Raw genomic sequence first — 51098 nt, 5'->3', positions numbered from 1 at the left:
CCGCCGCCCGCGCACCAGCCCTGAAGCAGGGCCGCTTCCCGCTCAGCCGGTTTCCCGCTCAGGAGATGTAGCGGGAGATGAGCGGCATCAGGTCCTCCAGCGGCGCGCTGCCGTTGGACAGGCCTGCCTCCTTCACCACGCGCGGCATGCCGTACACCACGCAGGACGACTCCGCCTCCGTGAGCACCACGCCGCCCGCGGCGTGCACCGCGCGCGCGCCCACGAGCCCGTCCTCGCCCATGCCGGTGAGCACCAGGGCCACGGCGTCCCGGCCCCACCCCGCCGCCACGCTCTCGAAGAGCACGTCCACCGAAGGGTGGTGCGCGGTGTGCGCGGGCTGGCGGTCCAGGCGCACGAGGTCCAGCGCGCCGTGCCGCTCCAGCTTCAGGTGCATCCCCGCACGCGCCAGCACCGCGCGCCCCGGGATGATCTCCATGCCATCGCTCGCCTCCAGCACCTCCAGCGCGCTCAGCGCGTTGAGCCGCTTGGCCACCGCCTCCGTGTAGCCGGCGGGGATGTGCAGCGCGAGCACCACCGGCGCGGGGAAGTCCGCGGGCAGCACCGACAAGAGCCGCGTCAGCGCCTGCGGGCCGCCCGTGGACGTGCCCACCGCCAGGAGCTTCGTGGACGGCGTGACCCCACTGGTGCGCGCGGCGCGGAGGGCGGCGTCCCGCGCCACCTCTTCTGTGTAGTGCGGCGTGGCGTGGCCCGCGATGAGCACCTTCGCCACCAGCTCCGCGCCCAGCTCGTAGAGCCGCTCGGTGGCGAGCGCCGTGGGCTTGTGCACCAGGTCCACCGCGCCCGCCTGGAGCGCGGCCACCGCCAGCTCGCTGTCCGTGCCGGCGCTGCTCACCACCACCACGCGCGGCGCGTCCGGCATGCCGGCCAGCGCGCGCAACAGGCCCAGGCCGTCCAGGGCCGGCATCACCAGGTCCAGGGTGATGACGTCCGGCTTGAACTCCACCATCCGCTCCAGCGCGTCCAGCCCGTCGCGCGCGGTGCCCACCACCTCGATGCCCGGCGCGTCGGACAGCACCTTGCGCAGCACCTTGCGCGCGAACGCCGAGTCGTCCACCACCAGCACGCGCAAGCGAGGCGAGCCCGTCATGGAGCCGCCTTGCTGTAGAAGAACGCGCCGCGGCGCTCCTCGCAGTGCAGCGCTGTACCGAAACGCATCAGGGACTCCGACGTGCCCACCAGCAGGTGCCCCCCGGGTTTGAGCACCCGGGTCAGGTCGTCCACCACGCGCCGCGCGGTGTCGTCCTTGAAGTAGATGAGCACATTGCGGCACAGGATGGCGTCAAAGGTTTCCGGCTCCGGGTAGCTTGCACCCTCCATCAGGTTCAGCTGCCGCCACTCCACCTTCGTCACCAGCTCCGGGCGCACGCGCGGACGGCCCCCCACGACGTCCAGCCAGCGGCCCTCCACGCCCTTGGGCAGCGCGCGCAGACAGCGCAGGTTGTATTCCCCCGCCTTCGCCCGCTCCAGCGCCCGGGGGCTCAGGTCGGTGGCCAGGAGCGACACGTCCCCGAGCACACCCCGGGCATCCAGCATCATGGCCAGCGTGAGGGGCTCCTCGCCGGTGGCGCAGGCCGCGCACCACACCCGGGGCTTCTGGCCGGCACGCGCCCGGGGCACCAGCACCTCCTCCACCAGCGCCTCCAGCGCCTGGGACTCGCGGAAGAAGTACGTCTCATGCACCAGCAGCGAGTCCACCAGCGCGTCCAGCGCCGCGGGCCCCTTCGGGTCGTAGCGGAGGAAGTAGTAGTAGTCGAGCAGCGAGTCGAAGCCCGCGTCCAGCGCGCGCGCGGACACCTTCTCCGACAGCAGGTCCCGGTCCTCCGGGCCGTAGTGCAGCCCGGAGCGCTGCTCGATGAGCATCGTCAGGATGGAGAAGACCTGCGGGGACAACGGCAGCGCGCTCATGGTCAGGAGCGCCTCAGCGGCCCAGCGCCAGCAGGCAGGCACGCCGCACGTCGGCGTCCTCGTCGCGGTGGGCCACCCGGTCCAGCGTCTCGCGCGCCTCCACCGTGCCCAGCGCCGCCACCGCGGGGGCCGCCGCCCGCCGCCCGGCGGGGCTCGCGCCCACCAGGGCCTGCATCAGCGCCGCCCTCGCGTCCGCCCGGCGCATGCGCGCGAGCGCCGCCACCAGCAGGGGCGCGGTGGCGTCGTCCGCCGCCTCCAGCGCCGCCAGCAACCCCGGCAGCCGCCCGTCCACCGGCAGCGCCAGCGCGCCCACCACCTGCTCGCGCAGCATCACGTCCCCCAGCAGCGACACCAGCGCCTGGGTGGCGTGCAGTCCGGTGCGCGTGGCGAGGAAGCCCACCGCCGCGCTGCGCACGCCGTCGTCCCGGTCCCCCGCCGCGCGCAAGAGCGCGGGCAGCGTCTCCGGCGCGTCGTACTCCGCCACCGCCGACAGCGCGACGAGCCGCGTGGCCGGGTCCTCTGAACCCACCGCCTCCAGCAGCACCGGCAGCGCGTCCTGCCGCCGGGCCACGCCCAGCCCCAGCAGCGCCGCGCGGCGCACGTCCGCGTCCGCCGACGAGGCCGCCCGGCGCAGCGCCGCCATGGCGCTCTCCGTGTGCAGGTGCGCCAGCGCGTCCACCACCGCCACGCGCACCTGGCCCGCGTCGTCGTTGGCCAGCGCGACGATGGCGTCCGCGGCCGCCTCCTCGTTGAGCTTCCCCAGCGACTGGCACGCGTAGTAGCGCACCCACGGGTCGCGGTCGTTCAGGCCGCCCAAGAGCGTGGAGGTGATGCGCGCCTGCTTGTCCGTCTGGCCCAGCGCGCGCATGGCCGTGGCGCGCGTGCGCTCGGATTCATGGGTGGCGGCGGCCAGCAGCGCGTCCACCGCGCGCGGGTCGTCGATGAAGGGCAGGCCGTAGATGGCCGCGTCGCGCAGCCGCTCGTCCGGGTCCCGCATGGCCAACAGCAGCGCGTCCAGGCCGCGCGGGTAGCCGAAGTAGGCCACGATGCGCAGCGCCGCGCGCCGCTGGCGCGTGTCCGGCGAGCGCGCCGCCTCCAGCGCCAGGGTCTCCGTCGCCTCGCTGCCCAGCGACTGGATGGCGCCCACCACCGCCTGCGCCACGCGCGGGTCCTCGTCCGACAGCCGCGCGAAGAGGGCGGGCACCGCGGACGTGTCGCCAATGCGCGACAGCGTCTCCGCCGCCAGCGCGCGCACCATCGCGTCCCGGTCCTCCAGGCACAGCAGCACGTCCGGCACCGCCGCGGCCCTGCGGCCCACGAGCGGCAGCAGCACCCGCCGCCGCGTGCTGTCACCCTCGCGCAGCGCCTGGAGGATCTGCGCGTCCGCCTCCGCGCCCAGCTCTCCCAGCGCCGCCGCCGCCGCGCGCGACACGCCCAAATCCTGCGAGTCCAGCAGCTTGAGCAGCCCCACCGCCGCGTCCGCGCCGCCCACCCAGCCCAACAGCCGCGCCACCGCGGTCTTCTCCCCCGCGTCCGCGCCCGTGATGACGTGGGCCAGCCTGCGCCCGGTGGGCTGGGACTCCGAGGAACCGGAGCGCAGCACCGACGGCACCATGCGCGCGCCGCCGAAGCGCTGCACCTGCGCGTCGTGGATCTCCACCAGCGCCACCGCCGCCACGCGCACCACCGCGTCGTTGCCCCGCTGCAAGAGGCCCAGGAGCGCCGGCACCGCGGCCTCCTGGCCGGTGCGGCCCAGGGCGCGCGCGGCCTCCAGGACGTAGAACGGATCCGACAGCAGGGCCATCAGCGCCGGCACCACCGTGGGGTCACCCGAGCGGCCCAGCACGTCGATGGCGGGGAAGATGCGGAAGAAGTTGCCGCTGCCCAGCGAGGCCAGCAGCGCGTCCACCGCCGCGCCGCCGCCAATGCGGCCCAGCGCTTCGATGGCGGCCACCGCCACGTTGTCGTCCTCGTGCACGGTGAGCCGCGCCAGCAGCGGCACGGACTGGCGGCTGCGGCGGCGGCCCAGCACCTGGGCGGCGTCACAGACGATGGCCGGGTTGGGGTCATCCCCCAGGACCTCCACGGGCCCCTCCACGTCGCCGGTGGCGGCCACGAGCGCGTCCACCGCGGCGGCGATGCGCGCCTCGTTGTCCCGCCGGTGGCACAGCACGTCGCACAGCGGCTTCACCGCGGGGGTGCCCAGGCGCGCCAGCGCGGACACCACGGCGCGGCGCACGGCCCAGCTGGACGTGTCCAGCCCGGCCACCAGCGCGGGCAGGTTCGCGGCCCCCTGGCGTGCCAGCTGCTCCACCTCCTCCACCCGCGCGCGGTCGTCCGCGGAGAGGGAGAGGGGGTGTTGTCTTGCGGTCGAGCTCATCGTCACGCCTTCTGCTCCCGGGGGGCCCGGGACGCGTTCGCGTCCTTGCCGCCCAGCAATCCGGTCAGGTGGGACAGCCCCTCCACCTGCTCACCCTGAAGCTTCGCGAGCTGCCCCAGCCGGGCCGCCACCTCCTTCACCTCCTGGGCGGTGATGGCGGTGGTGCGCGCCTGCTGGGCCGTGGTCACGGCGATCTCCCGCGAGCGCCCGCGCATCTCCTCCACCGACCGCCCCACCTGCTCGGTCACCGTGGACTGCTCCTGCGCGGCCCGGGCCACGGCCGCCACGCCCATGGCCTGCTTGCTGGCGGAGGTGGTGAGTGCGGCCAGGGCCTCCGTCTGCTCGTCCAGCGCGCGCGACGTCGTCCTCGCCACCCGGCGCACCTCCTCCGCGCCGCGCACCAGCGTGGACAGCGCCTGGGACTGCTCCTCCGTGGCGCGCGTCACCTCCTGCGCGAGCTTCGCCACCTGGCGGGTGGCCACCTCGCCCTGCTTGAGGGCGCGGCCCTGCTCCACCATGGCCCGCGTGGACTGGGCCACCTCCTTGCGCGCGTTGTCCATGGCGCGCGCCACCTCCTGCGCGGCCTTGGCCTGCTCCGCGATGCCGGTGAGCGCGCGCTGGGTGGAGGACGTCACCTCCTGCGCCACCACGCCCAGGGCGGCCACCTGCTGGCCCTGCGCGGCCACCGCGCCGCTCACGCCCTGCACCAGTTGCCGCATCTGCACCGCGTTCTTCGCCAGGTCCGTGGCCGCCGCGGCCTGCTCCTGCATCGCGCGCGACACCTTCTCCGCCACCTCCGACAGCTGGGTGTTGGAGCGCACCGCCTCGCGCAGCGCCTTGGCCTGGTCCGCGGTGGCCTGGGTGGTCTGCCGCGCCATGCGCCGCATCTCCGAGCCGCCCTGGGCCAGCGCCTGCGCGGCCTGCGCCTGCTCCGTCGCGGACAACGCGATGACGCGCCCCTGCTCGCTCACCTTCGCGGTGGACTGGGCCAGCGCCTGCACCGCCTGCACCTGCTCCGCCGACGCGCGCGACGCCTCGCGCACGTTCTGGCCCAGCTCCTCCACGCCCTTGAGGATGGTGCCCAGCGCCTTCTCCGCGTCCCCTGCCAGCGCCGCGCCTTCATCCGCCGCGCGCACGCCCTCGCCCGTGGCGGCCGCCGCCTCGCGCGACGTCGTCTGCAGGCCCCGGACGATCTTGGCCACGTCCGCGCTCGCCGCCGCCGCGCGGTCCGCCAGGGCGCGGATCTCCTCCGCCACCACCGCGAAGCCGCGGCCGTGCTCCCCCGCCCGCGCCGCCTCGATGCTGGCGTTGAGGGACAGGAGGTTCGTGCGGTCCGCGATGAGGTTGATGGTCTGGACGATGTCGCCAATCTCTTCAGCGCGCCGGCCCATCTCCTTCATCACCCCGGACGACTCCACGATGGACTGCCGGATGCGGCCAAAGCCGGCGATGGAGCGCGCCACCGTGGCGCCGCCCTCGCGCGCGCTCGTACCCACGCGCTCGGCGGCCATCCGCGCCTCTTCCGTCATCTGCGCCGCGCGGCGGGTGGACGTCTCCAGCTGCGCGGACGCGCCGGCGCTGGTGGACGCCAGGCTGTTGATGCTCTCCGCGGCGCGGGCCACCGCCTGGGCGGAGCGCGCCAGCTGTTCGATGGTGGCCGCGTTGGCGTCCACCACGGCCGCGTTCTTCTCCGACGTGGCGGCCACCTCCTCCACGCTGGCGGCCACCTCCTGCACCGTGGACGCGGTGGAGTCCACGTGCGTCTCCAGGGCCCGCGCGTGCTCGGCCACGCCGCGCACGCTGCGCGCGACCTGCTCCGTGGTGGAGGCCGTCTCCTCCACGCTGGAGGCCATGCTGGCCGCGTCGCGCGAGACTTCATTGAGCGCCTTGCCCAGGGTGACGACGGCGCCGGACACCTGCCCCATGCGCTCGCCCACGCCCTGCGCGTCCGACGACAGCCGGGTGATGCCCTTGGACATCTCCTCGATGGTGGCGGCCACCTCTTCGGTGGTGGCGGCGCTCGTCTGGTTGCGCACCACCAGGTCCTCCACGGTGGCGTTCATCTCCTGCACGCTCGCGAGCAGCTCCTCGCTGGAGGCGGCCAGCTCCTCCGCGTTGGCGCTCACGCCCTTCACCGAGCGCGCCACCTCCTCCACCGTGGAGGCCGTCGCGTCCGCGGACACGGCGAGCACCGAGGCGTCCTTGCGCACGCTGGCCACCGACGCGGCCACCTCCTGCATCGCGCCCGCGGTGGCCTCCGCCTCCTGCTGCACGCCCCGGGACGCCTCGCTCATGGCGCGCTGGCTGCGCACCATGGACTGCACCGCGGCGCTCGTCTCCTCCACCTGGGCGGCCACCGATTCAATGGCGGTGCGCACCTGCTCCCCCGACGCCGCCTGCTCGTTGCCCGCCGAAGCGAGCCGCGCCGCGAGCTGCTCCGTGGACTGCACCAGCCCGGCGCTCTCCTCCACCTTGAGGGCCGTGCGCTCGGCCAGCGCGCGTGCGTCGTCCAGGCGAGGGGCGCTGCTACCGTTGTCCGTCGACATCCGCAGTCTCCTCCCCCACCACGCGGGGGAAATCGATGAGCATCACCAGCCGCGGGCCCACCTGCGCCACGGCCTTCACGAAACCCTTCGCACGCTCCACCACCATGGGAGGCGGCGGTTGGATGGAGCGGGGGTCCAACTTCAGGACTTCACGGGCGCTGTCCACGAGCAGCCCCACCGTGCGCTCCCCCAGCTGTCCCACGACCACGCGTGAGTCCAGCGAGCGCGTCCCCGGGGGAAGGCCGAAGCGGGCGCGGGCATCCACCACCGGGATGACGCGGCCGCGCACCTGCACCAGCCCCGCGACATGGGACGGCGCGCCCGGCACCGGCGTCGCGCCGGAGTAGGACTCCATCTGCACCACGTCTGCCGCGGGCATCGCGTACTCGGTCCCGTCCACCTTGAACAGCACGTGCAGCACGCTCATGACACCCACTCCCCAGGACGCGCCGCGCTCTTGCGGCGAAGCCCGTGCGCCGCGCCGAGCGCGCCCAGGTCCAACACCAGCGTGGGCCGGCCATCTCCCAGGTCCGTGGCGCCCGCCACGCCCGGCACCCGCACGAGCGGGTCCTCCAGGGGACGCAGGACGATCTCCTGCTGGCCCACGAGCCGGTCCACCGCGAAGGCCACCGGCTCCCCGCGCTGCCGGACGATGAGCGCCTTGGCGCCCCGGCTGACGCCCTCCTGCGCGGGCGCCGTGCGGTCCAGCAGTCGCTCCAGCGCGAGCAGCGGCACCGCCATGCCCCGGCGCTCCACCAGCCCCATGCCGTCCGCGCCGGCCGGCCGCACCACGCGCAGCGCGTCCACGTCGATGAGCTCCTCCACCGTGCCCACCGCGACCGCGTACTTGAGGCCCGCGCATTCAAAGACGATGGCGTCCACCAGCGTCACCGTGAGGGGCACGCGCAGGGTGAACGTGGTGCCCGCGCCCTTGCGCGTCTCCATGCGCAGTTCGCCGCCCAGCTGCTCCACGACGATGCGCCGCACGATGTCCATGCCCATGCCCCGGCCGCTGGTGCTCGTGGCCTCCCGGCGCGTGGACAGCCCGGGACGACACAGCAGGTCCAGGAGCCCGTCCACCGACTCCGGCACGGGCGCGTCCGCCGCCTTCGCCACCGCCTTCGCGTCCACGCCCCGGCCGTCGTCGCGCAGGGTGATCTCCAGCTGGCCGCTGGAGCGCGCGTGGCAGCCCAGGTGCACCAGCCCCTCCGGAGGCTTGCCCGCCGCGACGCGCTCCTCCGGCAGCTCCAGCGCGTGGTCCACCGCGTTGCGCACCAGGTGCACCAGCGCGGGCAGCAGCCGGTCCGCCACGGCCTTGTCCAGCTCCGCGTCGCCCACGTCCAGCTCCAGCCGCACCGCCTTGCCCGTGGTGCGGCGCAGCCCGCGCACCAGCAGGGGCAGCCGCTCCAGCACGTCCCCCACGCGCACCATGCGCAGGCGCAGGATGGCGGAGCGCAGGTCGCGCAGCTGCCGGCCGTTCTCCTGGAGGATGGCCGTCAATTCGCGCGTGGGAGCCCCGGAGGCCGTGAGCGCCGCCACCGCGCGCGTCAGCCGGGAGCGGTTCACCACGAGCCCCGCCAGCCACTCCATGGCCTCGTCCAGCCGCGACACCTCCACGCGCAGCAGGCCGCCGCCCCGGCGGACCTCCGGCTCCTCCAGCTCGTCCTCGGACACGGCCCCGGGCACGGACGCGGCCGCCAGCAGCGCCGTCTCCGGCAGCGGCGCCAGGACGACCGCGGGCTCCTCGGGCGCGTCCGCCTCCAGCGAGCGCACGGTGGCGGGAGCCCCGCCCACCACGTCCAGCAGCACCGCGTCGTCCGCAGAGGTGATGAGCAGCAGCGCGAACGCGAGCGAGGCCCCGCCCGCGGCGGCGCCGGACAGCGGCAGCACCTTCACGATGTCGCCGAGCTTCGCCACGCGCTCGCGCACGGAGTTGATGGTGATGCCCTGGGCGGCGCGCTCGGTGGAGGGCACGAAGTCCAGCCGCACCGCGCGCTGCCCCGCCGCGAGCCCGCCCTCCAGTTGCTCGCGCTCCGACGGCGCCAGCTTCGAGGCGAACGCGGCCTCCGCGTCCAGCACCACGCGCCGGGACGGAGGGGGCGCCGCCTCCAGCACGTGCGGGCCCAGGGCCTCCAGCCGCTCCAGCAGCTTCACCGGCGCGGGCGACGCCGTCTTTCCAGCGCCCAGCTGCCGCACGCGCTGTTCGATGGCGCGCAACCCCTCCACCAGCGGCTCCACGCTGGATTCGGGCAGGCGGCCTCCGGCCTGATCCGCCAGGCGCAGGGACGTCTCCATCCAGTGCGCCACGGAGACGATGGGCTCCACGTCCACCATGGCGGACAGGCCCTTGATGGTGTGCAGGGCGCGGAACAGCTCGCGCACGGCGCGGGGCTGGGCCGCCCCCCGGCGCACGGCCTCCTCCACCGCGAGCAGGTCCCGCTGCGCGGACGCCAACAGCTCATCCACCTCCGCCAGATATGCGGGGAGGAACTCCGCGAACTCCACGGACGTCGTCACCCGCGCGACGCCTCGTCCTGGGGCTTCGCGTCCTGGGACGGGGACTTCTCCAGCAGGGACCGGGCCGCGCCCTGGATGGAGTCCGGCGTGAAGGGCTTGGTCATGAAGAGGCTCGCGCCCGCGGACAGCGCCCGCTCGCGGGAGGCCTCGTCCCCGCGGGTCGTGACGATGATGATGGGCAGCGAGCGCAGGTGGTCCTGGCCCCGCACGAACTCCACCACCTCGATGCCCCCGATGTCGGGCATGTTGAGGTCCAGGACGAGCAGGTCATAGGACTTGAGCGACAGCTGCTCGATGGCCTCCAACCCGCTGGAGGCCTGCGTGAAGCGGCTGTCCGGGTAGGGGCGCAGGCATGCGACGACCATCTCGCGCATCACCTTGCTGTCATCGACGACGAGTACCTCGGGCATGGCGTCCTCTGGAAACGACCGAGCAAGCTAGATCGATTCCGGTCTGCTGAAAAAAATGAGTCATCGCACGCAGGCCAAGCGTTGGTTTCTCCACGCACGCTTCCCGGGTGTGTCACGAAGCCCCGTTGCTTCCCAAGGAATCGACCCCAAAGCCATGCGCTTGCCTCCCTCTCCGCTCGATGCCGTCTTTCCCCGCCCGACAGGGTCCACCGCCCCGGCGGACGAGCCCGCCCCTTGCGTCTGGGTGGTGGATGACAGCGCCAGCGAGGCCCGCTTCATCAAGACGGCGCTGGGAACGGGGTTCCAGGTGGAAACGTTCCCCGACGGCGCCGCGATGCTCGAACGCCTGCACTCCGGGCGGGCCCCGGACGCGGTGGTGCTGGACTGGGAGATGCCAGGGATGTCCGGCCCGGAGGTCTGCCAGTTCCTGCGCAGCCAGCCGGAGACGGAGGTCCTGCCGGTGCTGATGCTCACCGCGCACAACCGGCCGGAGGACCTGGTGCTGGGGCTGCGCGCGGGCGCCAATGACTACGTGGCCAAGCCCTTCCGCACGGAGGAGGTCCGCGCGCGGGTGAACGCGCTGGTGCGCACCAAGCGGCTGGTGGACGCGGTGCGGCGCGCGGACCGGGAGAAGGCGGAGGCGCTCGCGCAACTGGACGCGCTCCTCATCTCCTCGCCGGTGGGGCTGTCACTGCTGGACCGCGACCTGCGCTTCGTGCGCGTCAACGCGCGGATGGCGAAGCTGGACGGGCTGCCCCCGGAGTCCTACGTGGGGAGGAAGCTGGGGGAGGTGCTGCCCGGCATGGCGTCCCGCCTGGAGCCCGTCCTGCGCCGCGTGCTGGAGACGGGCGAGCCCGTGGAGGAGCTGGCGTTCTCCATGAAGCCGCCGGACGCCGACGCGGCGGGGGGCGAGCTGCACCTGATGGTGGGCTTCCACCCGGTGCGCACCCCCAGCGGGGAGGTGCTGGGCGTGGGGACGGTGCTGGTGGACGTCACCCGGCACAAGCAGGCGGAGGCGGAGCTGCACGCGTCCGGGGAGTTCCGCGAGCGCTTCCTGGGCATCGTCGGGCACGACCTGCGCAACCCCCTCAACGCCATCCGCATGGCGGCCAGCTTCCTCATCGCCCACGAGCAGATGCCGGCGCCGTTGATGCGCACCGCGGGGCGCATCGTCAGCAGCGCGGACCGGATGACGCGGATGATCACCGAGCTCTTGGACTTCACCCGCAGCCGGCTGGGCGGCGGCATCCCCCTCACGCCGGGCGCCATGGACCTGGGCGGGCTGGTGCGCCAGGTGGTGGAGGAGCTGGAGCTGGTCCACCCGAGCCGCGTCCTGAAGGTCACGTCCGCCGGGACGTTGACGGGCTCCTGGGACGCGGACCGGCTCACCCAGGTCCTGGGCAACCTGCTGGGCAACGCGCTCCAGTACAGCCCCGCGGACAGCGTCGTGGAGGTGTCGCTCCACGGCGGGGCGGAGCAGGTCATCGCCCGGGTCGCCAATCAGGGGCCGCCCATCGCCCCGCGGGAGCTGGCCCTGCTCTTCCACCCCTTCCAGCGCGCGACCACCAGCGCGCACGTGCCGTCCGGGCTGGGCCTGGGGCTCTTCATCTCCGAGCAGATCGTCCGCAGCCACCGGGGGACCCTCACCGTGGAGTCGGACGCGGAGCGGACCGTCTTCACCCTGATGCTGCCGCGCGGGCCCTGAGGGCTCCGGGTGCCCGCCCGCTCCGGGGCCTTGCGGACAGCCGGGCCCCTGGCGTCTGGAATTCCCCCGTTCCCTGCCCTACCGTGGGCGCGTGTCCACCACGCAACACTCCATCACCCTGCTGCTGGTCGAAAACAACCGCGACGTCCGCGAGGCGCTGAAGGAGATCCTCGAGTCAGAGGACTACCAGGTCTTCACGGCGGTGAACGGGCAGGACGCGCTGAACGTGCTGTCGCGGCTGGAGCGGGTCCCGGAGCTCATCCTGCTGGACCTGGTGATGCCGGTGATGGACGGCCACGCCTTCATCGACCACCTGGGCCGCCTGGGCGTGCTGCCCCTGACGCGGGTGCTGGTGCTGACGGCGCACCCCACCCTGCCGCTGCCCAAGGGCGTCTCCGGACGGCTGGGCAAGCCGGTGCGGCTGGAGGAGCTGCTGGACGCCATCGCCGTACACGCCGTGCCCGCGGCCCGCGCGGCGCCCTGAGTCGGGAGGCCGCGCGCCGTCACACGGCGGGAGGGCAGTGCCGGGCCACCAGCTTGAGCAGCTCCATGATGTCCACGGGCTTGCGCAAGAGGCCCACCGTGCCCGGGGGCGCGGTGGCGGAGAAGTGGGCGGTGAGCATCAGCACCGGCAGCTCGCGGTAGCGGTCATCCGCGCGCAGGCGGTGCAGGAACTCGTACCCGTCCATCACCGGCATCATCAGGTCCAGCAGCACCATGCACGGCCGGGCGGAGGTGGCGAGGACGTCCAGGGCCAGCTGCCCGTTGGCGGCCTGCAACACCGCGTAGTCCTCCATCTCCAGGAGCTCGGCCACCACCTCGCGCAGGTCCGGCTCGTCGTCGACGATCAGGATGGTGGGCTGGGGCGTCGTTCTCAACACGAAGGACAGCCTACGCAGGTCGTCCGGGCACCGCCAGCAATGACACCGCCCTGTGCATCCGGCCACCGGGGCGCAAGCGCCTGCCTGGCGCAGGGCCCCAGGCCGGGTGCCCGGCGACATCCCCCGGTGGGAAAGGGCCCCAGGCGTTGCACCCCGGGACGGGACCCCCAACCGTCCCCTTAGACGCCCATGAAACACCTCGCCGACCTCATCGAAGCGAACACGGAAGCCCTGGTTCACCGCTTCGTCGAGGAGCTGCGCGGCAGGGAGAGCCTCCAGGGGCTGAAGCCCTCGGAGATCATCACCACGCTGCCGGAGTACCTGCGCGCCGTGGCGGGCATCTGCCGTCACGGCCCCACGCCGGAGCGGCTTCAGACGCGCCGGCGCCTGGAGGAGGCCCACATCAACCTGCGCCTGCGGGTGGGCGCCACGCAGGAGGACGTGACGGACGAGTACACGCTCCTGGGCCGGCTCATCCCCCGGCTGTGGTCGGACGCCCGGCCCGAGCAGAAGCCCTGCGCCCCGGAGCTCCAGTGCCTCTTCGAGCAGCTGGAGAACGCGATGGACCACGTGGTGGTCCTCTTCTCCGGCTACACGCTGGAGGACCGTCAGCGGGAGAAGCGCTTCCTGCGCCAGTTGGACGCGCTGGCGCCCCGGGAGCTGGCGGCACGGGAGGACCTGCACGCGCGGCTCAAGCCCCTGGTGGACACCGTCCGCCGCGCGCTGAAGGCCTCCGGGGCGGAGCTGTTCCTGGTGGAGCCGGACGGCCGGACGCTGGTCGCCGTCACGAACACGAAGTCCGACGCTCCCGGGCTCGGCACGCGGCGGGTGGACTCCCAGGGGCCGTCCTTCCTGGGGCGGGTGGCCCGCTCGGAGGAGCCGCTGGTGCTGGCGCAGGCGCGCGGGCTGGCCGCGTCCGAGCGCGAGGGGCTGGACGCGCAGGGCTTCAGCACGCTGCTGGGGCTGCGGCTGTGGCCCCACGGCGAGCTGATGGGCGTGCTGTGCGTGGGCTTCACGGAGGGGCGCCCCGTGCCGCCGCAGACCAAGCGCTTCCTGGAGACGCTGGTGGAGTACCTCTCCGGCATCCTCGACCGCGCGCTGCTGATGGGGAAGCTCCATGAAGCGCACGAACAGATGGCGGCGTCGGAGACGCGCTACCGGCTGGCGACCCAGGCGGCCACTGACGCCGTCTGGGATTGGGACCTGGTCACGAACCGGCTGACCTGGAGTGGGGGCCTCCACAACCTGACCGGCTTCACGCCGGAGGAGGCGGGGGCGACCGTGGACTGGTGGGTCGCGCACATCCACCCCGAGGAGCGCGAGCGCATGGAGCGCGGCATCCACGCGGCCCTCCAGGGCACGCAGGGGCGGTGGCAGGACGAGTACCGTTTCCAGGACCGCCACGGGGACTACGTGCGCGTGCGGGACACCGGGGTCATCCGCCGCGACGCGCAGGGGCGCGGCGTGCGGATGGTGGGCGCCATGCAGGACATCACCACCCGGTGGAAGACGGAGGCCGGGCGCGAGCAGCTCCTCCAGGAGGCGCGCACGGCGCGCGTCCAGGCGGACCTGGAGCTGGAGCGGCTCAACACGCTGCTGCACCAGGCGCCGGTCGCGCTCGCCATCCTCCAGGGCCCCACGCACGTCGTGGAGCTGGCCAACCCCCGCATCCTCCAGCTCTGGGGACGCACGCGCGCCCACGTGCTGCACCGCCCGGTGCTGGAGGCGCTGCCGGAGGTGAAGGGCCAGGGCATCCAGGAGCTGCTGGACGGGGTGTTCACCACGGGCGTGCCCTACGTGGGCCAGGAGCTTCTCGTGCGGCTGGCGCGGTCCCCGGGCGGAGCGCTGGAGGACGTGTACTTCAACTTCGTCTACCAGCCGCTGCTGCGCGCGGAGGGTGACGTGGAGGGCATCCTCGTCGTCGCCACCGAGGTCACCGAGAGCGTGCGGGCCCGGCAGCGCACGGAGGCGCTGGCCAGCACGCTGCGCACCAGCGAGGAGCGGCTGCGGCTGGCGCAGGACGCGGCGGACATGGGCAGCTGGGACATCCAGCCGCTCACGGGCGAGGCGTCCTGGAACCCCCGCTTCCGCGCCCTGACGGGCCTGCCCCCGGACGGCGAGGTGTCGCTGTCGGAGGCCATGCAGTTCGTCCTCGAGGAGGACCGACCCGTGGTGGAGCAGGCGATGGCGGAGGCCAACAGGCCGGGGGGCTCCGGCGAGTACGCGTGCGAGTTCCGCGTGACGAGGCCCGGCGGGGACGGCCAGAAGGTGCGCTGGATCTCCGGGCGGGGGCAGACCCACTTCGGGCCGGACGGCCTGCCCGCGCGCTTCGTGGGCACGGCGCTGGACGTGACGGAGCGCAAGCGGGCGGAGGCCGAGGCCCGGCAGCGCGCGGAGTTCGAGCAGTACCTGGTGGGCATCGTGTCCCACGACCTGCGCAACCCCCTGAGCGCCATCCTCCTGGGCACGTCGTCGCTGCTGCGGCGCGATGAGCTGGACGAGCGCTCCATCAAGGCCGTCCTGCGCATCCAGGCCTCCGCCGAGCGGGCGGTGCGGATGATCCGCGACCTGTTGGACTTCACCCAGGCCCGCGTGGGCGGCGGCATCCCGGTGCACTGCCAGGACCTGGACCTGGTCGCGGTGGTGCAGCAGGTGGCGGAGGAGGTGCAGGTGAACTTCCCGGAGCGCGTCCTGCGCACGGTCACCACGGGCCCCGACACGCGGGGGCGCTGGGACCCGGACCGCATCGCGCAGGTCATCACCAACCTGGTGAGCAACGCGCTGAAGTACTCGCCGGAGGGCACGCCGGTGACGGTGCGCGTGGGGGGGACGGGCCAGAGCGCCGTCCTGGAGGTGCACAACACGGGCGACCCCATCCCGGCGGACCTGCTGCCCCGCCTCTTCCAGCCCATGCAGCGCGGGGGGCCCGGCATGGACCGCACGACGCGCAGCGTGGGGCTGGGGCTCTACATCGTGCGGCACATCGTGGACGCGCACGGGGGCACCATCGACGTGACGTCCACCGCGGAAGCGGGCACGACGTTCACGGTGCGGCTGCCCCGCGCGGGCGTCAGGCCTCCCGGCAAGACCTAGCCACGGGGCATCGCGACAGGGATGGGTCCGAGGCAGGCGGTAAGGTTGAAGGCCTACGCGGGAGCCTCTCCGGCTTCGAAGAGGGGGTAGAGGGTTCGGACCTGGACCTGGTGGTGGTACGCCGCCAGATAGGGTTTGTCTCCAATCTGGATGACGACCTGCCGGGGGGGCTCGTCCTCGTGCTGGAGCCAGGCTTCCGCCTCCGCGTGCGTGGAGAAGCGGAACACGGGAGCGCCCGCATGTTCGCGCATCTCGTCCAGGTAGAACTGGAGCACCGGGCTGGGAACCAGCCTGCGCTGTCGCAGCTCCGGCAGGTCCATCACGGTGAAGTACGCGCCCGCGATCAACACGGATGCCCGGTCTGGAACCGGGGACTGGGTCATCAGCCACGCGTCCGCCTCCGCGCGAGTATCAAAGGCAGCGACCACGAGCGGAGGCCCCCTGTCAGCGCGGCTCTGGCGATACTCCAGGAACGACTGGGATTGCCCCATGGCATAGATGAACTGGAGCGCGTCGATTGCCGCCGTCAGTCGCTCCTTGTCAGCCTGGGAGTGGGATTCCTTCTCAAGCCGCGCCAGCAATTCCTGTGTCTCAAGGGACAGACTGTCTTGCTTCATGGCAGGGCTCCCATCACGACCGGCGGCGCCTCACAGTCCCCGCTCGCCAGGAGCGCCGCGGGCGCGAGGATGACCAGCCCTGTACCTGCGGAGACAACGACGAACGCGACTCCCGCGATGACGACCACACCTCCCACCAGGATGGACCTCCGATGGCGCTCCAGCCAGTCCACCGCCGCATCGACCGTGGAGAACTCCTGGGGCTTCCGCTCCTGGAGCTCCGCGCAGTCCAGATAGGGCTGGCGGCACAATCCCTCACAATGCGCCTTCTTGCCGCCCAACCCCCGGTTCCCAGAAGTGATGTGCCCGAAGCCCCGAGCCAAGGGCCGCTGCATGCACGCCCGGACGCACCACTCCAGGTTCTCCGCATCACAGTCCCGGTTCCCTGAACCCGTGAGCACGACGCGTCCGCCTTCGCCTACAGCGCCGGGGTTCAACCGATACCGCGACGGCTCCACCTCCTCCGCCGGCCGCCAGGAATGAACCATCGTCCCGTCTGGCTGCTCCTGGATGAACAGCACGAAGGAGCGGAGCTCTTCAGTTCCGGGAGTCACCTTCTGTCTCCCTGCGCCATACGAGGACAGGAGGACACCCAGCAGCGCCAGACCGAGCGTCTTCATGGCGGAGAAGCTAACACGCCCCCTCTTCAGCGAGCCCCAGGGTGCGGCTGGCGCGGAATTGACGCACGAAAGCCCGCAACCTTTCCGGCGCCCCCGGGTTCATCACGGAAACCCAACGGCGGAGTTGCTTCCGCCGCAGCTTCCGGAGTCCCCATGCGCCGCTCCCTCGTCGTCGTCAGCGCCACCGCCGCCTTCTTCCTGGGCTGCTTCACCAACCACGCCTACGCCGATCGCCAGCCGCGCATGCGCGACGCGCTGTCGCACCTGGAGTCCGCGCTGGCGGACCTGCGCGCCGCGAACAGCGACAAGGGGGGCCACCGCGTGAAGGCCATCAACCTCACGGAGCAGGCCATCGCCTCCGTGCGGGACGGCATCCAGTTCGACAACCGCCACTGAAGGCCCTTCTGTCCGCGTCCCGACGGTGAAGGCCCGCGCCTCATGGCGGGGCGGACTTTCACCGGGGTACCTCCAGACGCTGTCCGCCACCTCCCGCCAGGGCACGTGGGAGCCGGACCGCATCGCGCAGGTCATCACCAACCTGGTGAGCAACGCGGCGAAGTATTCACCGGAGGGCACCCCCATCACGGTGCGCCTCCAGGGGAGCGAGGACACCGCCGTCCTGGAGGTGCACAACGCGGGCGACCCCATCCCGGCGGACCTGCTGCCCCGCCTCTTCCAGCCCATGCAGCGCGGGGGGCCCGGCATGGACCAGGCGACGCGCAGCGTGGGGCTGGGGCTCTACATCGTGCGGCACATCGTGGACGCGCACGGGGGCACCATCGACGTGACGTCCACCCTGGAGATGGGCACGACGTTCACGGTGCGGCTGCCGCGCCAAGCCCTGTGCAATCAAGCGGATGTGGGCTGCATGAGCCCCGCTCCAGCCAGCAGCTCGCGCACGCGCCGCGCCAGCGCCATGTGCGCGGGGTTGGCCACCGTGAAGCGCTCGGGGGTCAGGATGATCAGCGAGCCCATGTCCCCCACAGGCTCGATGCGCACGGGGGCAGGAAGCGGTGGCACCGTGCCTCGTTGACGAGAGAGGTAGGTCACCCAGCCGAGCCACATGTCGGCCTTGTTGTCCGCATCACGATGCGTGCGGGACATCGCCGCCACCCAGTCAGGTTCCCAGGCAACAGCCATGCTGCGCACGACCCCTGTCAGCACGGGGGCCGTGAGCATCCGCTCCGCATTCGGCCCCTGACTGGGGAGGGACAGGAAGCAGGAGTTGGGAGAGGTCCCGCAGTAATCCCCGCACTTGATACGCAGCCCTGCGTCGTCGTAGGCGCCACCCCCGTTATGGATCCAGACCCGAAATCCCAGATCCTCGATGACGGGCCCACCTTTCTCGCGGTTGACACCGCGCCGAAACAATTCAGCAAGCGAGAGCACATCGGGCGGCATGAGGGGGTGCTTGCGCGCATCCGCGCGTGATTTCGTGGGCTTGTACCAGTGCGGCAGAAAGGGATCACACGAAGCCAGGAGATTGAGAAATGCCGCTGTGCGATGGGCGCATTCCTCGGGCGATTCCCGACGCGGGCCCCAGTAGGCACCCGCAAAGTAGGTATCAGGGTAGGTCTCGGATGTTGGCTTGACGGTCACGCTGTCCGTCCCTCGGAGCGCCGGTGCATGAATGACGGCAATCCCCTCAATCTGGCTGTTTCGTATCAGCTCACGGATTGCGTCCGCCGCCTGAACCCTTTCAGGCCCCCTGTGTCGGCGCACTACCCCTGCTCAATCATGTCCCGGATCCGCGTGGCCAGCGCCTCCATGGCGAAGGGCTTGGTCATCATGGCCATGCCCGGCTCCAGGACCCCGGACGCCACCGCCGCGTTCTCCGCGTAGCCCGTCATGAACAACACCTTGAGGCCCGGACGCTCGCTGCGCCCCACGTCCGCCAATTGCCGGCCGTTCATCCCCGGCAGCCCCATGTCCGTCACCAGCAGGTCCAGCCGGGGCGCGCTCCGCAAGAGCCGCAGCCCCTCCGTCCCGTCGCTCGCCTCCAGCGCGCGGTAGCCCAGCTCGCGCAGCACCTCGACGATGAGCGCCCGGATGACCTCCTCGTCCTCCACCACCAGGACCGTCTCGCCCACCTCGGCGGCGTGCGCGTCCGTGAGCCCCCCGGGCTCCTGCGCGTCCTCCGCGTGGCGGTCCCCCACGTAGCGCGGCAGGTACAGCTTCACCGTCGTGCCCTGGCCGGGCTGGCTGTAGAGCTGCACGGAGCCCTCCGACTGGCGCGCGAAGCCGTAGATCATCGACAGGCCCAGCCCCGTGCCCTGCCCCAGCGGCTTGGTGGTGAAGAACGGCTCGAACGCGCGCTCCAACACCTGCGGCGTCATCCCCGTGCCCGTGTCGCTGACGCTCACGCACACGTACTGGCCCGGCGCCACGCCCCTGAGGCGCGCCGCGTACGCCGCGTCCAGGTGCGCGTTGCACGTCTCCACCGTGAGCTTCCCCCCGCCGGGCATCGCGTCGCGCGCGTTGATGACCAGGTTGAGGACCGCCGTCTCCAACTGGTTCGGGTCGCAGCGCGTGAGCCACAGCCCGCCCGCGAGCGCCAGCTCCAGCTGCATCTGCTCCCCCAGCGTGCGGCGCAGCAGGTCCTCCATGGACGCCACCAGCGGGTTCACCTTCACCGGCTTGGGGTCCAGGGGCTGCGACCGCGAGAACGCCAGCAGCCGGTGCGTCAGCGCCGCGGCCCGCTGCGAGGAGCTCATCGCGCTGGTGATGAACCGCTCCAGCTCCGAGATGCGCCCCTGGTGCAGCCGCTTCTGCAACAGCCCCAGCGACCCGACGATGCCCTGCAACAGGTTGTTGAAGTCGTGCGCGATGCCACCCGTGAGCTGCCCCACCGCCTCCATCTTCTGCGCCTGGCGCAGCGCGGTCTCCGCGGCGGCCAGCGCTTCACGCGACTCGCGCTCCTCCGTGATGTCCCGGCCCAGCGCCATCAAGGTCCCCTGCCCCGTCTCCACCGCGGACCAGGAGATCCACCGCCAGTGCCCGTCCTTGTGCCGGTAGCGGTTGTCCGCGCGGCGGGTGGTGGCCCCCTCGTGGACCTCCGCCACGTACTGCGTGGAGTGCGCCACGTCCTCCGGGTGGATGAAGTCGCCCACCGGCGTCCCCACCAGCTCCGCCTCCTTCCACCCCAGGAGCCGCTCCCAGGCGGGGTTGGCGGCGAGGATGTGCCCGCCCCCCGTCAGGTCCACGACGACCATCAGGTCATGGCTGAGCCGCCACATCAGGTCGCGCTCGGAGGTGCGTTCGGCGACGCGCGCCTCCAGGTTCTCGTTGAGTTCACGCAGCGCCAACTCCGCCTGCTTGCGCTCGGTGATGTCCCGCGACGCGCCCATCAACCGGACAACCCGGCCGTCCGGCCCGGGGATGGGGCGCGCCTGCACCGACAGCCAGTGCACCGAGCCGTCCGGCCACACCACGCGGGAGTCGATGTCGTAGTCCACGCGCTCCCGCAGCGTGCGCTCCAGGGCCGCGCGCCTGCGCGCCGCGTCCTCCGGATGGACGGCGGCCTGCAGGTCGTCATAGCTGAAGGGCGCATCCGGCCCCCGCCCGAAGTTCGCCTTGCCCGTCGCGGACGTGGTGAGCGTCAGCGTGGTCAGGTCCAGCTCCCACGTCCCCAGCCGCCCGGACCTCAGCGTGAACTGCAGCCGGGCCTCGTCGTCGCGCAGCCGGCGCTCCAGCCGCATCCGCGCCGTCGTCTCCCGCACCACCGCCAACCCGCCCGCGGGCTGGCCCGCCGCATCGCGCACGGGGCTGTAGTCCAGGTCCATCCAGACGGGCTCGGGCACGCCGTGGCGCGTGAGCACGAAGGGTTCATCCCGCAGCGTCACCGTGCCGCCCGCGAACACCGTGGCCAGCACATGGCGGTTGAAGTCCGCCATCTCCGGCCACGCCTCCACCGCCGGCCGCCCCAGGAGCCCCGGGTGCATCCCCCCCGCGACGGCCGCGAACGCGTCGTTGTAGAGCAGCACCCCGTCCGGGCCCCACAGCAGCACCAGCGGCGCCGTGGATCCGAGCACCAGGTCCAGCGCCGTCCGCAGCACGTCCGGCCACCCCACGAGCGGCCCCAGCGGCGTCCGCGCCCAGTCGAACGCGCGGATCCGCGCACGCAGCTCACCCTCACCGGCCAGGAAGTCGGGATGTGGGCCCAGGCTCATCACCAGGACGCTAACGTCGCGCTGCGTGCGACTCCATCCCCACGCGTCCCCGCGCTGGAATCCCGTATAAAGGCCGTCCGCCAGGCGCCCCGGGCGGGCCCGCTTGTTCGCCTGCACACGGGACGGCCCTCCAGACCGGCTGTCTTCCTGGACATGGACGGGGCCCGACGATTACGCACCTGCCTACTTCCTGATGCGCTCTGAAACCGCCCCGTCTCCACGTCCCGTCGTCTGGCTGCTGGAGGACTCCTCGCTGGAGGCGCGCGTCACCCAGGCGGCGCTGGCCCCCTCGTGCGAGGTGCGGCACTTCGCGGACGGCGCCTCGCTGGTGGAGGCCCTGAGCTTCCACGCACCCCCGGACGTGATGGTGCTGGACCGGGAGACGCCCGGACTCACCGGGCTGGAGGTCTGCCGCTTCGTCCGCGGCGCGCCCCTCACCGCCCAGCTGCCCGTGCTGCTGCTCACCTCCCACCAGCGCCCGGAGGACGTCGTGGAGGGCCTGGACGCGGGCGCCAACGACTACGCCTTCAAGCCCTTCCGCCCTTCGGAGCTGGTGGCCCGCGTCCACGGGCTGGCGCGCTGGAGCTGGCAGCAGCGCCAGAGCGCGCGCGAGGCGGCGGCGGCGCTGGAGCGCACCCGCGAGACGCTGTCCATCGCCCAGAGCACGCTGGAGGAGGTGCGCAACGCGGAGGCCCGCGCCTGGAGGAGCGACCAGCGCTTCCGGCTGGCGGCGCGCGCCACCCGCGACGCCATCTGGGAGTGGGAGCCGGAGACGGACAGCCTGGACTGGAGCGGCAGCGCCCACGCCGTGCTGGGGACGCCGCAGAGCGGCCGCATCCAGCGCGAGGCGTGGTGGCGCGAGCGCATCCACCCGGAGGACCTGTCCACCGTGCGGCGCGACTTCCGGGAGGCCATCGAGGGCGCCGCGGAGACGTGGCACAGCGCCCACCGGTTCCTGGGCGCCGCGGGCACCTGGCTGGACGTGGAGGAGCGCGCGTTCATCGTCCGGGACAGCCGGGGCCACGCCGTGCAGGTGGTGGGCGCCCTGCAGGACGTCACCGCGCGCAGGCACCAGGAGGCGGAGGCCCGCCAGCGCAGCGACTTCGAGCGCCAGCTCATCGGCATCGTGAGCCACGACCTGAGAAACCCCCTGGCCGCCGTCCACCTGTCCGCCAAGCTGCTGCTGCGGCGCGAGGGCCTCACCGAGGTGCAGCAGAAGCAGGTGCACCGCATCGTGCTGTCCACCGAGCGCGCCGTGCGGATGGTGCGCGACCTGCTGGACTTCACCCAGGTGCGCCAGGGCGGCCTGCCGCTGCACCCGCGCGACATGGACTTCCACGCCGTGGTGGAGGCCGCCGTCGAGGAGGCCCAGGCCGCCTTCCCCGGCCGCATCATCACGGTGTCGCGCAGCGGCGACGGCCTGGGCCGCTGGGACGCGGACCGGCTGTCCCAGGTGGTGGGCAACCTCGTGGGCAACGCGCTGAACTACGGCGCTCCGGACGAGCCCATCCAGGTGCGCAGCCACGGGCAGGACAGCGGGGTGGTGCTGGAGGTCCACAACACCGGCGTCCCCATCCCGGACACCTTCCTGCCCCGCCTCTTCGAACCCCTGGAGCGCGGCGCCCCCCACCATGAGAGCCGGGTGGACCGCAACATCGGCCTGGGGCTCTTCATCGTCCGTCAGGTGGTGCGCGCCCACGGCGGCACCGTCACCGCGCGCTCCACCCTGGAGACGGGCACCACCTTCACCGTGTTGCTTCCCCGCCCGCGCCCCGACTCACCGCCTGCGTCACCGCACGGATGAACTGCTGGATGTCATAGGGTTTCAACAGCAACTCGATGACGTCCGGCCCGGTGTACGCCTCCGCGCCCTCCCGGTTGGTGGTGGTGAGCACGAAGGGGATGCCGGCGGCGGCCGGGGACGCGGCGAGCTTCTGGAACGCGCCCCAGCTCAGGTCGAAGGGCACGCTGATGTCGTAGACGATGACCGCCGGGCGGGTCTCCCGCACCAACGTGTCGAAGTCCAACGGGCCGCGGATGAGGTCCTGCACGCGGTGGCCCCTCGTCTGGAAGCCCGCGTCGTGCAGCAGCTCCTCCAGCGCCTCGATGAGGTCTTCACTCCCGTTGAGCACCAGCACGGTGGGCCGCATCCCCATGGAGGACAAAATGGGTCTTCCCCGGCGGCGCAGCAGGGGAGCGCGCAGCCAGCGTCAGGCAGCCGACAGAGCCCCCTCAGGCCCGGAGGGTGGGAGGCCCGGCGCACGGCAGGCGCACGCTGAACGTGGCGCCCTCGCCCGGGGTGCTCGTCACGGACACCTGGCCGCCGTGCGCCTCCACGATGCGGTGCAGGCGGTACAGCCCCAGGCCCAGCCCGCCGTAGTGCCGCGTGGGCACCGCGCGCTCGAAGCGGCGGAACAGGCCGTCCACCCGGTCCGGCGCGATGCCAATGCCGTGGTCGCGCACCACCAGCAGCGCCGTGTCCGCGTCGCCCTGGACCTCCAGCTCCACCGGCTTGCCCGGCCCGAACTTCACCGCGTTGGCGAGCAGGTGCATCACCACCTGGCCCAGCCGCAGCGAGTCCCACCGGCCCACCACGGGCGGGGACTCGCGCAGCACCAGCCGGCACCCCGCGCGCGACGCCGCCTCCTCCGAGCGCGTCATCATGTCGCGCACCACCTGCGTGAGGTCCACCTCCGCCAGGTTGAGCCGGGGCGCGTGGCTCTGCAGCTGGGACACGTCCAGCAGCCCCTCCACCAGGTCCGCCAGCCGCTGCACCTGGCGGTCCGCCGCCACCAGCGCGCGCTCCAGCCGCTCCGGCTCCACCTGATGCTGGAGCTTGAGCGCCGCCGCCGTGCCCTGCACCCGCAGGCGCAGCGCGGCCAGGGGCGTGCGCAGTTCGTGCGCGGCCACCGCCAGGAACTCGTCCCGCACGCGCACCGCCTCGCGCGTCTCGCGGTACATCCGCAGCTGCTCCGTCACGTCACCGATGATGCCCGCCATGCGCACCGGCCGCCCCTGCGCGTCGCGCAGCGCCCGCCCCCGGCTCACGCACGAGCGGTAGCCCCCGCCCGCGTGCCGCAGCCGAAAGGACACGTCGTAGGGCGTGCCCTGCTCCAGGTGCTGGGAGAGCGCGGACGCCACCTCGCCCCGGTCCTCCGGGTGCACCCGCGCGAGGAACGCGTCGGACGTGCCCGGGAAGTCCTCCGGCTGCAGGCCCAGCATCTCCAACAGGCGCGGGCTCCAGTACATCGTCTGGCGGCGCACGTCCCAGTCCCAGACGCCGTCGTAGGAGCCGGACACCACCAGCCGGTAGCGCTCCTCGCTCTCGCGCGCGTGGCGCTCCGCCTGCTCCAGCAGCCCCACGCGCCGCTCCAGCTGCCGCACCATCGAATACAGGTGCGCCTCCGTGGACAGCTCACCGGGCAAAGGCGCGGGCAGGGGCCCTTCCGCGTGGGATTCGCGCAGCAGGAGCGCCAGCAGCTCGTCGTCGCCCTGGGCGCGGCGCACGAAGCCGTTGGCCCCCACGTTGGAGGCCATGCGCAGGTCCAGCTCGTCCGGCGCGGTGGCGTGCGTGAGGATGACGGGCACCCGCGCGAGCTTCGGGTCCTGGCGCAGCGCCAGGCACAGCCGGTAGCCGTCCAGGCGCGGCATCAGCACGTCCGCCACGATGATGCCCGGCGGACGCCGCCGCGCCAGCTCCAGCGCCTCCAGCCCGTCCGCGGCCAGCAGGACCTCGAAGCGGAACGGGGCCAGCGCCAGTTGCAGCAGCTTGCGGAAGACGGGGTCGTCCTCCGCCACCAGCACCCGCAGGGAGGGCACCCCCGCCGCCTCCAGCAGCTCGGGCGGCAGCGCCTGTCGCACGGCGTCCAGCCGCGAGCCCAGCGACAGGGACGTCGCGAGGAAGCCCGCCACCGGCAGCTCCAGACGGCGCACGGACTCCTGCTCCGCCGGCAGCGCCTCCACCCAGAGCGCCGCGCCGGACGCGGCCAGCGCCTCGCGCACGGAGCCCAGGGCATCCTGACCCGAAGCCCCGGCCGAGGCTCCGGACGTGAGCAGCCCCGCTGGCGCCATCACCAGGTGCACCTGCGGGGACTCCCGCAGCACGCGCACCAGGGACTCCAGCCCCGCCGCCAGGAGCACCTGCCAGCCCTGGCTCTGGAAGGCCAGACTCAGCAGCTCCCGGTGGGGACCCGGGGCTTCGACGAGCAGCAGGGTGGGCTTCATCAAGGGGTGACGGACAGGACGGGCACGGGCGACAGGTCGGTCTGGGAGGTGGGACCCCAACGGCCCGCTCCCAGGATGGATGAGCAAAGGCGCAGTGTGAGGAGGACGCCCACCGAGTCAAGGCAACCGTGGGGAAGTGTTGGAAGCTGGAAGCCCCCACGCCCGCCCGGCATCGGCGCGAGGAGGCGCCCGCGGGGCGGGGTTCACGCGGCGTAGCTACAACCGGGCTACAAGTACACTTGGTTTACCGTGGCTGGGACGTGGAACGACGGCTGTGTTATTCGACGCGTCATGGGTGCCAAGAAAATCTCGGCGCAGGAGAAGCTGACCGGGTTCCAGGATCGGATCCGCGCCGCGGGGCTGCGCAGCACCGCCCCCCGCGTGGCCGTGCTGCGCAAGCTGGAGACCGCCACCGCGCCAATGAGCCACGCGGATCTGGTGGAGGAGCTGGGCGGCGAGGGCTACGACCGCGTCACCATCTACCGCAACCTCACCGACCTGACCGAAGCGGGGCTCGTCGTGCGCGCCGACCTGGGCGACCACGTCTGGCGCTTCGAGCTCAAGCGCGCCGGTGGCACCGAGCACACCAACAGCCACCCCCACTTCACCTGCACCGACTGCGGCACCGTGGCCTGCCTGCCTGAAGAGTCCGTGCGCATCTCCGCCGCCCGTGGCGTGCCCCGCTCCGTGTCCCAGCGCACCGTGGAAGTGCAGCTGCGCGGCCTCTGCGACCGCTGCGAGTAGCCCCTCCCCCAAACCCCTGAGACCCCTGCGGCCGGGCATGGGTGCGCCCGCCCACATGTGCTCAGTGGTAGGCACAGGCCTACATCGAAGCTTCCGCTCGCCTGTACCCGGGTACACATTGTTCTGGCGAGGGCAGGAGGCCCGCCGTCCCGGCTCGGGGGATGGCAGGGGGCGCTCCCAGGGCTCGCAGGGGGAACGGGATGGAAGCGCATCACACGCTGCTGGTCGTGGACGACGACATGGACATCCGGGACGCGCTCCAGGACGTGCTGGAGCTGGAAGGATATGCCGTGCAGCTGGCGGCGGATGGCCTGGAGGCGTTGGAGCGGCTGCGTTCCTCGGAGCCCCGACCCCAGCTCATCCTCCTGGACCTGATGATGCCGCGCATGGATGGCATCGCGTTCCGGGAGGCGCTGCGCCATGAGCGCGCCTGTTCGGACATCCCGGTGCTGGTGGCCAGCGCGGACCTGGACGTGCGCGGCACGGTGGATGAGATGGGCGTGGCGGGCTACCTGCGAAAGCCCCTGGACCTGTCCGCCCTGCTGTCCACGGTGAAGCGGTTGTGCCTGCCCGTCTGAGGGGGGCCGTGCCCCCGCGCGACGCCTGCCTGCCCTGCATGCGAGAGGGCGGTGGTGACGCAGGGGGCCAGTTGGCGCGGACGGGTGGCCGCCCCACCCTTTTGGGCAGACGCGAAGCCTTACGACGCGGACCAAACCACATGCAGGGAAAGGGAGCGGGACCATGAAGAAGCTCATCGTCGCGGCAGTGATGTGCCTGGGAACGGCCGCTTTCGCGCAGAACGCCAAGGGAACGCCGACGAATCCGTCCAAGGACGCCCCGAGCGCCCAGCAGATGAACGGCCCCAGCACGGGCGTGGAGGCCCAGGAGGTGGAGCCTGCCATCACGAACACGGCCAAGAAGGTGGTGGGCGCGGACACCGACAAGGACAAGCAGGACGCCGCCAACAAGTCGGGCGTCTGGAAGATGAAGGACGCCTACAGCCTGGCCGGCACCGTGAAGAGCCCGGAGGACGACGATCTGATCATCGCGCGCACCGGCACGCTGCCGGAGGTGAAGCTGGAAGTGCGCGACCAGACCGTGGTGACCCTGGACGGCAAGACCGTGAAGGCGAACGAGCTGCCCGAGGGCGCCAGCGTGCGCGCGAAGTTCCAGCTGGAGGGCGACGACTCCGTGGCCCTGGAGCTGAAGGCCACCTCGCCCAAGGGCGCGCCGAAGAAGTAACGCGCGCTCCAGACACAGCCTCTTGAACCGGCCGGGCCCGCTTCTCCTTACGAGGGGAAGCGGGCCCGGCTTTTTTACCGCCCGGCCCTGCGGGTGATTGCTGCTCATCCAGGGAACCCACGAGGACTGGATGGGAAAGGGATTGCCCTCCTCCCTGTGGGCCGTGGCCAGAAGCCCCGTGCCGCGGGGCAGGTACGCGGCTTGCTTAGGGGTCACGCGGGGAGATCACGGTGAATCGACGACTGCTGGGCGTGTGTGTTGGGGCGATGGTGATGTCGGCGTGGGGCTGTGGTGGGAAGGACGACCCCACGAACCCGGTGGAGGATCCAGGCGACCTGGATCCCCGGCCGGGGATTGATGCCGGGACGGGCGGCGGGACGGACGCCGGCACGGACGCCGGCACCGGCGGGGGAACCGATGCCGGCACGGACGCCGGCACTGGCGGCGGAACCGATGCCGGGACGGACGCGGGCACGGACGGCGGCACCGGCGGGGGAACCGACGGCGGCACGGACCCCGGGCCCGTCGTGGACCGGTGGCCCACGGATCCGGTGACGAACTACTCGGAGCGCTACGGCATCGGGCGGGTGCAGTCGGTGGGCCTGGACCAGGGCAAGAACCTCTGGGTGCTGGACGGCAGCCGCATTGGCGTGGTGCGCGCGGACACGCAGAAGCTCGTCTGGGTGTCCGGCCCCGTGGGCCAGGCGGCCTCGGGCGGCAACGCCACCGTCATCTGCGGCGGCGCGGCGGGGCGCGCCTACGTGGGCTACAGCGCGCCGGACCTCCAGCCGGATCCGGAGTACCCGGGCCTGCACACGAACTTCATCGTCACCGACACGGAGAGGTGCGAGGTGCCGGTGGGTGACACCCAGTGCTACCCGTTCAGCCCCCGCCGCCTGCAGTACTACAAGGACGGCGACGTGGACGCGGTGAAGCTGGACGCCGCCAACGGGCAGGTCCTCTTCGAGGAGCACCTCAACAAGTCGGTGCGCAACAACGTGGATGAGAACGGCAAGCCGTTCATCCAGCGCGGGCCGAGCGTCGTCGCGGGCGTCAGCCTGGGCATCCGCAACAGCAACGACCACCACTTCGACGAGGACCGCAGCATCTTGAGCTGCGTGTCGGTGATGACCGGCGCGAACAAGGGCGACGTCTACGTGGGCAGCAACCACGGCGTCACGCGCCTTCGCAACCTGGAGTTCAACGCCCACCGGCACCCGGTGTGGTTCGACGCGAACGGCTCCCAGTACGCGGGCTACACCTACGGCCTGGGCCTCGCGCAGGACGGCGACGTGCTGATGGCCAACGACTGGACCTTCGGCATGGTCACGCCGACGCCCAGCCTGGGGGACTGGGACAACACGGACACGCGGGTGAACCCGTCCAAGGTGAAGTCCTCGTACCTGCCGGAGCTCAACTCGCAGGCGGCCTTCGACTACTGGCGCGGCTTCCAGCAGACGAAGGACGGGCGCTACTACCTGGGCAGCAAGTCGCTGGGTCTGTGGCAGATGGAGATCACCAACGCCACCAACCCCACGCAGCGGGGCATCCGCATCGGCGCGGAGGTGGGCGCGCTGGACGCCATCAACTCGCTGGCCGCCACCAATGACGGCTCGCTCTTCATCGCCACCAACGCGGGCGGCCTGTACCGGCTGACGCCCGCCAAGACGCTGGAGAAGGTGGACGCCGTGCGCGCCAACCGCATCCTCCAGCTCGTCTACGACCCGTCCGTGACGCCCGGCATGCTGCTGGTCCTCACCTCGGACGGCCTCACGGTCCTGCGCGGCTACTGAGCAGCGGACCCTGACGCGAAGCACCCGACCCTCCGGCGCGCCGCCCTGGCGCCGGGGGGTTCGTGCGTCTCCGGGGCACCCTCCGTGCGGGTCCCACCCTGGCGCCAGTCGCGGCGCATGTCGCACGACACGGCACCCGGGCCTACCCGCGAGGAGGCCTGGAAGGGCGCGGAAATGTTCCGGAACGGGACCCGGTTCTGTTTCCACCCCGCGCTGGCCGCAAGGGGAACAGGCGGGCCGGGGCCCCGGGCCTCACATCCTCCGGACCGCTCCTCTACAATTGCTCCCTGTCTCTGCTCCTTGTCTCGCTGGAGGAATCTGAACGCATGCGTCTGAGACTCGCTCGCCGTCACGCCGCTGGTGCCGCCTCCTCTTCTTCCCGGGCGGAGGCCCTGGAGGTGGAGCCGAGCGGACGCAACGAGCTCCTGGCGCGAGGACCGGATCCGTTCCGCCCCGACCGGCGGCTGCGCTGGCGCGACCACTTCGTGCTCACCGAGCACCTGCTCCAGCTGGACTGCATCCACCCGGATCATGACGGCCTGCGCATCGCGCAGCTGTCGGACGTGCACGTGGGACAGGCGACGTCGGACGTGCGGATCCGCCGCGCGGTGGCCGCGGTGAACGCGGCGGCGCCGGACCTGGTGTTCCTCACCGGCGACTACGTCACGCACAGCCCCAAGCCGCTGCCGCGCGTGCGCGAGTTGCTCAAGGGATTGAATGGTCCCGTCTTCGTGGTGATGGGCAACCATGACCACTGGGTGGACGTGGGCTACCTGCGCGCGGGCTTCGAGGACCTGGGCTACACGGTGCTCCAGAACGAGCACCGCGTGGTGCACGTGAAGGGCGCGCCGGTGACGGTGCTGGGCATCGACGACGGGCTGACGCGCATGGATGACGTGGAGGCCACCTTCCGGGGCGCGCCCACGTCCGGCACGCGGCTGGTGCTGGCCCACACGCCGCCCACGGCGGAGAAGCTCCCGGCGCACGCGGGCCTGGTGCAGTTCTCCGGGCACACCCACGGCGGGCAGTTCATCGTCCGGGGGCTTACGGAGGCCATCTTCCGCCGCGCGGGCCAGCCGTACATCCGCGGCCACTACCGGGTGAATGGCAACCACCTGTACGTGAACCAGGGGCTGGGCTTCGGCTTCGGCGGCCCGTACCTGCGCCGGGGCAGCACGCCGGAGGTCGCGTTCTTCACCCTGCGCAACGCCGTGGCCGCCCACGTCGGCGCGCCCTGATCCACGCCAGCGGGCGCGACTTCAGCGCAGGGGCGTCCCCAGCTTCATGCCCCCGAGGGACGCCTCGCGCTTCTTGCGCGACAGGCTGAAGGGCCCGGGCCCGAAGTAGACGACGAGCAGCGCGCCTCCCGCCATGGAGAGGTTCTTCATGAAGTGGATGAGGTTGTTCTGCGCCTGCACCGGGTCCTCCATCCGCCAGAAGTGGTGGACCATGACGGCGGACGCCACCAGGAAGACGGCGATCATCGCCGCGCCCAGGCGGGCGAACACCCCCAGCAGCACGCACAGGCCGCCCACCACCAGCGCCCCGCCGGACACCAGCACCGCGAGGCGCGGGTCCGGCACGCCGGAGGCCTGCGCGTAGGCGGTCATCGCCTGGAGCTGGAAGAAGTGATTGAGGCCGCTGGTGATGAAGATGACCGAAAACAGCAGCCGGCCCAGCGGCGCGAGCAACCCCATGGGAACCTCCGTGCGTGCAACCTCTCCCCTCAACGCGGACGGGCGGATGTCATTCTCAACCTAGGCACGGTTGAGCAACCGGACAGCCAGCCCCCGTTCGTTCGTCAACGCACCGGACAGGCGGACAGCCCGTCCGTCTCCCGTCCGACGCACCGGCGGGCTGCGACAACTCGCCGCAGTGGGCCCGGACAGCGGGACGGTAGTTTCGCCGCGCCTTGAGAACCCTGCTCCTGACCTTCCTCTGCGCCGCGCTCCTGTGGCCCGCCTCGCGGGCCTGGGCCTGCGCGAGCTGTGCCTGTGGCGACCCGACGCTCACGTCCATGGGCGGCGAGCAGCCCTTCGAAGGGCGCCTGCGGCTGTCCACGATGTTGCGCGCGTGGGGCCACACCGAGGGCCAGACGAACGTGGACGCGCAGCGGCTGCGCGAGCTGCGCATGGACGTGGCGGTGGCGTACGCGCCCCGGCCCTGGTTGGTGCTGGCGGTGAACCTGCCGCTCCAGGCCCGCGAGGTGCGGGACGTGAGCCTCGCGCGCGAGCGCGGGTGGGGGTTGGGCGACATCGACGTGAGCGCGAAGGCGTTCGTGTGGAAGGACCGCGAGTTCTCCCCGGACCACCTCGTCAGCGTGGTGGGCGGGGTGAAGCTGCCCACGGGCCCACGGCTGCGCGCGCGGGACGGCACGGCGCTGGGATTGGATGCCCAGCCGGGCAGCGGGTCGGTGGACCCGATGGCGGGCATTGCGTGGCAGGGCTTCCGGGGGTCGTGGTCGTTCCTGGCCACCACCCTGGGCTTCCTGCCCACGCGCGGGCGCGAGGACTTCCGGCTGGGCGCGTCGGTGCGCACGTCGGTGGCGGCGCAATACCAGCCGTCCCCGCGCTGGGCGGTGCGCCTGGGCGTGGACACCCGGGCGGAGAAGGCGGCCGACACGAACGGCGAGCCGGAGGCGGCCGGCGGGGGCTTCATCGCCTACGCATCGCCGGACGTGCTCTTCAGCCCGGGCATGGACGTGGTGCTCCAGGCCGGGGTGCGCGTCCCCTTCGTCAACCAGCTGCGCCGGGTGTCCTCCACGCCCATCGCGCAGGTCTCGCTCGCGTACGACCTGTGATGGTGATGACCCTCTTCTCGCGACTCGCGCTGCTGCTGTCCGTGTCGGCCCTCTGCGCGTGTGGTGAGCGCCTGGACGGCGTGCACGTCACCCTGGGGCTGGAGCACCGCGCCGCGACACCGGACGTGGGGGGCGTGGGGGCCCAGGCTGGCGGGCGGACCTTCACCCGGCCGGATGGACAGACGCTCACGCTGACACGCGGCTACGTGACGCTGGGCAGCGTGGAGTTGAAGCCCTGCGAGGAGGCCCTGGGCTGGCGCCTGCTGCGGGCGCTGTCGCCCGTGGGCACCGCGCACGCGCACTCGGTGGGGTCGCCGCTGAAGCTGGGCACGCCGCACGTCAGCGGGCTGGAGCGACCGGACGGGGACGTGCTGAGGCTGGGCACGCTGCGGCCGCCGCCGGGGCGCTACTGCCGGGCGCGGCTCACCTTCGAGCCGGCGGACGCGGACGCGGAAGGGCTGCCCCCTTCGGACAGCGGCGTGGACCTGGTGGGCAAGACGCTGTGGCTGGAGGGGATGCGGGTGCCCGCGGGGGGCGGCGAGCCCCAGGCCTTCCGGCTCGTCACGTCGAACCTCGCCACGGTGGAGGTGGTGCTGGACGGGCTGACGCTGTCGGAGGACGCGCCGTCCGCCGAGCGCGTCTTCGTGCTCGCCTGGGACACGTGGCTGGCGGACGTGGACATGGAGGCGCTGGAGCCCCGGGCGGCCGCGGCGTCGGTGCTGGACACGGTGGCCCGCTCCGTGGCGATGTCCTCCGTCACGCCATGACGACCCCGCCGTCCGCTTCGCCGCTGCCTGTCGAACCCTCGCCCCGCGCGCGCATCAACCTGGTGTGGCTGCTGCGGCTGCGCTGGGGCGTGCTCGTCGGGCAGGCGGTGCTGGTGGCGGTGGCGGCGTGGGGGCTGAAGCTGGCGCTGCCGGTGACGGCGCTGGTGGCCTTGCTGGCGGTGGAGGCGCTGACGAACGCGGCGGTGCGCGCGGGCCTGTCGCGGGCGCAGCCGGTGGCGGAGGCCGCCATCTTCGGGCTGATGCTCTGGGACACGCTGGTGCTCACGGGGCTGCTCGCGTTGAGCGGCGGGACGCACAACCCCTTCACGGCGCTGTACCTGGTGAACGTGGCGCTGGGCACGGTGCTGCTGCCCGCGCGCCGGACGTGGGCGATGCTGGCGTTCACGCTGGTGGCGTTCGGGTCGCTGTTCGTGTTGCAGGACGTGACGCTGCCGGGGCTGGCGCGGCCGGACCACGCGGAGCTGATGCGCCTGCACCTGAGCGGCATGTGGGTCGCGTTCGCGGTGGCGGCGGGCTTCATCGTGTATTTCATTCAACGCGTGACGCGGGCGCTGGCGGAGCGTGAGCAGGAATTGGCGCAGACGCGGGCGCGGCACGCGCGGCAGGAGAAGGTGGCCTCGCTGGCGACGCTGGCGGCGGGCGCGGCGCATGAATTGTCCACGCCGCTGTCCACCATCGCGGTGGTGGCGAAGGAATTGGAGCGGGCGCTCTCCGCGTCGAGCACCTCCGAGTCCGTGCGTGAGGACTTGCGGCTCATCCGCCAGCAGGTGGACCGCTGCCGGGACGTGCTGGTGCAGATGTCGGCGGACGCGGGCCAGACGACGGGAGAGCCCTTCCAGCCCACCCCGCTGGAGCGGCTGGTGGAGGAGACGCTGGCGGAGTTGCCGGGCCGCGAGCGCGTGCGGGTGGACCTGCCCGAAGCGCTGAAGGACTGGCGGGTGTACGGGCCGCCCCGCGCGCTGGCCCGGGTGCTGCGCGGGCTGGTGAAGAACGCGCTGCAGGCCACGCCGGGGAGCGGGCCCGTGGTCCTGTGCGCGAGGGCGGAGGGCCTGGGCGCGCGGCTGGAGGTGCGCGACGAGGGCCAGGGAATGCCAGACGCGGTGCTGGCGCGGGCCGGGGAGCCCTTCTTCACGACGAAGGCACCGGGTGAGGGGATGGGATTGGGATTGTTCCTGGCGCGCTCCCTGGCGGAGCAGCTGGGGGGTGCGTTGGAATTGCGCTCGAAGGCAGGCGAAGGCACGACGGTGCGGCTGAGCCTGCCGGGAGCGCCCGCCCAGGAGGCAGCGGCGTGAGCACGGCCCCGGTGGACCACCGCCCCAGCCTGTTGCTGGTGGACGACGACGCGACCTTGCGCGAGCGCCTGGCGAGGGCCTTCCGGGAGCGCGGCTGGGACGTGACGACGGCGGGCCACCACGAGGAGGCCATGGCCGTGGCGGGGCGCGAGTCGCCCGAGTACGCGGTGGTGGACCTGCGGATGCCGGGGCACAGCGGGTTGGAGCTGGTGAGGGACCTGCTCGCGGTGGACGCGGCCACGCGCATCATCGTGCTCACGGGCTACGGCAGCATCTCCACCACGGTGGATGCCATCCGGCTGGGCGCGGTGAACTACCTGCCCAAGCCCGCGGACGCGGATGACATCCTGGCCGCGTTCGCGAGGGCGTCGGAGGAGCCCTCCGTGGCGGCGCCGGAGACGCTCCAGGCGCCGTCCCTGGCGCGGGCGGAATGGGAACACATCCACCGCGTGCTCGCGGACAGCGCGGGCAACATCTCCGAAGCCGCGCGCAAGCTGGGCATCCACCGGCGCTCGCTCCAGCGGAAGTTGCAGAAGTATCCGCCGTCGCGTTGACACTGCGCCGCGGAGTCCGCGCCCACCCATCTCGCTTTTCCCGCGCGGTTGGAGTTGCCTGTCAGGTAACTCGTCATCCACGTCTGCATGGGGGAGCTGATGCATTGTCGTTGGATTGTCGTCGCGGTGACCTTGATGTCCGTGGGTTGTGCCCACTCCAAGCGCACGCCTGAATCAGAGCTGCCCAGGTACGAGCACGTCTTCCAGAAGCCCCTGTCCGAAGCGCTGGCCGTGACCCGCGAGCTGATGGAGGAGCAGGGCCACACCTTCGAGGAGACGGAGGACAAGAATCAGCTCGTCACCCGGTGGAAGGAGCCCGACAGGGCCGGCTCCCGCAACAGCACCTACGCACGCTACCTGGTGACAGGCATCGTCCTGAGCCCGCGCCAGTCCGTCGTCCGCATCTTCCGCATGACGCAGCAGACAGTGGGCAACGACGTCGAGTGGCGCAAGGTCTGGTGGAAGGTGGGGGCCGAACGGGCGGAGCAGGTCTCGAACCCGTTCGAGAAGGCCGTCGACTTCGAGGAGAACGATACCGACACCAAACGTCTGTCCATGCTGCGGGGAGCGCAGCACGGCGTCCGCGACCTGGAGCTGGAGAAGGCCCTCACGCTCCGCCTGGAGTCCGCGCCCTCCGTGGAGGTCCTCAGCGGCAACGTGATGGAGGCGAAGCGGCCCACCGCCGTGAGGGCCCCCGAGTTCTACCTGGACCGCTGGCAGGAAGAGCCTCCCACGGCGGGCCCGTGCACCACGTCCGTGCGAGGCATGGAGGCGCTGCTGCACCCCGGGTTGACGCTCCTCATTGGAGAACAGCTCGGCTCGCGGGAAGCACCTGAAGTGGTGGGCCACGCCGTGTGTCAGGCCGGGCAGACGGGGCTCGCGGTCGTCCTCGGCCTGTCCCTTCCGGCGTCGGAGCAGGCGCGCGTGGACGCGTACCTGGCGAGCCCCGGCGCCCCGGCGGATCAGGACACGCTCTTGGAAGGCCCCTTCTGGTCGCGGCCCTATCAGGACGGCCGCAGCAGCCGCGCCATCCTGGACCTCATCGACCGGGTGCGCTCCCTGCGCGCCGCGGGCCAGCGCGTGACGCTGGTGGCCTATGACACGGACGTGCTGCGCGGCAGCGAGCGCGACGCGGCCCAGGCCAGGGTGTGGGCCGAGCGTCGCGCCCAGAAGCCCGACGAAGTCCACATCGTGCTGGCCGGCAACACGCACACACGCACCACGAAGGGCACGGACTGGGACAAGGACTTCACCCCCATGGCCCACCTGCTCAAGGGCTATCCCTCGCTCGTCGTGCTGGAGATGAGCTACGCGCAGGGCACGCGGTGGGGCTGCGACCTGGACCGGAGCGGGAAGCTGGCATGCGGCATCGTGGGCGCCACGCCCGCCCCCAGGGTGGCGGCCCCCGCCGGACTCAGCCCCTACGTCCAGCGCCTGGAAGCCCCCGCCAGCGAGGGCTTCCAGGGCCTCCTCTACGTGGGAGAGCTCACGCCCTCCATGCCCGCCATCCTCGGGCTGCGCGAAGCGCCTCCCCCGTCGTCCATGCAGGCGCCTCCTCCCCTCCACGTGAAGCCCCCCATCTTCTAGCGGGCAGCCCGACTGGAGTGCCAGAGAGGAGGATTCCCGCTCCTCCTGGCCCAGGCTTCAGCCGCGGCCGCGCATTGCTTCGGCGTCAACAACCGGTGTGAGCGTCACCTTCCGCTGAGCAGCCCATTGGGATGGCAGCCCTCAGAGCCGGGTCATGGACGCCTCTGCCTTCTGACCCACCCTGACAGTCTTGTCATCACCCAGAGTGAACAAACCATGCCATGGCCATTTCAACCCATGGCATCTGGAGCCTGAAGTCCATGAGCTAGAAATAACTCAAGGAACTAAAAATAATCTGGTATTGCCGTTCTGTAACTCAATTCACCCCCGACAAATCCTTTCAGACTCACCTCCCGCCCCCGAGGAGAAGTCCCTCGCCATGCCCAGAGTCACTTTTTTCTTGAGCAGCCTGTTCGTCGCCTCCCTGGCCCAGGCCATGGAGCGACTCCCAATGGACCGGGACACCCGCCCCGGCCCTGAGCAGAAAGCCTCCGTGTCTTCGGATGCCCTCTACCCCGTGGACTTCGCGGGTGGCCCTCGGGGCTTCCGCTCGCAGCGGCGCACGCCCGTCATGGGCCTGACGACGACCCCACTCCCCACCTGGACGCTCGAAAACGGGTCCTCCGCGACGGAGCAGGCCACGTCGACCGCGACCTGCAATGGGTACCTGTACTCAGTAGGCATCGCGAACAGCTCCGTGCTCGCCCAGCCTACGTCAGGCGGAATGGATGTCTTCCTGCTGAAGCACCGCACGAGTGACGGCGCGCTCGTCTGGGCGGAGCAGTTCGGCTCCGTCATGGACGACTTCGCCACCGGCGTCGCGCTCCAGGGCTGTGCGAGCGGAAACCCTTCCATCTACGTGACGGGCTACACCAAGGGCACCCTGTCCGGCGGTGCCCTCCATTCCGGAACGAACCAGGGTGGCTCCGACGTCTTCGTGCGCAAGTACGACGCCAACAAGGCGCTGAAGTGGAGCCGCCAGCACGGCTCCATCAAGGACGACCTGTCGTATGGAGTTGCGGCCAATGAGACGACCGGAGACGTCTACCTCACGGGCTACACCCTGGGGTCGTTCGTCACGGGCGTCACGGCCAGCAGCAACGACATCATCATCGCCCGTTACCTGGCGAACGGCACCGCATCCACCGCACTCCAGATTGGCACGTCCGCCAGCAAGGGCGACTTCGGCCGGAGCATCACGGTGGATCGCGACGGCAATGTCTATATCGCCGGCTACACCAACGGCGTACTCCCTGGACAGACTTCCCTGGGGGGCAACGACTTCTTCCTGATGAAGTACCCCGCGGACCTCTCCACCCGGGAGTGGGTGCGCCAGGATGGCACCTCGACCGCGGACTTCGCGTATGCGGTCACGGCTTCTCGCAATGCCACGGGGGCGACGGAAATCTATCTGGTGGGCCAGACCTTCGGCGCGACCATCCTCGGCGGCACCCTGGGCGGCGGCAACCTGAAGAGTGGGGGCGACTACGACGCGGTCATCCAGCAATACAGCACCACGGGCGTGAAGCAGCGGGCCACCCTGCTGGGCACCGCGGGCCGAGACTCCGTCACGGCCATCACCTCCGATGGTGGTGCCAATCTCTATGTCGTCGGCACGACCACGCACGACCTCAGGAATGACCCGGGCAGCTATGTCGGCGGCGTCGATGTCTTCCTGGCGAAGTACGACGTGAAGCTCGCCCTCAAGTCGGTCCACCAGTATGGCTCCACCCACGATGACCCTGCCTTCGAGAACGAGACGGCCACGGGCGTCGCCGCGGACAACGACACCGGGGTCTACGTGGTGGGCTACTCCACGGGCAACATCGGCGGCGCGACGAACCAGGGCGGTTACGACCTCTTCGCCATGCGCTACGCGGACGGCTGCTCCGTGGACCCGGCCCTGGCGGCCCAGTGTCGGTCCGCTTCGGGCTCCGGAGACCCGCACCTCTGGACTTCGGATCGCAACTACTACGACTTCCAGGGCGTGGGAGAGTTCATCCTCACGGAGTCGACTCCCGTGGCCGCCCAGCCCTTCGTCGTGCAGGCGCGGCAGATGGCCTGGAACAGCGTCGTGTCCGTCTACAGCGCGGTCGCGGCCCGCTTCGATACGGACCGCGTCGGTGTCTACGCGCGCGCCACCCACCCGCTGATGGTGAACGGCGTGGCCGTCCCGCTAGGGGTGGGCGACGTGCAGCCCCTCTCCGACGGTACGCGCATCTTCCGGCGGACGAGCACGCGCTACGTCATCACGTCGCCGCTGGGGGATCAGCTCATCGCGGACAACTACACCTCGCACATGGACCTCACGCTCACCCTGGCTCCCTCGCGGGCCGGACAGGTGCGTGGCCTGCTGGGCAATTTCAACAACGTGAGCGCGGATGACTTCGCCCTGCGCGACGGCACGGCACTCACCGCCCCCTTGAGCTTCGCGCAGCTCTACAAGAACACCCCCAACTTCGCGGACAGCTGGCGCATTACCCAGCAGGAGTCCCTGTTCGACTATGACCCGGGGCAGAGCACCACCACGTACACCAACAGCAGCCTGCCGGCGACGCATGTCACCAGCGCGAGCCTGACGCCCACCCAGTATCAGTCCGCCAAGCAGCTCTGCCAGGCGGCGGGGGTCACCGACCCCGTCCAACTGGACGGCTGCATCCTGGATGTGGGCTTGACGGGCAATACCACCTTCGCCACGGGGGCCGCCCAGGCACAGGCGCAGCAGCCCATTGCCCGCGAGGTGTACCTGGGGCGTTTTGAAACCGAGCCCGGCACGGAATGGAACACCCAGGCCACCAGCTTGAGCCCCTCCGGTGACCGCTTCTTCCTGGGAGAGTTCAGCAACGAGGGCGTACAGCTGTCCCTGGCCAACCTGCCCGCGCACAGCACCGTCACGGTGAGCTTCGACCTGCTCATCCTCCAGGGCTGGGACGGCAACGGCCCGTTCGGCCCGAACTACTGGGGCCTGAACGTCGGCGGTGTGGGCGAGGTGTTCCGCACCACCTTCTCCAATACGTCGAGCCCGCAGTTCTACCCGGCACAGGTGGGCGGCACCGCCAGCGCTTCGGGCACGGGTGCAGCGGAGCGCAACACGCTCTTCTACCCGGACGGCGACTCGGTCTACCACGTGACCCTCACGTTCAACCACGCGACGCCGGAGCTGGCGCTCCAGTTCTTCGCGGACGGCCTGCCAGGCATCACCAACGAGACGTGGGGCCTGGACAAGGTGCAGGTGCAGGTGCGGTAGGCACACGCGCTTTCACGCAAGTCCATTCATGGAGGCCCGCGCGACTCTTCGGAGTGGGCGCGGGCCTCGCTGTCTTTCACGAGGTGCGGAACATGAAGCCTGAAGCGACGCCGCGAGCCAGAAGGTCTCTGTGGCTGTGTCTATCCCTGGGGTTGTTACTGGGATGTGGTCCCTCCCAGGCTCCGGACGCGGAGCCCGAAGCCCACTTCACGGAGCAGGCCGCCGTGCGGCAATCCCTCCGGGGCCAGGTGACGGCAGGGACGGAGCACGCGCTGGTGGTGCTGCCGGACGGCGTCGCTTTCGCGTGGGGACGCAACCTGGAGGGCCAGCTGGGCACCGGGGATACCTTGGGTCGCTCCCTTCCGCTCATGGTGGCGCAAGCACAAGACACGAACGGTCCCCAGCGTCCGCTCCAGCGGGTGCGCGCTGTCGCGGCGGGCGCGAAGTCCTCCCTGGCGCTCCAGGCGGATGGCACCGTCTGGGCCTGGGGTGACAACAGCCAGGGACAACTGGGCCTGGGCACGACAGGAGGAACGAACCTCCTGGCGCGACAGCTCCCAGGCCTGACGCGGATCATCTCGGTGGCCGCAGGCAGGCAGCACGCCCTGGCCTTGCGTGAGGACGGCACGGTCTGGGCATGGGGGAGCAACCTCATGGGACAGGTGGGCGCTGGCGCGGAGGCTGGCGCCGTGCCCGCGCCCGTGCAGGTGCCCGGGCTCACCGGGGTGGCGGGCATCGCCTGTGGCGCGGACCACTCGCTGGCGCGCAAGGCGGACGGCACGGTCTGGGCCTGGGGCAGCAATGCCCATGGACAGCTCGGCGCGGGTACGTCCGCTTCAAGCAGCCGCCTCCCCATCCGGGTCATGGATGAACAAGGCGCGGCGCTGACGCGAGTCGTGGAGCTGGCGGCGGGCGCGGAACATGGCCTGGCGCTCAGGGAGGACGGAACGGTGTGGGCGTGGGGCTTCAACTCCAACGGGCAACTCGGCAATGGCCTGCCGGACTCCCAGCAGGCGGCGCCAACCCAGGTGAAGAACGCACAGGGCACCGGCCCGCTGAGCAACATCGTCTCCATCACGGGGGGCAACTGGCATTCGTTGGCCGTGGATGGTGAAGGGCATGCCTGGGCCTGGGGCTTCAACATCCGCGGCCAACTGGGGGACGGCTCGACCACGCGGCGCTTCCTACCCATCGCCGTCCAGGACACCGCGGGAACCGGCGTGCTGTCAGGCCTGAAGGCGCTGGCCGCTGGCGACAACTTCTCCCTGGCGGTGGGCAGCGACGGGAGGCTTTGGGCCTGGGGCTACAACTTCCAGGGCCAGTTGGGCCTGGGGGACAAAGTGAACCGGAGTCGGCCCACCCCGTCCGCTGGAGCCACGGGCAGGGGATGGGTGGTCACGCACTACGACCGCACGCTGGCGGCACACGCGGATGGCACCCTCTGGGTATCGGGACGCAATCACAAGGGACAACTGGGAACGGGCACCACCACGTCACACGCCGCGCCCGTGCAGCTCACGCTCCCCAGCGGGGTCGTCAACGCGGCCATCAGCGACTCCCATTCACTCGCGGTCCTCACGGATGGCAGTGTCTGGGCCTGGGGTGACAACGTCTACGGGCAGCTCGGATTCACCGATGGGCAGCCGAGGCTGCAGCCCTCCAGGATCCCGGGCTTGACGAACATGGTCGCCGTGGCCGCGGCCCCCATCGACTCGGTAGCCCTCCGAACCGATGGCACCGTCTGGACGTGGGGCAACCGGCTCGCGGTGGGCACGCCCTTGCCAGGGGTCAACGCCCTGCCCCGTCAGGTCGAAGGACTGGAAGGAGTGGTGGCCATCGCCGCGGGCAGCGAGTACGCCGTGGCCCTGCGGGCCGACGGCACGGTGTGGGCGTGGGCCTATTTCGAAAACACCTGGTACGACCCGGAGGGACCCGCTCCCCTGAGCATGACGCCCACGCCAGTCCAGGGCCTGGAGCAGATCGTGTCCATCTCCAGGGGAGGACTGTTCATGCTGGCCCTGCGCGCGGATGGATCCATCTGGAGCTGGGGAGAACCAGGGGCATATCAAGCGCCCCACTCCACTCAACCTCCAACCCCGGTGCAGTCACTCACCGGAGTCATCGCGGTGAGCGCGGGCTACAACCATGCGCTGGCCGTATGCGCGGACGGCACCATCTGGTCCTGGGGCAACAACGGTTACGGACAGCTTGGCGATGGAAGCATGATGCCGCGAGCCCTTCCCGCCCAGGTCCCTGGACTGAGCGACGGAGTAGCCGTGGCCGCGGCGACTTACGGAAACTCCCTGGCCGTCCGCGCGGACGGCACCGTCTGGGCCTGGGGCAACAACAGCTACGGGCAGCTTGGCACCGGCACGACCTACTACGCCCTGCGCACGCCAGTCCCTTCGCTACTGCTCCCTTGAAGGGTCTCGCGACACCCCGGTTGACGAAGGTTAACGACAGGGTTAATCATTCACCCTGTCGTTAACGACTTTCATCCGCCGTGGAGTCACCGCCATGAAGCCGACCCCCGAAGGCTGGCCTCGCATCTCGTCCTTCCTCTTCTACGAGGACGCCTCCGCCGCCATCGACTGGCTGGAGCGCGCCTTTGGTTTCCAGACGCGCCTCAAGGTCGAAGGGGCGGGCAACACCATCGAGCACTCGGAGCTCGTCTACGGCGACGGCGTCATCATGGTGGAGTCCGCCCAGCGCCGCCCCGTCCACCTCACTCCGCGGCGGCACGACGGCGGCAACACCCAGAGCCTCATGGTCTACGTGGACGACGTGGACGCCCACTGTGCCCAGGCCCGCGCCGCCGGGGCCACCATCCTCCAGGAGCCGGAGACCAAGAACTACGGCGACGACTGGGGCACCAATCGCGGCTATGGCGCCGCGGACCTCGAGGGCCACCAGTGGTGGTTCACCCAGCGCGTCAAGGGTCCGGCATGAACACCAACATGGCCACCCCGTCCGCGATCGACCGCACCCTCTCCGCCCTCGCCGACCCCACGCGCCGGGGCGTCGTGGATCGTCTGCGCCAGCGGCCCCACCCCGCGGGGGAGCTGGCCGCCGCGTTCGACATGAGCCCTCCGGCCATGTCCCGCCACCTGCGCGTGCTTCGCCAGACGGGGCTCGTGGAGGAGAACGTGGACGCGGACGACGCCCGCGTGCGCGTGTACCGCCTGCGCCCGGAGCCCTTCGCCGCGCTGCGCGGTTGGCTGGAGGAGGTGGAGTCCTTCTGGGAGGACCAGTTGGGCGCCTTCAAGGCCCACGCGGAGCGCACGCGGGGCACCAAGCCCCCCGGAGGCCGCAAGTCATGACGAGGTCCGCGGACCGTGCCCGCGTCACCACCTTCGTCGCCGTGTCCCCGCTGGACGCCTTCGAGGTCTTCACGCAGGAGACAGACCTCTGGTGGGCCCGGGGCCCGCGCTACCGCGGCCTCCACGCCCCCCAGGGCGTCCTGCGCTTCGACCCGCCCGGTCCCGGCGGACGCCTGCTGGAGACCTCCGACACGGAGGTCTTCGAGGTGGGCCGCGTGCTCGTGTGGGAGCCCGGCGCGCGGCTCGTCTTCCAATGGCGTGCGAGCAACTTCGCCCCCGGCGAGCTCACGGAGGTGGAGGTCCGCTTCGAGTCCAGCTTCGGCGGCACGCGCGTCGTGCTCGAACACCGGGGCTGGGACGCCATCCGCGCGGACCATCCCGTGCGCCATGGTGAGGATGGCGCGGCCACGGTCGGGAGGATGGGCCGGTGGTGGGGGGACCTTGTCACGGGCTTCCGGCTCCATGCCGCGCGGTCCCGCGCAGGCTGAAGACCGTGCATTGCAATGCGCAGCACCTCGCGGGTCAGGCTTCCTCGTCGGGAAGGAGCATCAGGAGGAGTTCGTCGTCAGGACCGAGCGGACGCCATCCAGGGGGTGGCGGACTGGAGAGGAGCACCTCGCCGGCCCGGTCAACGCGCCCCTTGTGAGTTTCTGGGGTGTAGGCGAACCAATGGCCGAGCGCGATGGCAACCTCCAGCCGAGCGTCGTCATCCAGCACGGACGGCCAGCCGTTGGGCAGACACGCGTACAGCTCGCGCACGCACTGCCCGCGCACCAGTCGTGTGAGCTGCTTGCTGCGCTCCGCCTCCGCCACCAACCCGCTGAATATCTGCACCCCGGCGATGTCGTCCCGTCCAAGTTCCTCGGCCAGCGCCACCAGTGATGCGGTCGGGCGCGCTTCGGCAAAGGCAGTCAGCGAGTCGTAGCCGCGCTCGCGGACTCGCTCATACATGCGGGCCTTCCAATTGCCGTCCCAAGGATGGTCAGCGGTCATCGGCTTCTCCCAGGAACGAAGTTCATTGGGATGTAGTAGCGCTCCATGTTCTCCCCGACGATCCGTAGGATCGTGTTCCGCGTCAACCTCCGGCCGGCTCTCGTCTCAGCCTGGAGTAGCGCATCCATGACCCTCCGATTCCACTCGCCGGGCCAAATGCGTCCCAACTTCCAGTTCCCCCCTCCATGAATCGCCTCGTGGTGGGCCTGCTCCATCCGGACGCAGAACTGGTCGATGTCCATGTCACCCTTGAAGCCGCGCTGCTCGAACCATTCACGGTGCTCTTGCGGCAGCACATGGTGCTTCGGGGCGTCCGACATGCCCGCGCCCGCTCTGCCAGTTTCATGCATGCCGCGGACTTCGGGGCTGTCCCCCAACGCTTCGCGCACGCCCTTGGGGAGGTCCTGATGTGCCTGGGCCATCAGCACCTGTCCGCCTTGAATCAGGACGGCTGCGCTGACGGCGGGAACGGAGATGACGCCCGCCTGCACGAGCCTTCGCATCATCTCCACCCATTCAGCGGAGACCACCATCCGCGAGCCCACCATGACTCCCCCCGAACTCATCAAGAGGCCCATGCCGAGCGTCGCGGAGGCCGAGGGCGGCACACGTGGCAGGGACATCTTCATCGTGGAGATCATCGTGACCATCTCCACCGCCTGCATCGCCGCGATGACCTGCCCGCCGAGTTTCATCGTCGAGCGGGTTTCTCGCTGGAGCGTAGCGAACTCACGGGTCAGCTTCCCCATCAGCTCGGGCATCGCGGTCGTCGCCGCCTCCACCCGCTCCGGGTCCAGTGAGGCAAGGTCCGTCAGCGTGGGCGCCATCAGCCCCTGCACGCGATGAAGGTCCGTGAAGAGCTTCTCGACGCTGCACATAGGGCAGTGACGGAGCACGGTGTCCGCGAGGTGGAGGAAGTCCACCCAGGTGGCCAGCAGGAGGGTCCCGAACCAGGCCGCCTGGAGCTTCGGCCCCGTCATGCGCATCAGGCCCAGCTCCATGTCCGTGTCGCCAACTTCCGAGGCCGCCTTTGTCAAAACGGTGGCGCTCCCAAGCGCGCCATGAAGCCACGTCACCTGCTTGGAGCCTTGGTCAAGGTAGCGCGTGAAGACGCCCGTGAGGCCCCATCCGCCGAGGGCCGGAGGACGTGCCGCCAGTTGGGTGAACGAGGCCTCGACGCCGCGCAGGGAGCCCTTCACCTCGTCCGTGGCGTCGAGGACTGCCTGACGCGTCAATGCAGCACTCCGGGCCCCGCCCCCAACAGCTCCCTCCATGCTGCCAACTCCCACTGCTGTCGCGTCGTCACGCGCTCCCTGACGGCGCAGGAGCCGCTGCTCAGGCCCTGAGAAGGCGCGTGGGAGGGAGTCCCCGGCGTGCGGGGCTTCATCACTCGGAGCCTCCACCCACGCGGGCGACGAGGTCTCTCGCGGCGCGTAGCTCAAGCTCCGGCCACGTCCAGGCACCTGCGACACGGAGGCGCATCCCGTGGCCAGCAGCACCACGGTCAGCACCAGGGCGTCAGCGCGCAGGGTCCACCCCCAGGCCCACCGAGGCGAACGCCCCCGGCCGCACGAAGCCGGTGCTCGCCCCCCCGCGCCTCCGTCGAGGATGAGGGTCGCCTCCACCTGCACGAATCCTTCATCCGTGCCCACGCCCGCGTTGGGCGAAGCCGCAGCCGCTCCTCGCAGGGGAAAGAGCCCCAGCCACAGCACCGCCCACCAGCGGTTGCCCATTACTCGCGCCTCCTGACTGCACTCCGGTGCGGCGTGCAGAAACCCGTCATAGCCGTCAAGTCCGACAATTCTGCCGAACCGGACAACGGTGCATGACCCGAGGGCAGGATGCTCCTGGGAGACGACTCCTGGCGGCTGACTACGGACAGGCGCCGCAGTCCGCCGCGCAGCTGAGCGCCGTGTTGCTGCTGCCGCACTTCTCCGTGAGCTGGCACACGCCGTCGCCGCAGCGATAGACATCCTGGGGCTGCATGCGCGTGGTGACGGGGCGGTAGGCCACGCCGTTGTACGTGCAGCGCGTGTAGTAGGTCCGCGTGGCGTCCAGCGTGCAGTAGTAGCGGCACGCGCCCACGTGGGTCAGCGGCCTGCACGCCGCCGTGTCGCTCCACGACGACAGGCCGCAGGTGCGCACCGTGCTCTCGTCGTAGTCCAGGTAGGCGCCGTCATTCGCGGCGAACAGGCCCTCGGCCGTGAAGAGGTTGCCGAAGAAGCACGCCTCGCGCTCGCTGTAGGTGCTCAGCTCGTCCGTCGTGTACGGCACCGCGCCGCCCACCGCGTCGCGCCCCAGCACGGAGATGTTCACGTGCACGCCGTACTTGTTCGCGTGCGCCGCGAGGCACGCGCTCACCACCTGCTGCTCCGCCGCGGTCGCCGGTGCGCCCCCCGCCCAGCCCGGCGCCAATCCCAGGCTCCCCTTCCACGTGTAGCGCGCCCCCGACGCAGGCGACTGATACACAAGCTCCTTCCCCGCCGCCAACGAGCACTGCGCCACGTAGCGCATCACCATGTCCGCCGCCGCGGGATCCGCCGTGAACCACGTATTGAACCCGTTCGTGGACAGGCCATTCGTCGACAGGCCATTCGTCGACAGGCCATTCGTGGACAAGCCATTCGTCGACAGGCCGTTCGTGGACAGGCCATTCGTCGACAGGCCATTGGTGGAGAGCACCGCCTGGGTGGACTGGCCCACGTCCACGGCGTCGGTGGGCTCCTCCGCCGTCAGCGGCGCACCACAACCCACCAGCGCGGTGGTGAACCACAGGGACAGCCAGAAAGCAGAACGCAGCGAGGGGGTGTGCGGGGGACGGACGTACATGGGGACTGCCTCCACGAGGTGGCCGCACGAGCCGCACGGCCTCCTCCACCGGTAAACGTGAATCCCCGCGGCGAGCAGCTGCCCTGCACTCCCGTCCCATCCCCTTCGGTCCGTCGGCCAACGCACGTCGCGTGTGGCGGCGGACGCTCACCCGTTCACCGCCCGGCGGTGAACGCTCACACCTCCCGAAAGCTCAGGCGGTTCGCGTACGACTCCGGGACGCCCGGACCTTCGCCTTCGGACGCGGGGGCCTGGGCAACTTCACCGTGAACGTCGTGCCCTCCTTCTGCGACGACGCGACCTCCACCGTCCCGCCGTGCGCCTGGACGATCTCCTTCACGATGAACAACCCCAGCCCCAGTCCCGCGTTGCGCCGGCCCTGCGTCCGCTCGCCCTCGCCCTGACGGAACGGATCAAACAGCCGCTCGCGCAGCTCCTCCGGGATGGGCGTGCCGGGGTTCTGCACCTCCACCACCTGGTGGTCGCCCTTCGCCCAGCAGCGCAGGAACACCGGCGCCTCCGGCGTCCCGTGCTCCAGCGCGTTGCCCACCAGGTTGCTCAAGACCTGCGCCAGCCGCTCTGCGTCCCACTCGCCTTCGGCCTTGCCATCCACGTCCACCGCGATGGCCCGCTCCGGGTACGCCGCCGACAGCTCGTCCACCACCTGCTGACACACCACGCCCAGGTCCGTGGGCCCCTTGCGCAGGGGGATGCCGCCCGCCAGCCGCGCGCGCGTCAAATCCAGCAGGTCCGCGATCATGTTCCCCATGCGCGCCGCGGAGGACTCAATGCGCTGCGCATGCTGCCGGTGCTGCTCCGGCGTGCACTCCAGCGGCCCGCGCCGCTTCTGCGCCCGCGCCGACAGCATGATGGCGTTGAGCGGGTTTCGCAGGTCGTGCCCGAGGATGCCGATGAAGCGCTCGCGAAAGCGCGCCTCCTCCACCATCGACGCCAGCTCCCGCGTGCGCTCGGTGACGTCCATCATGGAGCCGATCATCCGCACCGGGCGCCCCTCGTCGTCGCGCGCCAGCACGCCCCGGTCCAACACGTGCGCCCAGCTGCCGTCCGCGCGCTGGAACCGGTACTCGTCCTTCCACACGTCGCCCGTGGACGCGACGAACGTCACCAGCCGGTCCACCACCCGCTCGCGGTCATCGTCGTGCACGCGAGCGCCCCACCACCCCAGCTGATGGTCCAACACCGCCGTGGCGTGGCCGAACGCGTCCCCCGTGCCCGGATCCCAGCGCACGCGGTCGGTGGCGAAGTGCCAGTCCCACAGCACGTCGTGCGTGGCCCGCGTCGCCAGCCGGTAGCGCTCCTCCGCCTCGCGCAGCGCGCTCACCGTCTGCTCCGTGCGCGCCAGCGCCTCCTCCACCTCGCGCCGGGCGTTGCGCTCCCGGATGGCCTGCTGCGCGTCCGACGCGCGGCTCTCGTCGCGAGGCAGCAGCCACAGCGCCAGCCCCTCACCGTGGCGCACCACCACGAACTGCCGGCCCGCGACATCCCCGGGCACCTGGCCCACGTGCGGCACGCCGCGCAGCAGCACCCGCACGCACGCCCCCACGTCGAACAGCGCCACGCCCTCCAGCGCCCACAAGGACAGATGCCGCGGCAGCTCCAGCGAGCGCACCCAGCCCTCGGCCGGCACGTTCATGGACGTCCACCGGAAGTCGAGCACGTCGCCCGTCTCCCCAAACAGGGGCTCGAAGAAGATGCAGGGTGTCTCATTGTCGGCGGGCAACTCCCACGCCGGGGCCGAACCCGGCCCCCAGGACAAACCCATCATCGTACTCCCCCCGACGCTTCGGGCTTTCCTCCACCCTCGGCGACGGTGCCGGGCAGGCAGGAAAAACCCGCGTCTCCTGTAATACTGACACAATTTCGGAAAGGAGAATCGGCCCTGGAGGGCAGATCGGCCAGAAAAAGCTCAGCCCTGAGCACTCCTCCTGGACCCCGGGACGCTTCAGTACCGGCCCTTGACTCCAATGATGGGCAGCGCGATGGGCAGTCCCACGGCACTTTTCGTCAGGGGCCGCCGTGAAACACCGCCGCCCTCGTACTCGAAGCCCAGCGTCTCCTGGTTGAGGGTGACGTTGAGCATGTCCAGGTAGGCCTCCAGGGTGAAGGTCTCGTAGGCCCAGGCCTTGGACAGGCGCAGGTCGAAGCGGAAGAAGGGCGGCAGCCGGTCCACCGCGTCCCGGTCCACCTTCACCCACGCGGGGCGGCCGTCGCTGTCGGTGCCCTCGCGGTTCGTCTGGCTGCCCAGGGTGCCGTACTCGGGGCGGCCGGTGTTGAAGTGCAGCACGCCGCCCAGGGTGATGTTGTTGGAGAACTTGTGGCTGACCACCAGGTTGAGGATGTGCGTCTGGTCGAAGGCGAAGGGCAGGTCGTCCTTCGCCTCGGAGATGACCCTCCCGTTGGAGTCGTAGCGGTAGAACGTGGTGTTCCGCGTGCTGCGCTGCAGGCTGTAGGAGAGCCAGCCGAACCAGTTGTTCCCCAGCGGGTAGCGGATGAGCAGCTCCAACCCATACGCCAGTCCATGGCTGGAGAAGTCCGGCAGGTCCCAGTCGTCGCGGCTGACCGGGGGCTCGTCCACGTCAATCTGCCGCGCGCGCACCCGGCGGAAGCCGCGCTGGGCGAAGTCACCCTCGCCCGGCGGAACGGGCGGCACGTCGGGCTCGCCGCCGTCGCCGCCGTCCAGATCCTCGCCCAGCCCCTCGTCGGAGAAGGGCGTCAGCTCGATGGTGCGCAGCATGGGGTTCACGTACAGCTCCAGCCCCACCTCCCACTTCGTGAAGGCCTTCCACTCGGCGCCCATGGACAGCTGCACGCCCTCCTGGAGGCCCAACAACAGACTGCCCACGTCCACCACGGGCAGGCTGATGAGGGTGGTGGGCGGCTGGTGGAAGACGCCCGCGCCGCCCTTGAGCGTCACGGTGTCGGTGAGCTTGTGGCGCACCGTGAGGCGCGGCTCGATGACCTTGTGGTCGAACCCGCCGGACAGGTGGTAGCTGTCCAGGCGCAGGCCGGGCACCACCGTCCAGCGGTCCGTGGGCGTCCACACGCCTTCGGCGTACGCGCCGGCGAAGGTGGCCAGCGCCACGGGGGCGCTGATCGTGTCCGCCTCCACCTCCTCGCCGTCCTCCACGGAGAGCAGGTCCACGATGGCGCGCTTGTGGTCCACGTCCGCGCCCGTGCGCAACAGCAGCCGCTGCGTCAGCGGCACCGTGTAGCCCATGCGGGCGGACAGCGTGCTCTGGTCGATGTGGATTTCATTGCCGCTCTGCGGCCCGCGCGACACGACGGCGAAGCGGTCCAGGCCCCACGTGCCGCCCACCTCGAACTCGCCCTTGCCCAGCGGGTGGCGGCCTCTCAGGTCCACGCGGTGGAAGAGGATGGATTGCAGCGCGGTGTCGCCCGCCGCGTCCTGGGCCTCGGAGCCGAAGGTGTCGGACGAGCCAAAGGCAAACAGCCGCAGCTTGCCCTGGCCCACGTCCTGCTCCACACGGCCCTGGTAGTCCCAGAAGTCGAGCACCACCTTGGGATTGCTGCGCCCCGGAGGCGCGGGGTCCTGGAGGCTGTTCGCCGCGAGCGCGATGAGCCACGGCGTATAGGAATAGCGGCCGGCGAGGCTGACATTGGTGCCGGTGGACTTGAAGGGCGTCTCCAGGAAGAAGCCCGCGTTGATGAAGTCCGCGTAGGCGCTGCCGTGCACCCGGTCATCGCGCGGCCGGGACAGCCGCCCTTCGATGGCGCCGCCCATCAGCCGGCCGTACTGCGGCGGCGGTGAGCCCGGATAGAAGTCGATGGCGTCGATGAAGTCCGGGTGGATGACCGCGGGCCCCAGGAACAGGTGGAAGAGGATGGGGACGCGGATGCCGTCCAGGAAGTAGCCCGTGGACGCGGGCTGGCTGCCGCGCACCACCGGGTAGGCCACGCCGGACAACATGCTGCCCACGCCCGGCAGCAGCATGACGACGCGGAAGGGGTCGCCCATGGTGCCGGGCACCTCGCGCAGCTCCGCGTCGTGCAGGGTGACGCGGCTGACCTCGGTGCGCTCGCGGTCGCCTCGCACCACCGTCTCGTACGGGTTGAGGACCAGCGGCTCCAGGCCGTAGACGACCTCCAGCGACTCGGTGCCCTTCAAGGCCTCGCGGTACAGGCCCGGCTTGTGGCCCGCGGCGAACACGCGCACCGCCTGCCCTCCCGTGGGGAAGCGCGCCTCGAAGCGACCGTGCTCGTCCGTCTGCACGGGGAAGTCCGGCGCGGCGTCCGACACCAGCGTGGCGCCAATGAGCGGCCGACGGTTGCCCTTGGCGCGCACCAGCCCCTTGAGCGTGACGGGCCCCTGCGGCGCTGTGTCCGTGCCGCCGTCCGTGGCGGTGGCCACCGGCAGGGGCACCTCGAAGCGGTACTCGAAGAACAGGCGCACCGCGACGGGCTTGCCCTCCATCAACGCGGGGGAGAAGCCCAGCGACGGCGCCGCGTGCAGCGCGGCCTCGTTGAGCTGCGGGTGCACGCCCTCCACCAGCGTGGCGGTGTCCACCTCGCCCGCCTCGTCCACCAGCAGCTCCAGCTTCACCGTGCCCGCCACGCGCTCGCCCACGAGCAGCGGCGGGTACGGCGCGGGCGAGTCCCGCACCAGCGCGGGCGGCACGAACGCGGCCAGCACCGGCCCGCCATCGGGAGACGCGCCGCGACGGGCTTGCCCTCCATCAACGCGGGGGAGAAGCCCAGCGACGGCGCCGCGTGCAGCGCGGCCTCGTTGAGCTGCGGGTGCACGCCCTCCACCAGCGTGGCGGTGTCCACCTCGACCGCCTC

Annotated in this window: 40 protein-coding genes and 1 pseudogene; 21 read left to right on the top strand and 20 right to left on the bottom strand. The window is 71.2% G+C overall.

The genetic code is table 11. The annotated features are described in order from the left end of the window. Positions 1–58: 58 nt before the first annotated feature. Genes cheB through D7X12_RS07245 form a run of 7 tightly spaced genes read right to left on the bottom strand, consistent with a single transcriptional unit; the run spans position 59 to position 9779 of the window. The gene (gene cheB / locus D7X12_RS07275) at positions 59–1108 is read right to left on the bottom strand and encodes a chemotaxis-specific protein-glutamate methyltransferase CheB (protein ID WP_120624529.1); all 1050 of its coding nucleotides are present in this window, start codon (positions 1106–1108) and stop codon (positions 59–61) included. After that, the gene (locus tag D7X12_RS07270; protein ID WP_120624536.1) at positions 1105–1926 is read right to left on the bottom strand and encodes a CheR family methyltransferase; all 822 of its coding nucleotides are present in this window, start codon (positions 1924–1926) and stop codon (positions 1105–1107) included. The genes cheB and D7X12_RS07270 overlap by 4 nt, the downstream gene beginning before the upstream one ends. Positions 1927–1939: 13 nt before the next feature. Then, complete coding sequence (locus D7X12_RS07265; RefSeq protein ID WP_279637154.1) at positions 1940–4306, bottom strand: HEAT repeat domain-containing protein; 2367 nt, start codon at positions 4304–4306, stop codon at positions 1940–1942. Positions 4307–4308: 2 nt separating this feature from the next. Beyond that, positions 4309–6852 carry a methyl-accepting chemotaxis protein gene (locus D7X12_RS07260; RefSeq protein ID WP_120624527.1) on the bottom strand — a complete coding sequence of 848 codons (2544 nt, stop codon included), beginning with the start codon at positions 6850–6852 and terminating at the stop codon, positions 4309–4311. Further along, entirely contained in the window at positions 6833–7279 is a 447-nt protein-coding gene (locus D7X12_RS07255; RefSeq protein ID WP_120624526.1) for a chemotaxis protein CheW, read from the bottom strand. The genes D7X12_RS07260 and D7X12_RS07255 overlap by 20 nt, the downstream gene beginning before the upstream one ends. Then, the gene (locus D7X12_RS07250; RefSeq protein WP_120624525.1) at positions 7276–9369 is read right to left on the bottom strand and encodes a chemotaxis protein CheA; all 2094 of its coding nucleotides are present in this window, start codon (positions 9367–9369) and stop codon (positions 7276–7278) included. Before D7X12_RS07250 ends, D7X12_RS07255 begins: the two co-directional genes overlap by 4 nt. After that, complete coding sequence (locus tag D7X12_RS07245; RefSeq protein WP_120624524.1) at positions 9366–9779, bottom strand: response regulator; 414 nt, start codon at positions 9777–9779, stop codon at positions 9366–9368. Before D7X12_RS07245 ends, D7X12_RS07250 begins: the two co-directional genes overlap by 4 nt. 154 nt (positions 9780–9933) lie before the next feature. Between D7X12_RS07245 and D7X12_RS07240 the strand changes: the two genes are divergently transcribed. After that, complete coding sequence (locus D7X12_RS07240) at positions 9934–11484, top strand: sensor histidine kinase (RefSeq protein WP_158619989.1); 1551 nt, start codon at positions 9934–9936, stop codon at positions 11482–11484. Positions 11485–11575: 91 nt separating this feature from the next. After that, positions 11576–11968 carry a response regulator gene (locus D7X12_RS07235; protein WP_120624522.1) on the top strand — a complete coding sequence of 131 codons (393 nt, stop codon included), beginning with the start codon at positions 11576–11578 and terminating at the stop codon, positions 11966–11968. A gap of 19 nt (positions 11969–11987) precedes the next feature. On the opposite strand, the gene D7X12_RS07230 is transcribed toward D7X12_RS07235, so the two are convergent. After that, a complete protein-coding gene (locus tag D7X12_RS07230; RefSeq protein WP_244224408.1) occupies positions 11988–12365 on the bottom strand; it encodes a response regulator in 378 nt (125 codons plus the stop codon). Between the two features lie 189 nt (positions 12366–12554). On the opposite strand from D7X12_RS07230, the gene D7X12_RS07225 reads away from it, so the two are divergent. Beyond that, a complete protein-coding gene (locus D7X12_RS07225) occupies positions 12555–15458 on the top strand; it encodes a sensor histidine kinase (RefSeq protein ID WP_120624520.1) in 2904 nt (967 codons plus the stop codon). A gap of 53 nt (positions 15459–15511) precedes the next feature. Here D7X12_RS07225 and D7X12_RS07220 read toward each other — a convergent pair whose 3' ends face one another. Both D7X12_RS07220 and D7X12_RS44135 read right to left on the bottom strand, forming a co-directional pair. Beyond that, entirely contained in the window at positions 15512–16075 is a 564-nt protein-coding gene (locus tag D7X12_RS07220; RefSeq protein WP_120624519.1) for a head protein, read from the bottom strand. Then, the gene (locus D7X12_RS44135; protein WP_244224407.1) at positions 16072–16695 is read right to left on the bottom strand and encodes a hypothetical protein; all 624 of its coding nucleotides are present in this window, start codon (positions 16693–16695) and stop codon (positions 16072–16074) included. Before D7X12_RS44135 ends, D7X12_RS07220 begins: the two co-directional genes overlap by 4 nt. 153 nt (positions 16696–16848) lie before the next feature. Between D7X12_RS44135 and D7X12_RS07210 the strand changes: the two genes are divergently transcribed. Further along, positions 16849–17091: a hypothetical protein gene (locus D7X12_RS07210; RefSeq protein ID WP_120624518.1), complete on the top strand. Its 243-nt coding sequence runs from the start codon at positions 16849–16851 to the stop codon at positions 17089–17091. A gap of 25 nt (positions 17092–17116) precedes the next feature. Next, positions 17117–17521: pseudogene (locus D7X12_RS44950) on the top strand (sensor histidine kinase); the annotation flags it as partial. A gap of 23 nt (positions 17522–17544) precedes the next feature. Here the strand turns inward: D7X12_RS44950 and D7X12_RS45275 are convergent. Both D7X12_RS45275 and D7X12_RS07195 read right to left on the bottom strand, forming a co-directional pair. After that, positions 17545–18294 carry an immunity 52 family protein gene (locus D7X12_RS45275; RefSeq protein WP_341868206.1) on the bottom strand — a complete coding sequence of 250 codons (750 nt, stop codon included), beginning with the start codon at positions 18292–18294 and terminating at the stop codon, positions 17545–17547. 122 nt (positions 18295–18416) lie between these two features. Next, positions 18417–20864, bottom strand: a complete 2448-nt coding sequence (locus D7X12_RS07195; protein WP_120624517.1) for a PAS domain-containing hybrid sensor histidine kinase/response regulator — start codon at positions 20862–20864, stop codon at positions 18417–18419. Between the two features lie 193 nt (positions 20865–21057). On the opposite strand from D7X12_RS07195, the gene D7X12_RS07190 reads away from it, so the two are divergent. Continuing rightward, positions 21058–22668, top strand: a complete 1611-nt coding sequence (locus D7X12_RS07190; protein WP_120624516.1) for a sensor histidine kinase — start codon at positions 21058–21060, stop codon at positions 22666–22668. Here D7X12_RS07190 and D7X12_RS07185 read toward each other — a convergent pair. Continuing rightward, on the bottom strand, positions 22610–23020 hold the full coding sequence (locus tag D7X12_RS07185) for a response regulator (protein ID WP_158619988.1): 411 nt from the start codon (positions 23018–23020) through the stop codon (positions 22610–22612). The genes D7X12_RS07190 and D7X12_RS07185 overlap by 59 nt on opposite strands. A 76-nt stretch (positions 23021–23096) precedes the next feature. Then, positions 23097–25088, bottom strand: coding sequence for a sensor histidine kinase (locus D7X12_RS07180; protein ID WP_208718859.1), 1992 nt, complete (start codon positions 25086–25088; stop codon positions 23097–23099). Between the two features lie 291 nt (positions 25089–25379). On the opposite strand from D7X12_RS07180, the gene D7X12_RS07175 reads away from it, so the two are divergent. From D7X12_RS07175 to D7X12_RS07155, 5 genes are all read left to right on the top strand, one after another. Next, positions 25380–25832 carry a Fur family transcriptional regulator gene (locus D7X12_RS07175; RefSeq protein WP_120624513.1) on the top strand — a complete coding sequence of 151 codons (453 nt, stop codon included), beginning with the start codon at positions 25380–25382 and terminating at the stop codon, positions 25830–25832. A 200-nt stretch (positions 25833–26032) separates the two neighbouring features. Continuing rightward, positions 26033–26410 (top strand): response regulator, encoded by a 378-nt coding sequence (locus D7X12_RS07170; RefSeq protein ID WP_120624512.1) that lies wholly within the window; start codon positions 26033–26035, stop codon positions 26408–26410. 163 nt (positions 26411–26573) lie between these two features. Beyond that, on the top strand, positions 26574–27074 hold the full coding sequence (locus tag D7X12_RS07165; RefSeq protein ID WP_120624511.1) for a hypothetical protein: 501 nt from the start codon (positions 26574–26576) through the stop codon (positions 27072–27074). 230 nt (positions 27075–27304) lie between these two features. Next, on the top strand, positions 27305–28867 hold the full coding sequence (locus tag D7X12_RS07160) for a hypothetical protein (protein ID WP_341868205.1): 1563 nt from the start codon (positions 27305–27307) through the stop codon (positions 28865–28867). Between the two features lie 326 nt (positions 28868–29193). Beyond that, positions 29194–30105 carry a metallophosphoesterase gene (locus D7X12_RS07155; protein WP_120624510.1) on the top strand — a complete coding sequence of 304 codons (912 nt, stop codon included), beginning with the start codon at positions 29194–29196 and terminating at the stop codon, positions 30103–30105. 21 nt (positions 30106–30126) lie between these two features. On the opposite strand, the gene D7X12_RS07150 is transcribed toward D7X12_RS07155, so the two are convergent. After that, entirely contained in the window at positions 30127–30564 is a 438-nt protein-coding gene (locus D7X12_RS07150; protein WP_120624509.1) for a DoxX family protein, read from the bottom strand. A gap of 215 nt (positions 30565–30779) precedes the next feature. On the opposite strand from D7X12_RS07150, the gene D7X12_RS07145 reads away from it, so the two are divergent. The 10 genes from D7X12_RS07145 (at position 30780) to D7X12_RS07100 (ending at position 42943) form a co-directional block, all read left to right on the top strand. Beyond that, positions 30780–31667, top strand: coding sequence for a transporter (locus D7X12_RS07145; protein WP_208718857.1), 888 nt, complete (start codon positions 30780–30782; stop codon positions 31665–31667). After that, entirely contained in the window at positions 31667–32434 is a 768-nt protein-coding gene (locus D7X12_RS07140; RefSeq protein WP_120624508.1) for a hypothetical protein, read from the top strand. Before D7X12_RS07145 ends, D7X12_RS07140 begins: the two co-directional genes overlap by 1 nt. Next, positions 32431–33747: an ATP-binding protein gene (locus D7X12_RS07135; protein WP_120624507.1), complete on the top strand. Its 1317-nt coding sequence runs from the start codon at positions 32431–32433 to the stop codon at positions 33745–33747. Before D7X12_RS07140 ends, D7X12_RS07135 begins: the two co-directional genes overlap by 4 nt. Beyond that, entirely contained in the window at positions 33744–34301 is a 558-nt protein-coding gene (locus tag D7X12_RS07130) for a response regulator transcription factor (protein WP_120624506.1), read from the top strand. The genes D7X12_RS07135 and D7X12_RS07130 overlap by 4 nt, the downstream gene beginning before the upstream one ends. A 135-nt stretch (positions 34302–34436) precedes the next feature. After that, on the top strand, positions 34437–35888 hold the full coding sequence (locus tag D7X12_RS07125) for a hypothetical protein (protein ID WP_244224409.1): 1452 nt from the start codon (positions 34437–34439) through the stop codon (positions 35886–35888). A gap of 493 nt (positions 35889–36381) precedes the next feature. Further along, complete coding sequence (locus tag D7X12_RS07120; protein WP_158619987.1) at positions 36382–39135, top strand: SBBP repeat-containing protein; 2754 nt, start codon at positions 36382–36384, stop codon at positions 39133–39135. Positions 39136–39227: 92 nt separating this feature from the next. Continuing rightward, positions 39228–41558 carry an RCC1 domain-containing protein gene (locus tag D7X12_RS07115; RefSeq protein ID WP_147443554.1) on the top strand — a complete coding sequence of 777 codons (2331 nt, stop codon included), beginning with the start codon at positions 39228–39230 and terminating at the stop codon, positions 41556–41558. Positions 41559–41652: 94 nt separating this feature from the next. After that, positions 41653–42084: a VOC family protein gene (locus tag D7X12_RS07110; RefSeq protein ID WP_120624503.1), complete on the top strand. Its 432-nt coding sequence runs from the start codon at positions 41653–41655 to the stop codon at positions 42082–42084. Continuing rightward, positions 42081–42455: an ArsR/SmtB family transcription factor gene (locus D7X12_RS07105; protein WP_244224406.1), complete on the top strand. Its 375-nt coding sequence runs from the start codon at positions 42081–42083 to the stop codon at positions 42453–42455. The genes D7X12_RS07110 and D7X12_RS07105 overlap by 4 nt, the downstream gene beginning before the upstream one ends. Continuing rightward, complete coding sequence (locus tag D7X12_RS07100) at positions 42452–42943, top strand: SRPBCC domain-containing protein (RefSeq protein ID WP_120624501.1); 492 nt, start codon at positions 42452–42454, stop codon at positions 42941–42943. Before D7X12_RS07105 ends, D7X12_RS07100 begins: the two co-directional genes overlap by 4 nt. A gap of 34 nt (positions 42944–42977) precedes the next feature. Here D7X12_RS07100 and D7X12_RS07095 read toward each other — a convergent pair whose 3' ends face one another. The 5 genes from D7X12_RS07095 to D7X12_RS07075 all read right to left on the bottom strand — a co-directional run. Then, positions 42978–43448 carry an NUDIX hydrolase gene (locus D7X12_RS07095; RefSeq protein WP_120624500.1) on the bottom strand — a complete coding sequence of 157 codons (471 nt, stop codon included), beginning with the start codon at positions 43446–43448 and terminating at the stop codon, positions 42978–42980. Continuing rightward, positions 43445–44647: a DUF2380 domain-containing protein gene (locus D7X12_RS07090; RefSeq protein WP_244224404.1), complete on the bottom strand. Its 1203-nt coding sequence runs from the start codon at positions 44645–44647 to the stop codon at positions 43445–43447. The genes D7X12_RS07095 and D7X12_RS07090 overlap by 4 nt, the downstream gene beginning before the upstream one ends. Before the next feature lie 673 nt (positions 44648–45320). Further along, positions 45321–46277 (bottom strand): hypothetical protein, encoded by a 957-nt coding sequence (locus D7X12_RS07085; RefSeq protein WP_120624499.1) that lies wholly within the window; start codon positions 46275–46277, stop codon positions 45321–45323. A gap of 193 nt (positions 46278–46470) precedes the next feature. Then, complete coding sequence (locus tag D7X12_RS43675) at positions 46471–48060, bottom strand: sensor histidine kinase (protein WP_147443553.1); 1590 nt, start codon at positions 48058–48060, stop codon at positions 46471–46473. Between the two features lie 180 nt (positions 48061–48240). Beyond that, the coding region (locus D7X12_RS07075) for a TonB-dependent receptor domain-containing protein (RefSeq protein WP_244224403.1) at positions 48241–51098 on the bottom strand (2858 nt) is incomplete at its 5' end.

It is taken from the genome of Corallococcus sicarius (genome assembly GCF_003611735.1).
GTDB lineage: Bacteria > Myxococcota > Myxococcia > Myxococcales > Myxococcaceae > Corallococcus > Corallococcus sicarius.
Note: the sequence above shows the minus strand (reverse complement) of the source record. Positions and strands in the feature narration are given on the sequence as shown.

Excerpts from the sequence above, each read along its gene's own strand:
- D7X12_RS07210 (WP_120624518.1), top strand. The coding sequence starts at position 16,849 with ATGCGCCGCTCCCTCGTCGTCGTCAGCGCCACCGCCGCCTTCTTCCTG.
- D7X12_RS07240 (WP_158619989.1), top strand. The coding sequence starts at position 9,934 with ATGCGCTTGCCTCCCTCTCCGCTCGATGCCGTCTTTCCCCGCCCGACA.
- D7X12_RS43675 (WP_147443553.1), bottom strand. The coding sequence starts at position 48,060 with ATGGGTTTGTCCTGGGGGCCGGGTTCGGCCCCGGCGTGGGAGTTGCCC.
- D7X12_RS07170 (WP_120624512.1), top strand. The coding sequence starts at position 26,033 with ATGGAAGCGCATCACACGCTGCTGGTCGTGGACGACGACATGGACATC.
- D7X12_RS07115 (WP_147443554.1), top strand. The coding sequence starts at position 39,228 with ATGAAGCCTGAAGCGACGCCGCGAGCCAGAAGGTCTCTGTGGCTGTGT.
- D7X12_RS07155 (WP_120624510.1), top strand. The coding sequence starts at position 29,194 with ATGCGTCTGAGACTCGCTCGCCGTCACGCCGCTGGTGCCGCCTCCTCT.
- D7X12_RS07190 (WP_120624516.1), top strand. The coding sequence starts at position 21,058 with ATGCGCTCTGAAACCGCCCCGTCTCCACGTCCCGTCGTCTGGCTGCTG.
- D7X12_RS07260 (WP_120624527.1), bottom strand. The coding sequence starts at position 6,852 with ATGTCGACGGACAACGGTAGCAGCGCCCCTCGCCTGGACGACGCACGC.
- D7X12_RS07100 (WP_120624501.1), top strand. The coding sequence starts at position 42,452 with ATGACGAGGTCCGCGGACCGTGCCCGCGTCACCACCTTCGTCGCCGTG.
- D7X12_RS07270 (WP_120624536.1), bottom strand. The coding sequence starts at position 1,926 with ATGAGCGCGCTGCCGTTGTCCCCGCAGGTCTTCTCCATCCTGACGATG.
- D7X12_RS07125 (WP_244224409.1), top strand. The coding sequence starts at position 34,437 with ATGTCCGTGGGTTGTGCCCACTCCAAGCGCACGCCTGAATCAGAGCTG.
- D7X12_RS07225 (WP_120624520.1), top strand. The coding sequence starts at position 12,555 with ATGAAACACCTCGCCGACCTCATCGAAGCGAACACGGAAGCCCTGGTT.
- D7X12_RS07245 (WP_120624524.1), bottom strand. The coding sequence starts at position 9,779 with ATGCCCGAGGTACTCGTCGTCGATGACAGCAAGGTGATGCGCGAGATG.
- D7X12_RS07085 (WP_120624499.1), bottom strand. The coding sequence starts at position 46,277 with ATGTACGTCCGTCCCCCGCACACCCCCTCGCTGCGTTCTGCTTTCTGG.
- D7X12_RS07140 (WP_120624508.1), top strand. The coding sequence starts at position 31,667 with ATGGTGATGACCCTCTTCTCGCGACTCGCGCTGCTGCTGTCCGTGTCG.
- D7X12_RS07220 (WP_120624519.1), bottom strand. The coding sequence starts at position 16,075 with ATGAAGCAAGACAGTCTGTCCCTTGAGACACAGGAATTGCTGGCGCGG.
- D7X12_RS44135 (WP_244224407.1), bottom strand. The coding sequence starts at position 16,695 with ATGAAGACGCTCGGTCTGGCGCTGCTGGGTGTCCTCCTGTCCTCGTAT.
- D7X12_RS07110 (WP_120624503.1), top strand. The coding sequence starts at position 41,653 with ATGAAGCCGACCCCCGAAGGCTGGCCTCGCATCTCGTCCTTCCTCTTC.
- D7X12_RS07255 (WP_120624526.1), bottom strand. The coding sequence starts at position 7,279 with ATGAGCGTGCTGCACGTGCTGTTCAAGGTGGACGGGACCGAGTACGCG.
- D7X12_RS07150 (WP_120624509.1), bottom strand. The coding sequence starts at position 30,564 with ATGGGGTTGCTCGCGCCGCTGGGCCGGCTGCTGTTTTCGGTCATCTTC.
- D7X12_RS07175 (WP_120624513.1), top strand. The coding sequence starts at position 25,380 with ATGGGTGCCAAGAAAATCTCGGCGCAGGAGAAGCTGACCGGGTTCCAG.
- cheB (WP_120624529.1), bottom strand. The coding sequence starts at position 1,108 with ATGACGGGCTCGCCTCGCTTGCGCGTGCTGGTGGTGGACGACTCGGCG.
- D7X12_RS07265 (WP_279637154.1), bottom strand. The coding sequence starts at position 4,306 with ATGAGCTCGACCGCAAGACAACACCCCCTCTCCCTCTCCGCGGACGAC.
- D7X12_RS07165 (WP_120624511.1), top strand. The coding sequence starts at position 26,574 with ATGAAGAAGCTCATCGTCGCGGCAGTGATGTGCCTGGGAACGGCCGCT.
- D7X12_RS07180 (WP_208718859.1), bottom strand. The coding sequence starts at position 25,088 with ATGAAGCCCACCCTGCTGCTCGTCGAAGCCCCGGGTCCCCACCGGGAG.
- D7X12_RS07195 (WP_120624517.1), bottom strand. The coding sequence starts at position 20,864 with ATGAGCCTGGGCCCACATCCCGACTTCCTGGCCGGTGAGGGTGAGCTG.
- D7X12_RS07095 (WP_120624500.1), bottom strand. The coding sequence starts at position 43,448 with ATGACCGCTGACCATCCTTGGGACGGCAATTGGAAGGCCCGCATGTAT.
- D7X12_RS07105 (WP_244224406.1), top strand. The coding sequence starts at position 42,081 with ATGAACACCAACATGGCCACCCCGTCCGCGATCGACCGCACCCTCTCC.
- D7X12_RS07185 (WP_158619988.1), bottom strand. The coding sequence starts at position 23,020 with ATGGGGATGCGGCCCACCGTGCTGGTGCTCAACGGGAGTGAAGACCTC.
- D7X12_RS07135 (WP_120624507.1), top strand. The coding sequence starts at position 32,431 with ATGACGACCCCGCCGTCCGCTTCGCCGCTGCCTGTCGAACCCTCGCCC.